General features: G+C 71.3%; 40 protein-coding genes and 2 pseudogenes. 21 read left to right on the top strand and 21 right to left on the bottom strand.

Annotated features, from left to right (window positions below; genetic code table 11):
• The 3 genes from ACWDSL_RS23245 to guaA form a co-directional block, all read right to left on the bottom strand.
• Positions 1 to 1,257: hypothetical protein (locus ACWDSL_RS23245; RefSeq protein ID WP_450488289.1), on the bottom strand; the 1,257-nt coding region annotated here is incomplete at its 3' end.
• Positions 1,258 to 1,349: 92 nt separating this feature from the next.
• Entirely contained in the window at positions 1,350 to 2,138 is a 789-nt protein-coding gene (locus ACWDSL_RS23240) for a class II aldolase/adducin family protein (protein WP_450488287.1), read from the bottom strand.
• Between the two features lie 536 nt (positions 2,139 to 2,674).
• Entirely contained in the window at positions 2,675 to 4,252 is a 1,578-nt protein-coding gene (guaA, locus tag ACWDSL_RS23235) for a glutamine-hydrolyzing GMP synthase (protein ID WP_450488285.1), read from the bottom strand.
• A 968-nt stretch (positions 4,253 to 5,220) separates the two neighbouring features.
• Between guaA and ACWDSL_RS23230 the strand changes: the two genes are divergently transcribed.
• Positions 5,221 to 6,270: an LAETG motif-containing sortase-dependent surface protein gene (locus tag ACWDSL_RS23230; protein WP_450488283.1), complete on the top strand. Its 1,050-nt coding sequence runs from the start codon at positions 5,221 to 5,223 to the stop codon at positions 6,268 to 6,270.
• A 159-nt stretch (positions 6,271 to 6,429) separates the two neighbouring features.
• Here ACWDSL_RS23230 and ACWDSL_RS23225 read toward each other — a convergent pair whose 3' ends face one another.
• Positions 6,430 to 7,188, bottom strand: a complete 759-nt coding sequence (locus ACWDSL_RS23225; protein WP_450488281.1) for a TetR/AcrR family transcriptional regulator — start codon at positions 7,186 to 7,188, stop codon at positions 6,430 to 6,432.
• Positions 7,189 to 7,314: 126 nt separating this feature from the next.
• On the opposite strand from ACWDSL_RS23225, the gene ACWDSL_RS23220 reads away from it, so the two are divergent.
• A complete protein-coding gene (locus tag ACWDSL_RS23220) occupies positions 7,315 to 8,517 on the top strand; it encodes a DUF418 domain-containing protein (RefSeq protein ID WP_450488279.1) in 1,203 nt (400 codons plus the stop codon).
• An 83-nt stretch (positions 8,518 to 8,600) separates the two neighbouring features.
• Here ACWDSL_RS23220 and ACWDSL_RS23215 read toward each other — a convergent pair whose 3' ends face one another.
• From ACWDSL_RS23215 to ACWDSL_RS23205, 3 genes are all read right to left on the bottom strand, one after another.
• Positions 8,601 to 8,993 (bottom strand): type II toxin-antitoxin system VapC family toxin, encoded by a 393-nt coding sequence (locus ACWDSL_RS23215; RefSeq protein ID WP_450488277.1) that lies wholly within the window; start codon positions 8,991 to 8,993, stop codon positions 8,601 to 8,603.
• A gap of 2 nt (positions 8,994 to 8,995) precedes the next feature.
• The gene (locus ACWDSL_RS23210) at positions 8,996 to 9,232 is read right to left on the bottom strand and encodes a FitA-like ribbon-helix-helix domain-containing protein (RefSeq protein WP_450488275.1); all 237 of its coding nucleotides are present in this window, start codon (positions 9,230 to 9,232) and stop codon (positions 8,996 to 8,998) included.
• A gap of 65 nt (positions 9,233 to 9,297) precedes the next feature.
• Positions 9,298 to 10,284 carry an aldo/keto reductase gene (locus ACWDSL_RS23205; RefSeq protein WP_450488273.1) on the bottom strand — a complete coding sequence of 329 codons (987 nt, stop codon included), beginning with the start codon at positions 10,282 to 10,284 and terminating at the stop codon, positions 9,298 to 9,300.
• A gap of 138 nt (positions 10,285 to 10,422) precedes the next feature.
• Between ACWDSL_RS23205 and ACWDSL_RS23200 the strand changes: the two genes are divergently transcribed.
• Positions 10,423 to 11,466 carry an aldo/keto reductase family protein gene (locus ACWDSL_RS23200; RefSeq protein ID WP_450488271.1) on the top strand — a complete coding sequence of 348 codons (1,044 nt, stop codon included), beginning with the start codon at positions 10,423 to 10,425 and terminating at the stop codon, positions 11,464 to 11,466.
• A gap of 25 nt (positions 11,467 to 11,491) precedes the next feature.
• Here the strand turns inward: ACWDSL_RS23200 and ACWDSL_RS23195 are convergent, their stop codons facing one another.
• From ACWDSL_RS23195 to ACWDSL_RS23180, 4 genes are all read right to left on the bottom strand, one after another.
• Entirely contained in the window at positions 11,492 to 13,345 is a 1,854-nt protein-coding gene (locus ACWDSL_RS23195) for a GMC oxidoreductase (protein ID WP_450488269.1), read from the bottom strand.
• Positions 13,346 to 13,379: 34 nt separating this feature from the next.
• Complete coding sequence (locus ACWDSL_RS23190) at positions 13,380 to 15,104, bottom strand: succinic semialdehyde dehydrogenase (protein ID WP_450488267.1); 1,725 nt, start codon at positions 15,102 to 15,104, stop codon at positions 13,380 to 13,382.
• Positions 15,105 to 15,154: 50 nt separating this feature from the next.
• Complete coding sequence (locus ACWDSL_RS23185; protein WP_450488266.1) at positions 15,155 to 17,158, bottom strand: protein kinase domain-containing protein; 2,004 nt, start codon at positions 17,156 to 17,158, stop codon at positions 15,155 to 15,157.
• Between the two features lie 88 nt (positions 17,159 to 17,246).
• Complete coding sequence (locus ACWDSL_RS23180) at positions 17,247 to 18,983, bottom strand: protein kinase domain-containing protein (protein WP_450488264.1); 1,737 nt, start codon at positions 18,981 to 18,983, stop codon at positions 17,247 to 17,249.
• A 73-nt stretch (positions 18,984 to 19,056) separates the two neighbouring features.
• On the opposite strand from ACWDSL_RS23180, the gene ACWDSL_RS23175 reads away from it, so the two are divergent.
• Positions 19,057 to 19,524 (top strand): hypothetical protein, encoded by a 468-nt coding sequence (locus ACWDSL_RS23175; protein WP_450488262.1) that lies wholly within the window; start codon positions 19,057 to 19,059, stop codon positions 19,522 to 19,524.
• 57 nt (positions 19,525 to 19,581) lie between these two features.
• Here the strand turns inward: ACWDSL_RS23175 and ACWDSL_RS23170 are convergent, their stop codons facing one another.
• Together ACWDSL_RS23170 and ACWDSL_RS23165 are read right to left on the bottom strand one after the other, a co-directional pair.
• On the bottom strand, positions 19,582 to 20,373 hold the full coding sequence (locus tag ACWDSL_RS23170) for an ABC transporter permease (RefSeq protein ID WP_450488260.1): 792 nt from the start codon (positions 20,371 to 20,373) through the stop codon (positions 19,582 to 19,584).
• Complete coding sequence (locus tag ACWDSL_RS23165) at positions 20,370 to 21,299, bottom strand: ABC transporter ATP-binding protein (protein WP_450488258.1); 930 nt, start codon at positions 21,297 to 21,299, stop codon at positions 20,370 to 20,372. The genes ACWDSL_RS23170 and ACWDSL_RS23165 overlap by 4 nt, the downstream gene beginning before the upstream one ends.
• Before the next feature lie 352 nt (positions 21,300 to 21,651).
• On the opposite strand from ACWDSL_RS23165, the pseudogene ACWDSL_RS23160 reads away from it, so the two are divergent.
• A pseudogene (locus ACWDSL_RS23160) lies at positions 21,652 to 21,895 on the top strand (winged helix DNA-binding domain-containing protein); the annotation flags it as partial.
• Between the two features lie 280 nt (positions 21,896 to 22,175).
• Here ACWDSL_RS23160 and ACWDSL_RS23155 read toward each other — a convergent pair.
• A complete protein-coding gene (locus ACWDSL_RS23155; protein WP_450488256.1) occupies positions 22,176 to 22,928 on the bottom strand; it encodes a helix-turn-helix domain-containing protein in 753 nt (250 codons plus the stop codon).
• A 239-nt stretch (positions 22,929 to 23,167) separates the two neighbouring features.
• Here ACWDSL_RS23155 and ACWDSL_RS23150 point away from each other — a divergent pair, with 239 nt between their 5' ends.
• The 3 genes from ACWDSL_RS23150 to ACWDSL_RS23140 are packed head-to-tail and all read left to right on the top strand — an operon-like array spanning position 23,168 to position 25,612.
• Positions 23,168 to 23,833 (top strand): DUF4097 family beta strand repeat-containing protein, encoded by a 666-nt coding sequence (locus ACWDSL_RS23150; protein ID WP_450488293.1) that lies wholly within the window; start codon positions 23,168 to 23,170, stop codon positions 23,831 to 23,833.
• A 31-nt stretch (positions 23,834 to 23,864) separates the two neighbouring features.
• Complete coding sequence (locus tag ACWDSL_RS23145) at positions 23,865 to 24,824, top strand: ATP-binding cassette domain-containing protein (RefSeq protein ID WP_450488254.1); 960 nt, start codon at positions 23,865 to 23,867, stop codon at positions 24,822 to 24,824.
• On the top strand, positions 24,821 to 25,612 hold the full coding sequence (locus ACWDSL_RS23140) for an ABC transporter permease (protein ID WP_450488252.1): 792 nt from the start codon (positions 24,821 to 24,823) through the stop codon (positions 25,610 to 25,612). The genes ACWDSL_RS23145 and ACWDSL_RS23140 overlap by 4 nt, the downstream gene beginning before the upstream one ends.
• Positions 25,613 to 25,684: 72 nt before the next feature.
• On the opposite strand, the gene ACWDSL_RS23135 is transcribed toward ACWDSL_RS23140, so the two are convergent.
• Positions 25,685 to 25,954: a DUF397 domain-containing protein gene (locus tag ACWDSL_RS23135; RefSeq protein ID WP_450488250.1), complete on the bottom strand. Its 270-nt coding sequence runs from the start codon at positions 25,952 to 25,954 to the stop codon at positions 25,685 to 25,687.
• Positions 25,951 to 26,763 carry a helix-turn-helix domain-containing protein gene (locus tag ACWDSL_RS23130; protein WP_450488248.1) on the bottom strand — a complete coding sequence of 271 codons (813 nt, stop codon included), beginning with the start codon at positions 26,761 to 26,763 and terminating at the stop codon, positions 25,951 to 25,953. The genes ACWDSL_RS23135 and ACWDSL_RS23130 overlap by 4 nt, the downstream gene beginning before the upstream one ends.
• Before the next feature lie 121 nt (positions 26,764 to 26,884).
• Here ACWDSL_RS23130 and ACWDSL_RS23125 point away from each other — a divergent pair, with 121 nt between their 5' ends.
• Both ACWDSL_RS23125 and ACWDSL_RS23120 read left to right on the top strand, forming a co-directional pair.
• The gene (locus ACWDSL_RS23125) at positions 26,885 to 27,262 is read left to right on the top strand and encodes an ATP-binding protein (protein ID WP_450488247.1); all 378 of its coding nucleotides are present in this window, start codon (positions 26,885 to 26,887) and stop codon (positions 27,260 to 27,262) included.
• A 158-nt stretch (positions 27,263 to 27,420) separates the two neighbouring features.
• Complete coding sequence (locus tag ACWDSL_RS23120) at positions 27,421 to 28,824, top strand: winged helix DNA-binding domain-containing protein (protein WP_450488245.1); 1,404 nt, start codon at positions 27,421 to 27,423, stop codon at positions 28,822 to 28,824.
• A 16-nt stretch (positions 28,825 to 28,840) separates the two neighbouring features.
• Here the strand turns inward: ACWDSL_RS23120 and ACWDSL_RS23115 are convergent, their stop codons facing one another.
• Entirely contained in the window at positions 28,841 to 29,740 is a 900-nt protein-coding gene (locus ACWDSL_RS23115; protein ID WP_450488243.1) for a LysR family transcriptional regulator, read from the bottom strand.
• A 117-nt stretch (positions 29,741 to 29,857) separates the two neighbouring features.
• Here ACWDSL_RS23115 and ACWDSL_RS23110 point away from each other — a divergent pair, with 117 nt between their 5' ends.
• The 5 genes from ACWDSL_RS23110 (at position 29,858) to ACWDSL_RS23090 (ending at position 37,483) form a co-directional block, all read left to right on the top strand.
• Positions 29,858 to 30,694, top strand: a complete 837-nt coding sequence (locus tag ACWDSL_RS23110; protein ID WP_450488241.1) for an oxidoreductase — start codon at positions 29,858 to 29,860, stop codon at positions 30,692 to 30,694.
• 150 nt (positions 30,695 to 30,844) lie between these two features.
• Positions 30,845 to 33,073 (top strand): MMPL family transporter, encoded by a 2,229-nt coding sequence (locus tag ACWDSL_RS23105; protein WP_450488239.1) that lies wholly within the window; start codon positions 30,845 to 30,847, stop codon positions 33,071 to 33,073.
• A gap of 5 nt (positions 33,074 to 33,078) precedes the next feature.
• On the top strand, positions 33,079 to 34,299 hold the full coding sequence (locus ACWDSL_RS23100) for a sensor histidine kinase (RefSeq protein ID WP_450488237.1): 1,221 nt from the start codon (positions 33,079 to 33,081) through the stop codon (positions 34,297 to 34,299).
• Complete coding sequence (locus tag ACWDSL_RS23095; protein ID WP_450488235.1) at positions 34,296 to 34,934, top strand: response regulator; 639 nt, start codon at positions 34,296 to 34,298, stop codon at positions 34,932 to 34,934. Before ACWDSL_RS23100 ends, ACWDSL_RS23095 begins: the two co-directional genes overlap by 4 nt.
• Before the next feature lie 140 nt (positions 34,935 to 35,074).
• Positions 35,075 to 37,483 (top strand): tetratricopeptide repeat protein, encoded by a 2,409-nt coding sequence (locus tag ACWDSL_RS23090; RefSeq protein ID WP_450488233.1) that lies wholly within the window; start codon positions 35,075 to 35,077, stop codon positions 37,481 to 37,483.
• A gap of 134 nt (positions 37,484 to 37,617) precedes the next feature.
• Here the strand turns inward: ACWDSL_RS23090 and ACWDSL_RS23085 are convergent, their stop codons facing one another.
• On the bottom strand, positions 37,618 to 38,973 hold the full coding sequence (locus ACWDSL_RS23085; protein ID WP_450488231.1) for a M64 family metallopeptidase: 1,356 nt from the start codon (positions 38,971 to 38,973) through the stop codon (positions 37,618 to 37,620).
• 436 nt (positions 38,974 to 39,409) lie between these two features.
• Between ACWDSL_RS23085 and ACWDSL_RS23080 the strand changes: the two genes are divergently transcribed.
• The 3 genes and pseudogenes from ACWDSL_RS23080 (at position 39,410) to ACWDSL_RS23070 (ending at position 43,113) form a co-directional block, all read left to right on the top strand.
• Positions 39,410 to 40,852 (top strand): helix-turn-helix domain-containing protein, encoded by a 1,443-nt coding sequence (locus ACWDSL_RS23080; RefSeq protein ID WP_450488229.1) that lies wholly within the window; start codon positions 39,410 to 39,412, stop codon positions 40,850 to 40,852.
• Positions 40,853 to 41,143: 291 nt separating this feature from the next.
• Positions 41,144 to 41,791: pseudogene (locus ACWDSL_RS23075) on the top strand (response regulator); the annotation flags it as partial.
• Positions 41,792 to 41,925: 134 nt separating this feature from the next.
• On the top strand, positions 41,926 to 43,113 hold the full coding sequence (locus ACWDSL_RS23070) for a sensor histidine kinase (protein ID WP_450488227.1): 1,188 nt from the start codon (positions 41,926 to 41,928) through the stop codon (positions 43,111 to 43,113).
• A 17-nt stretch (positions 43,114 to 43,130) separates the two neighbouring features.
• Here ACWDSL_RS23070 and ACWDSL_RS23065 read toward each other — a convergent pair whose 3' ends face one another.
• A complete protein-coding gene (locus ACWDSL_RS23065) occupies positions 43,131 to 43,490 on the bottom strand; it encodes an STAS domain-containing protein (protein WP_450488291.1) in 360 nt (119 codons plus the stop codon).
• Between the two features lie 326 nt (positions 43,491 to 43,816).
• Here ACWDSL_RS23065 and ACWDSL_RS23060 point away from each other — a divergent pair, with 326 nt between their 5' ends.
• Entirely contained in the window at positions 43,817 to 44,428 is a 612-nt protein-coding gene (locus tag ACWDSL_RS23060) for a sigma-70 family RNA polymerase sigma factor (RefSeq protein WP_450488225.1), read from the top strand.
• On the top strand, positions 44,425 to 45,825 hold the full coding sequence (locus ACWDSL_RS23055) for a zf-HC2 domain-containing protein (RefSeq protein ID WP_450488224.1): 1,401 nt from the start codon (positions 44,425 to 44,427) through the stop codon (positions 45,823 to 45,825). Before ACWDSL_RS23060 ends, ACWDSL_RS23055 begins: the two co-directional genes overlap by 4 nt.
• Before the next feature lie 33 nt (positions 45,826 to 45,858).
• On the opposite strand, the gene purU is transcribed toward ACWDSL_RS23055, so the two are convergent.
• Both purU and ACWDSL_RS23045 read right to left on the bottom strand, forming a co-directional pair.
• Positions 45,859 to 46,728, bottom strand: coding sequence for a formyltetrahydrofolate deformylase (gene purU, locus ACWDSL_RS23050; RefSeq protein WP_450488222.1), 870 nt, complete (start codon positions 46,726 to 46,728; stop codon positions 45,859 to 45,861).
• A gap of 33 nt (positions 46,729 to 46,761) precedes the next feature.
• Positions 46,762 to 47,208 (bottom strand): SCO4402 family protein, encoded by a 447-nt coding sequence (locus ACWDSL_RS23045; RefSeq protein WP_014177428.1) that lies wholly within the window; start codon positions 47,206 to 47,208, stop codon positions 46,762 to 46,764.
• 171 nt (positions 47,209 to 47,379) lie between these two features.
• On the opposite strand from ACWDSL_RS23045, the gene ACWDSL_RS23040 reads away from it, so the two are divergent.
• Complete coding sequence (locus ACWDSL_RS23040) at positions 47,380 to 48,681, top strand: ABC transporter substrate-binding protein (RefSeq protein ID WP_450488220.1); 1,302 nt, start codon at positions 47,380 to 47,382, stop codon at positions 48,679 to 48,681.
• Positions 48,682 to 48,788: the final 107 nt, after the last annotated feature.

The following is a 48,788-nucleotide window of genomic DNA, read 5'->3' as shown; positions in this document are numbered from 1 at the left end:
CGCGGTGACGACCTGCACCTCCACCCGCCCCGGCTCCACATCCACCGGCACCGGCACGGTCAGCACGGTGTCGGTCGGGTTGCTGAAGCCCCCGGCGACCGGCACCAGCGGCACCTGGACGTGCACCGCCCCGATCCGTACGACCATACGGGCGAGCCGGTCCGGCTCCTCCGCCCCCGGGGGTACGAAGCCGCTGCCGCGGATCTCGATGTCGTCCCCGGTGCGGATCGGCGCGTCCCGGTCGAAACCGCCCTCCTCGGGCCGGACCCGGACCACCGAGAGCACCGTGGGCCGACCGCCCTCCGTGTACTTCCCGGCCAGGTACATCAGCACCGAGACGGCGGCCAGCAGCGCCAGGCCCCAGGGCAGTTCGGGCAGCCGCTGCGGCTCGCGCGCCAGCCGCACCGCGGCAAAAACCAGCACGACCGCCTGCACCACCACGTACTGCGCGTCCGCCAGGCTGCCGCGGCCCGCGTCGTCGGTCAGCAGATCCGCGGCGCGCGGCCGCAGCGCCCGGACCTTCTGCAGCCGCTGCGCCCGCACCCGCGCCGCCACCACGAGCCGGGCCGCGACCGCGGCCAGGCAGGCCAGGGCGGTGACGGTGAGCAGCCCTGCGGCGCCGCCCGGGGCCAGCCCGTCGGCCGTACGCTCCCCCGCCTCCCCCGCCTCCCCCGCCTCCGGGGCGAAGGCCAGCTCGACCGCGAGCATCAGCACCGCGAAGACCGCGAACAGCAGCCACGCGGCGGCCACGGCGCGCGAGGTGGACAGGCGGTTGTCCTCGCCGACGAGCGGGGCAAGCGGGCCGCCGCTGCCGCGGTGCAGCAGGGCGGCGAGCGTCAGCAGCCCGGCCGCGAGCAGCGCGACGGTCAGCGAGGCCGTACGCGCCGCCGACCAGCCCGCGCCGACCGCCGTGGCCAACTGCCCGATCAGCAGCGCCCCGACCGCGCCCCACACCACGTACAGCGTGCGCCGCCGCACCGCCCCGCCCCATACGAAGCTCTCGGCGCGGCCGGTGTCCCAGGTCGTCCGGGCCGCCTGCGTCAGCTCGTCCGACACCCACTGCCGGGATGCCTCGGCGGAGTGCGCGAGCGCCGCGGGCAGGCCCTCCCCGGCCGCGAACCGGTCACGCAGGGCCAGGAACGCGGCCACCGCCCGCCGGTGCCCGTCCCGGGCGCATTCGCCGCACTCGCATCCGCTGTGCGTATGGCGCGTATGGCGCTCTGCCGTCGTGGCGTCTTCCGCCGCTTTCACCGCCACGAGGGCTCCGCTCGTCGTTCTCCCGGGTCAGTCGGCGCTCTGGTCCCAACTGACATGTCTTGACAGGGGATTGTGCCGTAAGTCGGGGGGTCTCAGCTCAGCAGGTCCGGCTCACCGCGGGTGATCTGCTGGTACAGAGGTTGATAGTTGATCCAGGCGACGAGATCGGTGCCCAGCTGCTCACGGGTCTGCACCGCGTTCTTGTAGTCGATCAGGACCGGCTTGCCCGCGGCCTTCGCGGCCAGCTGCACCTGGCAGGAGCGCTCCATCGCGATGAACCACCAGGCGGCCGCGTCGACCGAGTCGCCGACCGTCAGAAGTCCGTGATTGCGCAGGATGACGGCCTTACGGGGGCCGAGCGCGGCCGCGATGGCCCGCCCCTCCGCCTCGTCCACGACCACGCCCGTATAGCGGTCGTAGAGCGCGTGGTCCTCGAAGAAGGCGCAGACGTCCTGGGTGATGGGTTCGAGCAGTTCACCGAGCGCCGACAGGGCGCGGCCGTGCACCGAGTGGCAGTGTGCGACGGCCACGACCTCCGGCCGCGCCTGATGCACGGACGAGTGAACGACAAACGCCGCCTGGTTGACGTGGTGGCGCCCCTGGACCACCCGGCCCGCCTGGTTGACGAGGATCAGATCGCTGACAGTGATGTGGCGGAAGGACATCCCGAAGGGGTTCACCCAGAAGCAGTCGGTGAACTCCGGGTCCCGCGCGGTGATATGGCCCGAGACCCCCTCCTCGAACCCGTACCGCCCGAAGAGGCGCAGGGCGGCGGCCAGCCGCTCCTTGCGGTGGCGCCGCTCGTCCGCCGGCGAGGCGTGCTGCGGCGGCAGGGTGAAGTGCAACTGGTCGGTGGGGATCGGCTCCGGTATCGGCGGCATCGGCGGCTCACTCCTTGGCGCACTGCTGCTCTCAGGGCTCGGAGCGGAAGCTACCTGGGGGTAGCCAGCTACTGGCCGACGAGTGTGCGTAAGGTCGTTTTAGCTCGATCGTGTGATGGTCGGCTTCCGGGGTTGCGGTGTTCCCTGCTGAGCAGAGTAGCGTGAACTCGCGATCTGGGACGCCGGGTTCGGTGCCAGCGTGCGGGGCCCCTGCTCCACCGGAGTGATGGTTCAGGGCCTCCCCGTCGCCCCTGGCCGAGCCCACAGGCCAGGTCGCATAGGGAACCGGCCTCCCGGGATCGGACCACGGACAGGATCCGTGTCGCCGCCCCGGGGTCGAGTACGCCGGGGACCAGTGCACCCAAGATCGTTCGGGGTGTGCCAGTGCATGGGCACTGCTCAGGAGCGGTATCACAGGACGCCAGAGCCGCGTCCTCTCTTCAGGGCTCGTTCGCCGAGCGAACCCGTACACGCTGACGCCGCCGCCCGCTGGAACGGGGCGACGGCGTCAGCGTGTACGGGGAAGCGGGCTGGGGTCACTCCCACTCGATGGTGCCCGGGGGCTTGCTGGTGATGTCCAGGACCACGCGGTTCACCTCGTCGACCTCATTGGTGATCCGGGTCGAGATCCGCGACAGCACGTCGTACGGCAGCCGCGACCAGTCCGCGGTCATCGCGTCCTCGGAGGAGACGGGGCGCAGCACGATCGGGTGGCCATACGTACGGCCGTCGCCCTGCACGCCCACCGAGCGCACATCCGCGAGCAGCACCACCGGGCACTGCCAGATGTCCCGGTCCAGGCCCGCGGCGGTCAGCTCCTCGCGCGCGATGGCGTCGGCCTCGCGCAGCAGGTCCAGGCGCTCCTTGGTGACCTCGCCGACGATACGGATGCCCAGGCCAGGGCCCGGGAAGGGCTGGCGCTGGACGATCTCGTCCGGGAGCCCGAGCTCCTGGCCGACCATCCGCACCTCGTCCTTGAACAGCCGGCGCAGCGGCTCGATCAGCTTGAACTCGAGGTCGTCGGGAAGCCCGCCCACGTTGTGGTGGGACTTGATGTTGGCGGTGCCGGTGCCGCCGCCGGACTCCACCACGTCCGGGTAGAGGGTGCCCTGCACCAGGAACTCCACGGCCGGGCCCTCATCTGCGATGATCTCGGCCTGGGCCTGCTCGAAGACCCGGATGAACTCCCGGCCGATGATCTTCCGCTTCTCCTCGGGGTCGGACACCCCGGCGAGCGCGGTCAGGAAGCGCTCCTCGGCGTCGACGACCTTCAGCTGGACGCCGGTGGCCGCGACGAAGTCCTTCTCGACCTGCTCGGACTCGCCCTTGCGCATCAGGCCGTGGTCCACGTACACGCAGGTCAGCTGGTCGCCGATGGCCCGCTGGACGAGGGCGGCGGCGACGGCGGAGTCCACGCCGCCGGACAGGCCGCAGATCGCGCGCTTGGTGCCGACCTGCTCACGGATGGCGGCGACGGTCTCCTCCACCACATTGCTGGTGGTCCAGCTCGGCTCGATCCCGGCGCCCCGGTAGAGGAAGTGCTCCAGCACCTGCTGCCCGTGGGTGGAGTGCATCACCTCGGGGTGGTGCTGCACGCCGTACAGCTTCTTCTCGTCGTTCTCGAAGGCCGCGACCGGCACCACGTCGGTGGAGGCGGTGACGGTGAAGCCCTCGGGGGCGGCCGAGCAGGCGTCGCCGTGCGACATCCACACGGTCTGCTCGGCCGGGGTGCCCTCGAAGAGCGTGGAGCCGGGCTTGCTGACGGCCAGCTGCGTACGGCCGTACTCACGGGCCCCGGTGTTGTCGACGGTGCCGCCGAGCGTGGTGGCCATCAGCTGGAAGCCGTAGCACATGCCGAAGATCGGCACCCCGGCCTCGAACAGCGCGCGGTCGACGGTGGGCGCACCCTCCGCGTACACCGACGAGGGGCCGCCGGAGAGGATGATCGCCCTCGGCTTCTTGGCGAGCATTTCGGCCACCGGCATGGTGGACGGGACGATCTCGCTGTAGACCCGGGCCTCGCGGACGCGACGGGCGATGAGCTGGGCGTACTGCGCGCCGAAGTCGACGACCAGGACGGTGTCGGGGGCGGCAGCAGGGGACGCTGATGGCACTTCGGCGGCCTTCCGGCGGAGGTTGCGGTGTTTCTGGGGGTTGGACCATCGATTCTAACGGGCTCGCCATCACGACTTTCCTGGCACGTTTCCGCGCGCATTCCGCCCGCATTCCCGGCACTTTGCGCGCCCGCGCCGTCACGCGCCGTCACCCGTACGCCGCGTGACCAGGCCGTGAGCCGCTTCGTTGAGCCCGTTGTCCGCGCCAGCCAGGAGCGGCCCGGAAGTATCCACGCGTGGCTCAGATCCGCCGAAGCGATGAGACGCGGCCCCCTGCGGTGATTCAGGCGGCGCGTCGTGGGACCTCGCCTCGGCGAGGTGACCGGTCAGCAGGGGACAGCAGCCCGGTCACCACCCCAAAGAACGGTCGGCCCCCGGGACGCCTGGGGCCGACCGTATCCGGTCGAAACGGTTGCGCCGGAAGCGCCACATCCACCACGATGCACGGAGGGAAGACACCCCCGGACCTCCCTACCGTCATTGGTCCGACCACGCGGGCGTACGCCCCCTCTTGTATCGCCGCTGCACCGCCGCGCTCCACCCGAAAGCGCACCGCGCGCACGCAGCCGCACGACTCGCAGGCGTACGACTCAAAAGCACACTGCCCCTCAAAAGCACACTGCCCCGAAAGACCGGCGGCACCCAAAGCCAGCGGCGCTCCCCCCGGCGCCGCCCTTCAGCACCGGCGCTGCCCTGACGCCGGTGCTGACCGCCTAGGGCCCCGGGGACGCCCGCCCCGCGCGGGCGCCCCCGGGGCCCTTCGCGCTCCCCTCGCGCGGCGCCTCTGGACCCGTGACCTTGATCGGGTTTTTCTGTGACCATTCCGTGAGCAACTTCGAGCGCAACCTTTCGGTCGGCTGACCGGTCATGTACGTGCAAACGCACGGCCAGACCGCGCCCCCACCGCGACGGCCTTCCACCGCGTGCCGCTGGCGACCAGCGGCACGGACGGACCAGAAGAGGTCTTCATGAAGCTTCGCCGCGCCCTGGCGACCGCCGCAGCGACGGCCGCCATAGTCCCCGCCGCGCTGCTGGCGGCGCCCGCTGCCTTTGCGGAGGAGACGCCGTCGGCCGACCCGACCACCAGCGTCACCCCGACCGCCGACCCCTCGGAGACCACTGCGCCGACCGGGACCCCGACGGACGGGCCCACGCCGACCGACGAGCCGACGGACACCAAGCCGCCGACCACCCCGCCCACCACGGACACCCCGACGGACACCAAGCCGCCGACCACTCCGCCCACCACCGACACCCCGACGGACACCAAGCCGCCGACCGATGAGCCGACGGACGAGCCGACGCCGGGTGACGACTGCAACGACGACGGGTCGTACGAAGAGAACCCGGACCTCACCACCACCATCACCGGCCTGCCGTCGAAGGTCGTGGCGGGCAGCGGTTTCCACAGCTTCAAGTTCCAGGTCAAGAACGACTCGGACAAGTCCCTCAAGCGCGTGGACTTCGGCGTCTTCGCCGGCACCGCGGACTCCAAGCACCCCGACGGCACCGGCAAGTTCCTGACGCTGCAGTACAAGGACCCGGACACCGGTGCCTGGACGTCGATCTCCACCGACGAGAACGACCCGGGCGCGGGCTACATCGGCTACACCGACGTACGCGCCCACGAGACCATCGCCCTCGACATGCGGCTGAGCGTGTCCGCCAAGGCCCTCGGTGACGGCTTCGGCTACGCGCTCACCTTTGGTGTCTACACGGACGACGAGGGCAACTGCGTCTTCTCGACCGGCGACTACTACGAGTTCGACGTGCTCCCGGCCGGCTCGAAGCCCGGCCACATCCCGCCGGCCGAGCCCAAGCCGGAGCCGCAGGGCGGCAAGAAGCCCCTGCCCAAGCCGGTGGGCGACACGAAGATCAACCCCAAGGGCTCCCTCGCCGAGACCGGCTCCTCCTCCGCGCTGCCGACCATCGCCGTGATCGGCGGCGTCGCGATGGCCGCGGGCGCGGGCGCGGTGTTCGTGGTGCGCCGTCGCCGCAGCGGTGGCGTGGCCGCGTAACGACGCCATGACAGCAGCCTGACGGCGTGACGGCGTGAGCCGACGGGCCATGACGAAGGGGTCGCCCCGGAGGGGGCGGCCCCTTCACACATGTGCGGCTGCACCGGTGGGATGGCGAGGCCCGGCGGCGGTGAGGGCCCATAAGAGCCGCGACGCCCCTCAGGAGTCGGGGCCGTCGATCCGGACGGCGACGCCGTCGAGGATCAGTTCCAGCCCGAGCGAGAAGTCCGCGTCGGCGATCGCCGCATCGGGAGTGTCCGACGGCGGCGCCTCGAACAACGTCGAGGAGAACAGCCGGGCCGTCTCGGGGAAGCGTTCGGGCTCGACGAGCCGCACCAGCGCGCGACCGTATTCGCGCTCGGCGTCGGCCTGCCCCTGACCCTCGGCCCTGCCCTCGGCGAGTTCGCTGTACTGCCGAACCGACTGGACCACGTAACCGCTGATCAGCGATAGGACGCCAACCTTGTGCGCCCAGTCGAGGCGGGTGCCGGACAAGATCGCCAGAGCGGCCTCCATCCAGGCGATCTGGTTCGGCCCGGAGGGTGGTCCGGAGGTGGGCACGCGCGTCAGCCACGGCCGGCGCCGGAAAACCGCGCGCTGCGCGAAGGCCCAGCCGCGCAGCCCTTCGCGCCAGTCGTCGGTGTCCATGGCCGGCGGTGCACCCAGGGCGGAGTCGGCCATGAGCGTGAGCAACTCGTCCTTGGATCCGACGTACCGGTAGAGCGACATCCCCGTGAAGCCGAGGCTCTTGGCGACCTTGGGAAGCGTCACACCGCCGAGCCCGTCGCGGTCGGCGATTTTCACCGCCGCGGCGACGACCAGGTTGACGTCGAGGACCGCGGGCCGCCCGAGACGCGAGGACTCCGAGATCCCCCACAGCCGGCGAAGCGCCGCCGGAATGAAGTCCTCGCTGGTCATGGCTCCCTCGTTCGCCCCGGATGCTGAGGCCCATCATGCCAGACCCAGTGCGCCTGTCGTATTTAGTATGCCCGTGATACTTTCTCTCAGAAACTAAAGCGCAGGATCTCGGGGAGAGGGACGAACGTGAGCGCTGACACCGCACCGCGGACATCAAGAGGGCGAGGGCCGGTACGGCGCGCCGAACGCGCCCTCGCGCCGGACCTGGCCCGGGGAGCGATGCTGCTGATCATCGCGCTGGCCAACGTCGCCGGAGTCGTCTTCGCCGGTGAGCCCGGCCTCGACACCACGCCAGAAGGCGCCGACCGCGGCCTCAACTTCGCGCTCTTCGAGCTCGTCCACGCCCGCGGGTACCCGGTCTTCGCCGTGATGTTCGGCTACGGCCTCGTCCAACTCGCCCGCCGCCAGGACGCCTCCGGCGCCACGCCGAAGCAGGTCCGTTCGGTGCTTTTACGCCGCAACCTGTGGCTCGTCGCCTTCGGGTTCGTGCACGCCACCTTGCTGTACTACGGCGACTTCCTCGGCGCCTACGGGATCGTCGGGATCGTGATGACCCTGGTGCTACTGCGCCGCGGCGACAGGTTCCACCGGACCGCGCTGGTGCTCTGGGCTCTGTCCGCGGTCGAGGTCCTGGTCATCGGCGCCATCGTGGTGAGCGGCATCGGAGGTTCGGGCGGGTCGGCCCCGCTGCCGTCGGGCCACGTCGACTCCCTCGCCGCGCCCGACTACCTCGCATCCGTGCTGGATCGCCTCGGCGAATGGCCGATGCACACGCTGACCGTCCTGCCCTTCATCATCATCACGTGGCTGGGCATGTGGGCCGCCCGCCGTCGCGTCCTCGAGGAACCGGCCCGCCACAAGACCCTGCTCAAGTGGACCGCCGTCCTTGGACTCGGCGTCGCCATCGCCGGAGGTCTCCCGGCCGCTCTGGTCGGCGCCGGATGGCTGCACGTCGACGAGTCGGCCGCCGGCCTGATGATGATGCTCCACGGCGCCAGCGGCATGTTCGCCGGCCCGGGTTACGTAGCCGGCTTCGGCCTGATCGCCATGCGGGCCACCCGGCCCGGCCCCGTCGTCGGCGCGCTCTCGGCCCTGGGCCGGCGCTCCCTGTCGGGATACCTGTTCCAGTCGGTGGCCTGGCTGGTCCTCCTGGCACCCTTCACGCTCGCCCTCGGCGACCGTTTCGGCAGCCCCACCGTGACCGGTCTGACCATCGCGGTGACCGTCTGGCTCATGACCGTATCGGTCGCCCGCCTGCTCGACAAACGCGACCAGGCCGGCCCCGCCGAGATCGTCCTGCGCCGCCTCACCTACGGGCCGCGGGCATGATCGGCGCGGCCCGAAACGGCCCCCGCCGGCCGGCTCGTGGCCGCGGGCGCGGTGTTCGTCGTGCGTGACGGGCGTGCGCGCGGTTACTCCTCACGCAGGTTCCGAACACGGCATCTGAGCCCTGGTGCACCACTGAACTTCCCGTCCACCGTGACCAGGTCCGCCCCCAGCGTCTCCGCCAGCGCCACATACGACGCGTCGTACAGCCACATGTTGTGCCGCAGCTCCCAGATCCGCGGCAGGAACGGCACGTGGTCGTACCTCGTCAGGTTGATGGCGCCGAGCAGCTCCAACGCCCGCTTGCCCTCGTCCGCCGGAAGTTTCCTCCCTCGCACGAGGCCACGCAGCGTCGAAGCGCACTCAAGATCGACGGCAAACGGCGCCGCCAGCCGTTCGCCGAAGGTGACCACGCGCACCTTCTCCGCGACGGCATCCGCGCCGACCAGGAACTCGACCAGCGCTGAGGTGTCCAGCACGATCACTGGCGGGCCTCACGCATCTCGGCGATCGCCTCCACCACATCGTCCGCCGTGACCGCCGAGCGCGCCGCGATCGTACGCGCCCGGTCAGCTGCTTCCTCGGGGGGGAGCGCCGCCGCCTCGCCGTCCAGCAGCTGCCGGACGTACGCCTGCAGCGACTGCCCGGCCCGCGCCGCACGGACCTTGAGTGTGGTCAGCGTGTCCTCGGAGATCTCCCGTACATGAATGGTAGCCATGCAAGCATTATGCAAGCATGGCTAGCAGCATGAACCAACTGTCGGGGCGGTGCGCCGCAGCGAGCTCAGCCGTTGACGAAGGTGAGGCTGGTCGCGTCGTAGCGGGTGCCCGCGATCTGCTCCGACGGGGCCGCGGCCTCGATCGCGGCAAGGTCCTCGGCGGACAGCTCGACGTCCAGGGCCGCGATGTTCTCCTCCAGATACCGCTGCCGCCGGGTGCCGGGGATCGGCACCACGTCGTCGCCCTGGTGCTGGACCCAGGCCAGGGCGAGCTGACCGGCGGTGACCCCCTTCGCCTCGGCCAGCTCGTTCAGCTTCGCGACGATCGCCAGGTTCCGTTCGAGGTTGCCGTCGGCGAAACGCGGCTGGGTCCGCCGCATATCGGTCTCCTCCAGCCCCTCGACCGAGGTGTACCGGCCGGTGAGGAAGCCGCGTCCGAGCGGGGAGAACGGGACGAGGCCGATGCCGAGCTCACGGCAGACCGGGGCGATCTCCACCTCCAGGTCGCGGGTCCACAGCGACCACTCGCTCTGCAGCGCGGCGATCGGGTGCGCCGCATGCGCCCGCCGGATGGTCTGCGCACCGGCCTCGGACAGCCCCAGGTGGCGGACCTTACCGGCCCGCACCAGCTCGGCCATGGCGCCGACGGTCTCCTCGATCGGCACCTGCGGATCGACCCGGTGCTGGTAGTAGAGGTCGATGTGGTCGACCCCGAGCCGGCGCAGCGACGCCTCGCACGCCTGCCGCACATAGGCGGCGTCGCCGCGGATATGGGTGGGCTCGCCCAGGCGGTTGGCGAAGCCGAACTTCGTGGCCAGCACCACCTCGTCACGGCGCCCGGCGATGGCCCGTCCGATCAGCTCCTCGTTGTGCCCGACGCCGTAGAAGTCGGAGGTGTCCAGCAAGGTCACCCCGAGGTCGAGGGCGCGGTGCAGCGTCGCGATCGACTGCTCGTCGTCGGCGGCGCCGTAGGCGTGGCTCATGCCCATGCACCCCAGGCCCTGTGCGGAGACCGCCAGTTCGCCGAGGTGCCGGATGGAAACGTTGGTCATGCCGCTTGGCCTCCTGGGCTCGGAACCGTCTGCCCAGGACACTAGGAGCTGAAGCACGCTCCAGGTCAAACGATTTTGACGCCGTCGGCCGGAATCAGCAGCCGGGCGGACGGGAGTGACAAGGTCTAGTGTCGGCCCATGGAACATCGTCAACTCGGCCGCAGCGGCCTGATGGTCAGCGAGATCACGTACGGCAACTGGCTGACCCATGGGGAGTCGGTCGGCAGGGACGCGGCCCTGGCGTGTGTGCGGGCGGCGCTCGACTGCGGTGTCACGACCTTCGACACCGCCGACGTCTACGCCCAAGGCGCCGCGGAAGAGCTGCTCGGAGAGGCGCTTGGCGGGGTGCGGCGCTCGTCGGTGGAGATCGCCACCAAGGTCTGCCTGCCGACCGGGGACGGCCCCAACGACCGCGGCCTGTCCCGTAAGCACGTCATGGAGTCCTGCCATGCCTCGCTGCGCCGGCTGGGGACGGACTACGTCGACCTCTACCAGGCGCATCGGTTCGACGAGCGGACGCCGCTGGAGGAGACGCTTGTCGCCTTCGACGACCTGGTGCGGCAGGGCAAGGTGCTCTACATCGGGGTGTCCGAGTGGACGGCGCCCCAGATCGAGGCCGCGCTGCGGATGGCCGGGGAGCTCGGGCTGCGCAGCCGGATCGTGTCGAACCAGCCGCAGTACAACATGCTGTGGCGGGTCATCGAGCCCGAAGTCCTTCCGCTGTGCCTGCGGGAAGGCATCGGCCAACTTGCCTTCCAGCCGCTGGCGCAGGGCGTGCTCACCGGCAAGTACCGCCCCGGCCAGGCTCCCCCGGAAGGCTCCCGCGCCACCGCGTCGGGCCGGGCCCCGAGGTTCGTCAGCCGGGTGCTCGGCAGCGGTCTGCTGGAGCGGGTGGCGGGGCTGCGTCCGGTCGCCGAGGACGCCGGGCTGTCCATGGCCCAGCTCGCGATCGCCTGGGTGCTGCGGCAGCCGGGGGTCTCGGCCACCGTCATCGGTGCCTCGCGGCCCGAGCAGGTGACCGAGAACGCCACGGCGGCCGGTGTGCGCCTGGAGGACGAGGTGCTGGAGCGCGTCGACAAGGTGCTCGGCGAGATGGTCGATCGCGACCCGTCGAAGACCGCGCGCATGATGGCGGTCGAACCCGACTGGCGCGCCGAGCTCGACGGGTCCGCCGCCAACTGAGACAGGCCGACCGCCGCCGGCGCGCCTAGTCGGCGGCGGCGGGCGGCACCTTCGGGACCGGGAGCAGGGGGAGCTTCAGGGCGCCGAAGGCGTCCTCGGGGACGGCGGGGGCCGTAGGCGCGACCGGGGACAGGCGCTGGTACGGGGCGCCCTGGGGTGGGCGTGGGTCGGGGGTGCCCTTGTTGGGCCAGAGGGACATGGCGCGCTCCGCCTGGGCCGTGATGGTCAGGGACGGGTTGACGCCGAGGTTCGCGGTGACCGCCGCGCCGTCCACGACGTGGATGCCCGGGTGCCCGTACAGCCGGTGGTACGGGTCGATCACGCCATGGTCGGGGTCCGTGCCGATCGGGCAGCCGCCGAGGAAGTGGGCGGTGAGCGGGGTGCCCATCAGTTCGCCGACGTTGCTGCCCGCGAAGCCGTTGATGGACTCGGCGAGGTGGCGGGCGGCCTCGGCGCCCTCGGGGATGTGGTCCGGGTTGGGCTCACCGTGCCCCTGCCTGGCGGTGAGCAGACCCTTCCCGATCCCCTTCGGCTTGCGGTAGGTGGTGAGCGAGTTGTCGTGGGTCTGCATGACCAGGCCGATGATGGTGCGCTCCGACCAGCGGCGGTTGGACATCGAGCGCATCGCGAGCGTCGGATGCCGGAGGTTGGCCCCCAGGAACCGCAGCCAGCGCGGCAGTCGGCCGCCGTCGGGGATCTGCAGGACGGACAGCAGCCCCATCGCGTTGGAGCCCCTGCCGTAGCGGACGGGTTCGATGTGGGTGGTGTCGTCGGGGTGGATGGAGGAGGTGATCGCCACGCCGCGGGTGAAGTCGGCCCGCTCCCGCGCCGGGTGGACCTTGCGGTAGCGGCGGTCCGAGGTCTGTGCGCCGACCAGGGCCTCGGAGTTGGTGCGGGTGAGCATGCCGAGCCGGTCGGAGATCCGGGGCAGCAGGCCCTTGTCCCGCATGGTGTGCAGCAGCGTCTGGGTGCCGTACGTCCCGGCGGCCAGTACGACCTGGCGGGCGCGCAGCGCGCGCGGCGGGCTCTTGCGGCGGCGGTCCTTGCGGCGGCGGCTCTTGCTGCGGCGGTCGGTGGGGACGGTGGTGACCCGGTAGCCGCCGCGCCGGTCCTCGCTGATGGCCACGACGGTGGTCATGGGGTGGACGGCGGCGCCGGCCCGCTCGGCGAGGTGGAGGTAGTTCTCGTTGAGGGTGTTCTTCGCGCCGTGGCGGCAGCCGGTCATGCATTCGCCGCATTCGGTGCAGGCCCGGCGGGAGGGGCCCACGCCGCCGAAGTACGGGTCGGGGACGCGCTCCCCCGGCGCCGCCGTGGTCGTGCCGTCCGCGTCGTCGCCGTCCCCGAAGAAGACCCCCACCGGCGCCATATGGAAGCTCTCGCCCGCCCCCATCCGCTCGGCGGCGGCTTTCAGATGCTCGTCGGAGGGGGTCATGGTCTTGTTCAGGCGCGCCCCAAGCATCCGCCGCGCCTGGTCGTAGTACGGGGTGAGCTCCGCCCGCCAGTCGGTGATGGCACCCCACTGCGGGTCCCGGAAGAAGGGCTCGGGCGGTACGTAGAGGGTGTTGGCGTAGTTGAGGGAGCCGCCCCCGACCCCGGCCCCCGCCAGCACCATGACCTTGCCCAGGACGTGGATGCGCTGGATGCCGTAGCAGCCGAGGGCGGGGGCCCACAGATAGTCGCGGAGGTGCCAGGAGTTCTTGGGCAGGGTCTCGGGGGTGAAGCGGCGGCCCGCCTCCAGGACCCCGACGCGGTACCCCTTCTCGGTCAGCCGCAGGGCCGTCACCGAGCCGCCGAAGCCCGAACCGACGACGATCACGTCGTAGTCGTACGCGTCGTTATCCGTAGCGTCGTTGTCCACAGCGTCGTACGCATCGTTCACAGCAGTACCTCCCGCTCCCTCCGCCGCGCGCCGCTCAGCGCAGGCGCAGCGCCTTCATCGCGCGCAGGCTGCGGGTCATGAACGCCGCGTACTTCTCGTCCGTCATCCCGAAGGCGGGCCCGAGCGGCAGCAGCCGCTGGTGCGCGACCGTCTGCGCCTCGGTGAACTTGAGGATCCCCTCCGAGCCGTGGCGGCGCCCGAGGCCGGAGTCGCCCATCCCGCCCAGCGGCGCCCTGACGCTGCCGTATGCCGCGCCGTAGCCCTCGTTGACGTTGACCGTGCCGGCCTGCAGCCGGGCGGCGACCGCTCGGCCGCGCCGCCCGTCCTTCGTCCAGACGCTGGCGTTGAGGCCGTACGGGGTGGCGTTGGCGCGCTCGACCGCCTCGTCCTCGTCGGTGAAGCGGTAGATGGAGACGACCGGGCCAAACGTTTCCTCCGCGCACACCGCCATCGGCGGTTCGACGCCGTCGAGGATGGTCGGCTCGTAGAAGTACGGGCCGATGTCGGGGCGGGCGCGGCCGCCGGTGAGCACCTTCGCGCCCTTCTCCCGGGCCTCGTCGACATGGTGTACGACCGTCGCCAACTGGCGCTCGCCCGCCATCGAGCCCATCTCGGCCCCGTACGCGAGGGCCGTGCCCAGGCGCATCGCCTTCGTCCGGGCGACGAACCGCTCCAGGAAGGCGTCGGCGATCGACGTATGGACGTAAAGGCGCTCGATGGACTCGCACAGCTGCCCGGCGGAGGAGAAGCAGGCGCGCACCGAGCCCTCGGCGGCCTTGTCGAGGTCGGCGTCCCGCAGCACCAGCATGGCGTTCTTGCCGCCCAGTTCCAGGGAGCAGCCGACCAGCCGGGCCGCCGCGCGCTGGGCGACCTCGCGGCCGGTGCGGGTGGAGCCGGTGAAGGAGACGTAGTCGGCGTGCTGGACGACGGCGGGGCCGACGACCGGGCCCTCGCCGAGCACGATCTGCCATACGCCCTCGGGCAGCCCGGCCTCGATCATCAGCTCACGGGCCCACAGGGCGGTCAGCGCGGTCTCGGTGTCCGGCTTCATCACCAGGGCATTGCCCGCGGCGAAGGCGGGGAGCGAGTCGCCGACGGAGAGGGAGAGGGGGTAGTTCCAGGGGGATATCAGGCCTATGACGCCCTTGGCCTGGCGCAGTTCGGTGACCTTGGTGAGGACGGGAACGGCGCCGGTGTGGCGGCGGGCGCCCAGGTAGCCGGGGGCCTTGCGCCCGTAGTGGCGAGCGGTGAGGCAGACCTCCTGCACCTCCTCGTGGGCGTGCAGCCGGGTCTTGCCCGTCTCCACCTGGATCAGGTCGAGCACCTCGGGCTGACGGCGGACGAGCAGGTCGTGGAAGCGCAGCAGCACGGCGGCGCGCCGACGCACGGGGGTACGGGCCCAGGCCAGCTGCGCCTTGCGCGCCCGCTCGTACGCCTCGGCGACGTCGTCGGGGGTGGACTCGGGCAGTTCGGCCAGGACCTCCCCGGTGAAGGGGGTGTGGCTGGTGGTGCTGCCACTGCCCACCACGCCGCGCGCGAGCCGGGCGATCAGCTCGGGGGTGACGACATGGGCGGCGGTACGGGCGCCGGCGGGGGCGACCGGGTTGCCGTCGGCGGGGGCGGGGGCAGGTGCGGCCGCCTGTCCGGCGTCGGGTGCGACGTCCTGCGAGGCGTCAGGGACAGCCTCCTGCGGGGCGTCAGGGGCAGCCTCCTGCGGAGCGTCCTGCGTGGGCTGTGCGCTGTCCTGCGAGTCCGTCATGGGGGCGAGGGTAGGCCCGCCCCGACCGGTTTGACTACCCGACGGTAACTCTATTTCGCGGCTGTCTTGAGGTCCTGGATCTCCAGGTGCTTCACGACTTCCTGGTAGAGCTTGTCCCCGGTCTTACGGGCCTCCCCCTTGGCGGGCATGGTCACGCTCAGCCGCCACTCCGTCTTGTCGGAGTTGACATAGATGTGGGTGCGCTCGAGATAGGGGATGTAGTCGTCGCGGTTGCTGGAGTAGGGGCGGTAGGTGGTGTTCACGTCCTCCGCCGGCTGGCCCTGCTGGGCGGACTTCTCCGGCTTGCTGCGGGCGTCCGCGTAGTCGTACTGGGAATCGCTCGCGCGGTACGCGATCTGCTGCTCGACCGCGTCCTTGAGCCCGGTGACGTCCTCCTCGCCGTCCTTGACGGCCCGGAGGAAATAGATGGTGAAGACCCCACTGGGGTCCTTGAAGGTGACGGACTGGTTGTCCTCGTCGCTGTCGTTCAGCACCCGCTTGTAGTCCTCGGGTACGGCGAGCGACGCGTCGACCACCTCGCGCTCGTCCCGGACCGTCCACCCGGACGGGAGGCCGCTGCCCTCGCTCGCGAACGGCTTCATCAGCACCAGCACCAGCGCGGCGGCCACCAGCACCACCACACCGCCCAGGCCCAGCTGCGCCTTGCGGTTCTTGTGCAGGATGGGCGGTACGAAGCGGCTGCCCCCGCGCTGCGCCTCCCCGGCGCCGACCCCGGCGCCTTCCCCGCCGCCGGTCCCGATCCCGGCCCCTCCCCCGGCCTCGACCTGGCCGTACAGGCGGGTCGTCAGCACCGTCGGCACCGGCTGCGGAGGCCGCACCACCTCCTCGAGCGCCTGCCGCGCCTCGGCCGCCGACGGCCGCGCCGCCGCGTCCTTGCGCAGCAACTGCATGATCAGCGTGCCGAGCGCGCCCGAGCCGCGGGCGGGCGTCTGCGGCTCGGCGGAGAGGATGGCCTGGAGGGTCGCGGGGGCGTGCGAGCGGCGGAACGGGGACATGCCCTCGACCGCCGCGTACAGCACGACGCCCAGCGACCAGAGGTCCGATTCGGGCCCGGGCCGCTGGCCCAGCACCCGCTCGGGCGCGATGAACTCGGGGGAGCCGACGAACGCGCCGGTCTCCGTCAGCCCCTGCTCGCCCTCGACCTGCGCGATGCCGAAGTCGGTCAGCACCACCCGGTCGTTCCGGCCGAGCAGCACGTTGTCCGGTTTGACGTCGCGGTGCAGCACCCCGGCCTCGTGCGCGGCCGTCAGCGCGCCCAGCACCGCGACGCCGATACGGGCCGCCTCGCGCGGGTCCAGCGTGCCCTCGGCCAGCCGGTCGGCGAGCGAGTCGCCGCGCACCAACTCCATCACCAGCCAGGGCCGGCCGTCCTCGACGGCCACGTCGTACACGGAGACGACCGAGGGGTGGTCGATCCGGGCCGCGGCGCGCGCCTCGCGCTGCATCCGCTGGTAGACCTTCTGCCGCTCAGCGTCCGGCAGGGTCTCGGGCACCCGCGGCTCCTTGACCGCGACATCGCGGTCGACGACCTGGTCGTGCGCCTTCCAGACCGTGCCCATACCGCCGTGTCCCAGACGCGAGACGAGTCGGTAACGGCCGCCGATGACACGGCCGATGCCGGGGTCCTGGGCGGCGGGCGCGGGCGGCGACGTACGAGGGTCGGGCTGTCCGGAGGCGGGCTGCCTGGGGGCGGGCTGCTCCGAGGCGGGCTGCCCTGAGGCGGACTGCTCTGAGGCAGGCAGCCCTGAGGCGGGCTGCCCGGCGGGAGGCCGTTCAGAGGACGGCTCGGAAGACGGCTGCCCGGAGGTGGCCCGGCCGTCGAGCTGTGTCGGCTGGTACGGGCTGTGCGGCCGGTCCTGGGCGCCCTGCCGAGCGCCCTGCGCAGGCAGCCCCGGCGGCTCCTGAGCCGCGTCGCGGGGCGGCTCCTGGGACGGCACCGGCTCGGTTGGAGGCGGCGCCGGCGTGGCCGGAGCCTGCGGCGGCCGCAGCTCGTAGCTGGTGGGCTCGTTCGCCCGTCCCCCGTCGTTCGTCATGGCTCCATCATTACCTTCTCGGACACGCGGCCCGCCACCGGCCCCGGGACAGCTGTGACCGCTCGTGACAAAGCCGTTGCGGCGATGTTCAGTTCCGGTCGGCGGACCGGGAGAAAGTGTTAACAGCCGCGTCGAAATGCTGCTTTCCCTCGGATTTCTTCCCAACCGGCGCGGACACCCATATGTCGTACATCTTGCCCGCCTCGTTCCAGGTCAGGTCATAGGTCTGACGCGAGCCGCCATCGTCGGCCGAACCGTTCCAGATGAACGCCCATAGGGCGGCGGGCTGCCCCTTGCGGTCCGTCTCGATGACCTGGCCGCCGCGGTAGCCCGGGTAGTCCTCCGATCCCCTGGCGTCCGCCTCCCGGCTCAGCTGAAGCGGGCCCTTGGGGTCCTGCTCCTGGATGTGGATCCCGATCCGGAACTCCATGCCGGGCGAGTTGTAGTAGACGCGCGGGGGCTTGAAGTCGCGGGAGTACCCCTTGGGTACGGCGATCGTGAAGCCGGCCGGATCGTCCACCAGCTCATAGCCGTCCGGGACGGTGGTCTTCGAAGGCGTCGGCGACGGCTTCTTGCCGGGGTCCGTCGGGGCGGTGGCCGAGGTCTTGTCCCCGCTTCGGCCCTCGTCCGCGGAGTCGCCGTCCTTCCGGTCGAGTGCCAGCGCCGCGACCCCGGCGCCGAGGCCGGCGAGCGCGACCACCGCGACGGCCGCCATCAGCGCCGTACGACGGCGGGGGCTCCGGCCGCGCGGGACGGGCGCGACGGGGGTGGCGGGCTCCGGAGCCGCCGGGGCCGCCGCCGGGGTGGCGCCCCCGTAACCGGCACCCCCATACCCCGCGGCCCCGTCCCCGGCAGTCCCGTCCCCGGCAGTCCCGTACCCGGGCGCATGGCCGGGGGTATGGCCGGGGGTACGGCCGGTCCGCACCGGAACGGCGGGCTGCGTCGGCGTGTACTCCAGGGGGATCTCGGGGGTGTCCCCCGGCGCCAGGCACATCCGCAGCATCCGCGCCGCCGCGTCCCCGGTCAGCCGTACGTCGGGGTCGCGCTGCAACAGCCCCTCGATGACCGGCCCCAGGACCCCGGCGGCATCGGGCGCCCGTATCTCGTCGAACACGACCGCGTGCAGCACACCGCCCAACGAGTCACGGCGGAACGGGGACTCGCCGCTGACCAGCGTGCACAGCAGCACACCCAGCGACCACAGGTCCGACTCCGGACCGGTGCGGCGCCCCGACATCCGCTCCGGCGCGGTGTATTCGGGCGAGCCCACGAACGTCCCGGTCTCGGTGATCGTCGTGTCCCCCGTCACCTGCGCGATCCCGAAGTCCGTCAGCACCACCCGCCGGGTGTCCGCCTCCACCAGCACATTGGCGGGCTTGATGTCCCGGTGCAGCACCCCGCGCGCATGCGCCACCCGCAACGCGTCCACCAGCGCGACGCCGACCCGCGCGGCCTCACGCGGCCCGACCGCCCCCTCGGCGGCCAGCTGGTCGGCGAGCGAGCTGCCGTCGACCAACTCCATGACGATCCAAGGGCGTCCGTCCTCCTCCACGACATCGTGCAGGACGATCACATTCGGATGCTTGATCTGCGCCACGGTCCGGGCCTCGCGCAGCGTGCGCTCATGCTGCTGCTGGACGTCGAGGGCCGACATCCCGTCCAGCTCCTCGTCGAAGTGCAGTTCCTTGACCGCCACGTCCCGGCCCAGCAACGTGTCGACGGCCCGCCACACCGTACCCATGCCGCCGCGCCCCAGCCGTGACACCAGCTGATAGCGCCCGGCCAGCAAGCGATCACTTCCCCCGAAGCTACCCATGCCCCTCATCTTGCCGCACTCCCCCGACGCCCTCCGCCCCCGACCCCGGCGAGGCGCGCCCGCGCTGTGGTCAACTTCCCCTATGGAGGCAGTTCTGGCGAGTTTCATAGCCGTGCTCGGCACGGTGTTGGGTTCCGGCGTCACCTACGTCTTCCAGCAGCGGACCACCGAACGCGGCGAGCACTTCGCCCGGGCGGAGAAGCTGCGGCAGGAGCGCATCGACGCGTACTGCGCATACGCGGGGGCGCTGCTCAACTACCGCCGGGTGCTGGTCCAGCGGTGGTTCGTCACCCACGAGAACCGCCCCGACGAGGACACCCCGGAGCTGCAGGAGCACGTCTACGAATTGCGGTACGCGGCACAGGAAGCGATGTTCCGCGTGCAGATGATCTCGGACGACCCCGCGCTCGTGGAACTCTCCGAGCGAATCATGGAGCACGTCACCGAGCTGCACCGGGCCGAGGACCGCGACCGGCTGGACGACATCCGCGAGCGGTCCCGGCAGGGCGTCCGCGACTTCATCGCCGCCGCGACGCCGCACGTTCGCTGACTCGGCTCGGCGCCTCCGCGTGGATCGCGATGGCCGGCACCGCGCTCCGTGGCGGGCTCAGGCCGTGACATCGCGGCGCGCGAAGACGGTGCCGGCGACCGCTGCGGCGACGACGACGTAGGCGGCTACGGTGAGCAGCGCTCGGGTCATACTCACCTCCGACGTCCCGCCCTGCCCCAACGTCTCGAGGAGGAGTCCGGGGAAGAACCGCCGACCCGGGTCCCACGCGTCCCCGATGAGGTGTTCGGCGGGCCCGGCCCACGCGATGCCGACGGCGAGGGCCAGGGGAACGGAGCGCAGCAGCACCGCGATCAGCATGGCGAGCACGGCATAGCCGGTGACCCACGCCAGTACGGACGCGTAGTCGGTGACGGCCGCGCCGAGGGCGTCGGCGCCGGTCCACGCGTCGGTCGAGACGTCGTAGCCGGACGCCACCAACCGGGCGGCAAGCCACGTGGCGACCTCGCCGCACGCGAGGGCCGCGGCCGCGAAGGCCAGCAGCGCCCCCAGCCTGCCGATCAACAGGCTCGTCCGCTTGGGCTGCCGGAAGAGCATCGTGCGGTAGGTACCGCGGGAGAACTCCAGGCTGAACAGGCCGACGAACAAAGCGAACACGAGGGTGCCGGAGAAGGCCGCGACGGCGCGGAACACCTCGGTGCCGCCACCGGCCCCGGCGAGGGTCTCCAGCGTCGGCGTCATGCTGTTCGAGGACATCTCCGATGCGGGCTTGGCGCCGCCCAGCTCGATCGCCGCGCCGCCGACAGAGCTCGCAAGAACCACGACGATCGTGGTGATGAGCACCCTGCGGCGGATCAGCCTGGCCAGTTCGGCACGGAATGAGCGGATCACGCGACGTCTCCCTCAATGAGTCGGAGATAGGTGGATTCCAGGGTGGGCCGGTGGACCGTGAGCTCGGCCAGCACGATGCCCGTCGCGAAGGCGGCGCGGTTGAGAGACGCGGCCATCTGCCGCGGGTCGCGGTGGTCGATCGACACCATGAGCCGGCTCCCGTCACTCTTGGGCTCCAGCCCTTCGGCGGCGACGATGTCGGCGAGGATCTGGAGATCCGCGCCGTCCGCGGGGGCCAGGAGGATGTCGTTGCCGGTCCGGCCGGCGAACTCCCGTGCTGAGCCGGCGTAGACGAGCGTTCCCTGCTCGATGATGAGGAGCCAGTCGCAGACCTGCTCCAGCTCGTTGAGGATGTGAGAGGACACCAGCACGGTGCGGCCCTCGGCCGCGATCCGCGCGATGAGGTCGCGCATGTCGATCATGCCGGCCGGGTCGAGGCCATTGGTCGGCTCGTCGAGGATCAGTAGCTCGGGGTCGCCGAGCAGGGCGGCGGCGATGCCGAGCCGCTGCTTCATGCCGAGGGAGTACCTGCCGTAGCGGTCGTGCGCCCGATCGGCGAGGCCGACGAGTTCGACGACCTCGGGGATGCGGCGCTCGTCGTGCCCGCCGAGCCGGGCGAGCACCCGCAGGTTCTCCACGCCGGTCAGCGCGGGCCACATGGCCGGTCCTTCGAGCAGGGCGCCGACGCGGCCCAGGTAGCGCTCGGGGTGGTGGATCGACTGTCCGAGGACGGTGGCGTTCCCGGAGGTCGGGCGCACGAGGCCGAGAAGCATCGCCATGGTGGTCGTTTTGCCGGCGCCGTTCGGGCCGATGAATCCGGCGACCACGCCACGCGGGACCTCGACCGTGAGGTCGCCGACCGCGACCCGGTCTCCATATCGCTTGGTGAGTTGGTGAATCGTCACCACGGGGGCCTGCTGTGTCATGGCCCCAGCGTGCAGATGGATGCGGGCACGCGTCGTCCTGCCGGGAGAGACTCCTGTGGTACGCCGACGGGCGTACCGGCCCGGACTGCGGGGCGAACACCGCAGGTTGGCGCGGGTCGCCCAGGTCATCCGGGTCACGTCCGGCCCGAGATCCACGCGGATTCCGGCGCCCCCGCGGGCCCGCCGCAACGGGGGTCCGCGCACGTCACGGCGTGGGCGGCGAGCATGTCCGCCCAGGAAAGCAGCGCCGGATACGCCGCAGGGCGTAGGCCTTGGCGCCGCCCTGTGGGCGGCGCCGCACCGCGTGCGTACCTGCCAGGAGGTGACAGGTATGGCCCCTACGGTCAGCCCCATGAGCGACCACCTCCCCCGTATCACCCCCGCCCAGCGCCGCGCCCGCCTCGGACGGCGGCATCTGCTGGCCCCGTCCGCCCGGGCGGCACGCGTCGAGGCCGTGGCGGACACGGTCGTCGGGCTGCATGCGATCGATCCGGCCACCGTGTATCTGTCCGCGTGCGCGCGGCTGCGGGAGCCGGCGGCCGGGGAGGTGGACCGGGCGCTGTACGAGGATGTCTCGCTGGTCAAGCTGGAGGCGGCGCGGCTGAGCGGATGGCTGGGGGAGGCCCGGGTCACGCCCCGGTTCCGTACGCCGCAAGAGCGCGAGTTGGCCTCTTGACGTCCTCATCCACGTGATCGTGGGTGATTCCCGCCTGCCCCGCTGCCGTTGCCGGGCACTACTGGCACGTGCAACGCCTGTGGTCCGCCCCTACTCCGCCGACTCGGTGGGCGGCGCTCCGCCGTCGATCGTCAAGCGGTACACGGAGCAGCAGTAGCGGCACACCCCCACTCAGCTCGCCGAACAAGACCGGCCGTCCATCAGCGATCCGAACGTGGCTCGGCGGTGTCGCCTGAGGTCGTTTCGGCTTTGGTGTAGAGAACCTCGCGGGCCTGCTCCGCGGCGCGGATGAGGCCTTCGGAGACGAAGTCGAGGAAGCGGGCGGCGCTCTCGAGGCGGGCGGCGGCCGGGGTGCCGGCGCCGAGGACGCTGGCGCCCTGCCGCGCGACCTCGACGAACCGGTCGTTGTCCCGGACGCTGCGGATCATCGACTGGTACCAGAGGTCGTTGTCGACGATGTAGCGCTCACGGCGGCGCTCATCACGTTCCCGGCGGACGAGCTCCAGGCCCTCGAGAAACGCGATCGCCTTGGAGATGGACGGCGGGCTGACCTGGAGGCGCTGGGCGAGTTCGGACGCGGTGAGACTGCCCGCATCGGTGGTGTAGAGGACGGCCATCACCCGGGCCATCATCTTGGGCAGGCCCGATTGCATGAGGACGGTGGTGAGCAACTCCTCGTACTCGCGCACGGCCTCGGCGTCGCGGCCATGTGGCTGAGGGACCGACTCCGCCCCTCGGGAGGATGCGGGCCTGCGCCGGTGAGCGCGGCGTTCGGTGGCGCGGTGAGCCAGGTCGGCGCGGTAGGCGGTGGGGCCGCCATTGCGCATCACCTCACGCGTGACCGTCGACGTCGGACGTTCGAGGCGTCGGGCGATCTCGGCATAGGGGAGGCTGTCGGCCAGCCCCAGCGCGATCTGCTGGCGTTCCTGCTGGGTGAGTCTGCCTCCTGGCATCGCGATCTCCTTGGTGATCCTTCGCGGTGGTCCTTGGTCCCCCCACCGTAGCGTTCCCTTCTTACTCATTGCAATGATCGAGGCAGTCGTCGTTGCGTTATCTTCGAGGTCGTTGCAACAGTTTCACTGCTTCTACCTGCAGTAATATCAATCTTGCGCAACAAGTACGTTGCCAGCACCTGGAAAGCAACGTAGCGTTTCTGGTGTCGGAAACAACGAACGAGAAGCAGGAGAGCATGATGCAGAAGTTCGACACCCCCGCCCCGGTCTCCGCCGTCCTGGACATCCCCGCCGGACGCATCCAGTTCATCGCCGCCGACCGCGCCGACACCACCGTCGAGGTCCTGCCCGCCAACCCCGCCAAGAGCCGCGACGTCCAGACCGCCGAGCAGACCACCGTCACCTACGCCGACGGCGTCCTGCGGATCCACACCCCTGAGCCCACGAACCAGCTCTTCGCCTCCTCCGGATCCCTGGAGGTCACCGTCAAGTTGCCCGCCGGTTCCCGTGTCGAGGCCAAGACCGCCAGCTCCGAGCTCCGCGGCGTCGGCCGCCTCGGCGACATCGCCTTCGAAGGCGCGTACCGCCAGATCAAAATCGACGAGGCCGCGAGCGTCCGCCTCACCGCGATCGACGGCGATGTCGAGATCGGCCGGCTGGGCGGCCCCGCGGAGATCAGCACCAATAGGGGCGACATCCAGATCACCGAGGCCGTGCGCGGCACGGTCGTGCTCCGCACCCAGTCCGGCGACATCACGGTCGGCGCCGCCACCGGCGTCTCGGCCGCCCTGGACGCCGACACCGCCTACGGCCGCATCAGCAACGCCCTCAAGAACGATGGCACCACCGAACTCGACATCCGCGCCACCACCTCCCACGGCGACATCACCGCCCGCAGCCTGTAAACCCGCAGCCCGCCAAAAGGAGCATTCCCTCATGACCGACTTGGCCATCGCGGCGAACGGGCTGCGCAAGTCCTACGGCGACAAGACCGTCCTCGACGGCGTCGACCTGGCCGTCCCGGCCGGCTCGGTGTTCGCGCTGCTCGGCCCGAACGGCGCCGGCAAGACCACCGCCGTGAAGATCCTGTCCACCCTCATCTCCCCCGACCCCGCCAGTGGCCAGATCCGCGTCGGCGGCCACGACCTCGCCGCCGACCCGCAGGCCGTGCGTGCCGCGATCGGGGTCACCGGGCAGTTCTCCGCCGTCGACGGCCTGATCACCGGCGAGGAGAACATGCTCCTCATGGCCGACCTGCACCACCTCTCCAAACGCGAAGGACGACGCGTCACGGCCGAGTTGCTGGAGCGCTTCGACCTCACCGACGCCGCGAAGAAGCCCGCCTCCACCTACTCCGGCGGCATGAAACGCCGCCTCGACATCGCCATGACCCTGGTCGGCAACCCGCGCATCATCTTCCTCGACGAACCCACCACCGGCCTCGACCCACGCTCACGACACAACATGTGGCAGATCATCCGCGAACTCGTCACCGACGGCGTCACCGTCTTCCTCACCACCCAATACCTCGACGAAGCCGACGAACTCGCCGACCGCATCGCGGTACTGAACGACGGCAAGATCGCCGCCGAGGGCACCGCCGACGAGCTGAAGCGGCTGATCCCCGGTGGGCACATACGACTCCGCTTCACCGACCCGGCCGCCTATCGGAACGCCGCCACCACACTGCGCGAGGCCACCCGCGACGACGAAGCCCTGTCCCTGCAGCTCCCCAGCGACGGCAGCCAACGCGAACTGCGCTCCATCCTCGACTGGCTCGACACCGCCGGCATCGAAGCAGACGAACTCACCGTCCACACCCCCGACCTCGACGACGTCTTCTTCGCCCTCACCAGCACCAACCAGCCCACTCAGCCCAAGGAGACTGTCCGATGAGCTCGCTGTCCCTCGCCGTACGCGACTCCGCCACGATGCTGCGCCGCAACCTCCTGCACGCCCGGCGCTACCCGTCGCTGACCCTGAACCTGCTGCTGACGCCGATCATGCTGCTGTTGCTGTTCGTCTACATCTTCGGCGACACCATGAGCGCGGGCATCGGCGGCGGAGGCGCCAGCCGCACCGACTACATCAGATACCTCGTCCCGGGACTGCTACTGATGACCATCGGCAGCACCACCATCGGCACCGCGGTGTCCGTCTCCAACGACATGACCGAAGGCATCATCGCCCGCTTCCGCACCATGGCCATCCACCGCGGCTCCGTGCTCATCGGACACGTCATAGGCAGTGTGCTGCAGGCGGTCATCAGCGTCGTCCTCGTCGGCGCCGTCGGCGTGGCCATCGGCTTCCGCTCCACGGATGCCACGGCCCTGGAGTGGCTGGCGGCGTTCGGACTGCTCGCGCTGTTCGCCCTGGCACTGACCTGGATCGCGGTCGGGATGGGCATGGTCAGCCCCAGCGCCGAGGCCGCCAGCAACAACGCCATGCCGCTGATCTTCCTGCCGCTGATCTCCAGCACCTTCGTCCCGGTCGACGCCATGCCGGGCTGGTTCCAGCCCATCGCCGAATACCAGCCCTTCACCCCGACCATCGAGACCATCCGCGGACTACTCCTCGGCACCGACATCGGCAACAACTGGTGGATCAGCATCGCCTGGTGCCTCGGCCTGGCGGCGCTCGGCTACCGCTGGTCGAAGGCGGTGTTCAACCGCGACCCGAAGTAAGCGACATGGGCACGCGGGCTTCCACCCGCAGCGCGTCCCACCCGAGGGCGGCGTACACCGACACCATGTCGGTTACGCCGCCCCGTTCGTGTGCAAGGTCGCGGTGGCGTAGGAAAGGAAGTCGTCCCAGGCGGTGGGGGTGAAGTGGAGGCGGGGACCATCGGGGTTCTTGGAGTCGCGGACGGCTATGCCCTGGCTGATCTCGGCGCACTCGACGCAATCACCACCTTGGGCACTGCTGTAGCTGGACTTCGTCCAGGTGGCGTCGCCGAGGGGGGCGCACTCGACGCACTCGCCACCCTGGCTGCTGCTGTAGCTGGACTTGCGCCACGTGCTGGTCATAGTTCCTCCATGAGTGAGACGATCAGCTCGCATGAGTCCTCGGGCGAGAGCGCGGCGGCTCGCAGGAGATCGTAACGAAATCCTGCCTGCACGAACTCGTCTGGGTCAGCCAATACTTGGGCCGTTCCCACGCCTTCGCTGTACACCAGGTTCGCACCCTCGTCCATGGTGAGAAGATTGAACGAGCCGTCCAGCGAGGTTGGGATGACCGCACTGAACGGGAGGATCTGGATCACCATTTTCGGGTCGTACCGGTAGTCCAACAAGCGCTGAAGTTGAGCCCGCATCACCCCGTTGCTCACCGGCGGACGGCGACGCAGTACCGCCTCATCCAGCACCACCCAGATCGCGGGCGCGTCAGGCCCTTCAAGGATGCGCTGACGATTCATGCGGCCCGCAACTACGGCGTCCAAGTCTTGGTGACGGCCCGGCCGTAGCGCTCCGCGAGCGTAATCTTCAGTCAGCAACAGGCCGTACAACACCTGCGCCTGGTACGTGCGGATCGTCGTGGCCCCCGCCTCGAAGTCCACGTAGTGGCGGAACGAATGCGGCAGCACGAACCGGCTGACCAGCGGCCACATCCGCGTAAAGAACCCACCCGTCCCGAACACTTCGTCACAGCGCTGGGCGAACTCCAGCGTCGGATACCGCTTCGCCGCCTCGATGTACCCGACGAGCGCCCCGGAGCAGTACAGCACCTTGCCCAGCTCCGTCTGCGACATGCCCGCCTTCTCGCGCTCCAGCCGCACCTCCGAGCCGAAGAAGGCCAGCGGGGACCGGGACGGGTCGAGGTCGTTGGGATTTGGCACGGCTACCCCCCTCACACAACAGTCACTGCGGTCAGCGACCAAGTCATTGCCGAGCGTAATCGAACCCACCGACATTGGACTCGTGAATGACGCAAATGACCCTGGACTTCACATCAGCCGCATGCCCCTCCCCCACGCGCCCAAGGCAGCGGGCAACGCCCGGCGCCATGTCCGCGACGTCCTGGACGCGTGGTGCGTGGACGGCGAGTTGACCGAGTACATCGAGGTGGTGGCCAGCGAGCTCGTCAGCAACGCGGTGCGGCACGCCGGGCATGCCGATGGCGTGATCGCGCTGACGATGCTGCGCAGCGCGAAGCGACTACGGCTGGAAGTGGACGACCCGGACCGTCGGCCGCCGGTCTGGCCCGTCGGGCCCGTGCCCGACAGCCAGGAGCGGGGGCGGGGACTGGTGATCGTGGCGGCGCTCAGCAAGGACTGGGGGCATCACGCCCGGCCGCTGCGCGGAAAGGTGGTGTGGGCCGACTTCGCCGTGCCGTAAGGCTCGCTCGGACCCTGACCCCACCCCCTCTAAAAAATTCGCTTGCTCTATTACTTGCTCTGCATCAAGCAGTTTTTTTAGAGGGGGTGTGGGGGGAGGGGCTATGAAGGGGCCGTACCTGCCAGGAGGTGACAGGTATGCCCCCTACGGTCAGCCCCATGAGCGACCACCTCCCCCGTATCACCCCCGCCCAGCGCCGCGCCCGCCTCGGACGGCGGCATCTGCTGGCCCCGTCCGCCCGGGCGGCACGCGTCGAGGCCGTGGCGGACGCGGTCGTCGGGCTGCATGCGACCGATCCGGCCACCGTGTATCTGTCCGCGTGCGCGCGGCTGCGGGAGCCGGGGGCCGGGGAGGTGGAGCGGGCTCTGTACGAGGACGTCTCGCTGGTCAAGCTGTTGAGCATGCGGCGCACGATCTTCGCCGTCACGACCGAACTCGCGCCGGTCGTCGGCTCGTCCACCGCGCGGGCCATCGCGGTACGGGAGCGGGCCACGCTGCTGAAGCATCTGCGGGAGCGCGCCGAGGAGCACTGGGACGAGGCGCGGCTGGCCGAGGTGGAGCAGGCCGTACTGGCGGCGGTGGCCGAACGGGGCGAGGCGACGACCGCCGAGGTGGCCGAGGACGTGCCCGCGCTGCGGGAGCGGATCGTGATGGCGCCCGGCAAGCCGTACGCAGCCCGGCAGACCGTCGGCAGCCGGCTGCTGCGCCTGCTCGCCTCCGACGGCCATCTGCGCCGCTGCCGCCCGCGCGGCTCCTGGACCAGCAGCCTGTACCCCTGGGCCCTCGTCCCGCCGCTCCCCGACCTGCCCGTCCGTGAGGCGAAGGCCGACCTGGCCCGCCGCTGGCTGGCCGCGTACGGTCCGGCGACCGAGGCCGATCTGAAGTGGTGGACGGGGTGGACGGTGACCGACACCCGGCGGGCGCTGGCCGACATCGGCGCGCAGGGCGTGGCCCTGGCGGAGGGGTTGGGGTACGTGGTGCCAGGGGATGTGCCCGGGGACGCCGAGCCGTTGGCGGACGGCGGACCGTTGGCGGACGGCGGACCGTTGGCGGACGGCGGACCGTTGACGGACGGCGGACCGTTGGCGGGCGGGGAGCCCGTGGCGGACGGCGAGCCATTGGCGGGCGGGGAGCCGGCAGCGGGCAGGGAGCCCGTGGTGGACGGCGAGCCGTTGACGGACGGCGGACCGTTGGCGGGCAGGGGGCCCGTGGCGGGCCGGTCGCCACTGGTCGACGACGAGCCGTGGGCCGCGCTGCTGCCCGGACTCGACCCGACCGCCATGGGCTGGCAGGCCCGCGACTGGTACCTCGACCCGGACCACATGAAGCCGCTCTTCGACGGCAGCGGCAACATCGGCCCCACCGTGTGGTGGAACGGCCGCATCGTCGGCGGCTGGGCCCAGCGCGCGAACGGCGAGGTGGTCTGGCGCGCGCTCACCGACGTGGGCCGGGAGGCGACGGCCGCCGTGGCGGCGGAGGCGGCGCGGCTGAGCGGATGGCTGGGGGAGGTCCGGGTCACCCCCCGGTTCCGTACGCCGCTGGAGCGCGATTTGGCCTCGTAGCCGCGTGCGCCCCGCCTCAGTCGTTTGCCCCGGTCGCCAGTTCACCCGCGCGCACATACTCCCGCACCAGCGGGCGGCGGTCGTCGGCGCGCCAGGCCAGGGCGAAGCGGCTGGGCGAGATGCCCCGCACCACACGGGTGACGACTCCGCCGAGGGTGATCAGCGGGGTGTTCCCGGCCGCCAGCAGGACCACTCCGAGACCCGCGACAAGTGCCTCGTACGTCTCCTCAGTGCTTGCCACCTCCGCGCCGATGCGGGCCGGCTTCCCGCCGCGGGCGTCGGTGGCGAGCCAGTAGTCCCGTAGCGGCCCGGCGCTGTCGGGCAGGGCGAGGAACGGTTCGTCCAGCAGGTCGGTGAAGTCGATGATCTCCCTGTCGGCGAGCGGATGAGTATCGGCCATGGCGACCAGCCGGGGTTCCTCGGCGACCACCACCCACCGGTAGCGGGACGGATCGGGCAGCGGCAGCCAGACGAACGCCGCGTCGCATGTGCCGTCGGCGAGCCCGGCGGTCGAGTCCTGCCAGGGCACCTGGCGAAGTACGAGGCGGGCATCGGGGCGCGCGGCCGTGAAGCGGGAGCGGATCGCCGGCAGCACGCCCCCGCGCCCCGGGCTGGTGCTCATCCCCACGACGAGGACAGCTGCCTGGTCGGCCATGACCCGGGCGACTGCCTCCTGGGCCGCCTCCCACTCGGCGAGAATGCGCTGAGCATGCGGCAGCAGCGCCGCACCGACCGCGCTCAGCCGCACTTCGCGCCGGTCGCGCTCGAACAACGCGGCCCCCACCTGCTTCTCCAGCATCCTGATCTGCTTGCTCAGCGCGGGCTGCGAGACGTACAGCCGCTCGGCCGCGCGCGTGAAGTGCAACTCCTCGGCCACTGCGGCGAAGTACCTCAGGTCCCGTCCGTGAACGTCCATAACGATCGGCTATCACAGCAGGTCTTGGACGTGCAAACGGTGTGCCCCGCAAGGTGGTGCACACACGGACCGCCAAGAACAACGGATCACCGGCACCACCGACACGAGGAGAAGAACATGAACAGGGTATGGCTGGTCACCGGGGCAACCAGCGGGTTCGGCCGGGCGATCACCGAAGCGGCGGTGGCCGCGGGCGACATCGTGGTCGCCGCCGCCCGCCGTACCGCGCTGCTCGACGATCTGGTCGCCGCGCACCCGGACCAGGTCGAGGCCCTGCCGCTGGACGTCACCGACATCGCGGGCGTCCAAGCCGCGGTCGACGGCGTGGCAGCCCGGCACGGCCGGATCGACATCCTGGTCAACAACGCCGGGCGGGGCATGGTGGGGGCGGTCGAGGAGACCACCGACGCGGAGCTGCGGGACCTGATGGACCTCCACTTCTTCGGCCCGGCCGCGCTCACCCGGGCCGCGCTGCCGCATATGCGCCGCCGGGGTTCGGGCGCCGTCGTGCAGCTGACCAGCATGGGTGGGCGGTTCGCCTTCGCCGGAGTCGGCGCCTACTGCGCCACCAAGTTCGCCCTGGAGGGGCTTTCCGAGGCCTTGGCCGCCGAGGTCGCCCCGCACGGCATCCGGGTGCTGATCGTCGAGCCCGGCGCGTTCCGTACGGACTTCGCCGACGCCGCGGCACTGCGGCCCTCCACCGCTGCCCTGGACGCCTACCAGGACACCGTGGGCCCCGTCCTTTCCGGGCTGCCGGGCGGAAGCGGCCAGGAACCCGGGGACCCGGCCAAGGCCGCGGCCGCCATCCTCGCCGCGCTGGACGCCGACGAACCACCACTGCGTCTGCCGCTCGGCAACGACGCCGCCGACGCGATCGGCGACCACCTCGACCGTGCCCGCACCGAACTCCGCTCCTGGGAAAAGCTCATCCGCTCCACCGATTTCGACGACTGACACCTTGACACTGCCACGGGACGGACACTGGGGCAGGCAGGCGTGAGGTGCGGGGGATAACCCCCTCCCCCCGGTCCACCGATCGGTGGACGGCAGGTTCAACCTGACGCCTCTGTCCGCCAAACCCCCTGCTCAACCAGGCTTTCGGGTATGAATTCACTTACTGTGCGGGTGGCTCGCTGGAGCGCGCTCCACCCCTGGCGGGCGGTTGTCGGATGGCTTGTGTTCGTGGCGCTGTGCCTGGTCGTCGGCGGGGCCGTCGGCATCAACAGCGCCAAGACGGCGGACTACCGCGTCGGTGAGGCGGGCCGGGCCGAGGCCATGGCGGCCGAGGGGCATCTGGAGCGCCGGTCCACTGAGCAGGTGCTGATCTCCGCCCGCCCCGGCGGCACCCTCGACGGTCAGGCCGGCAAGCGGGCCGCCGAAGCGGCCGCGCGGGACCTCACGGCGCGGATGAAGCAACTGCCCGAGGTCGCGAGCGTGGCCGCGCCGCTGTGGTCCGGCGACGGCCGGATCCTCATGGTCGAGGTGGCCATCAAGGGCGAGGAACTGGACGCGGACACCAAGGTCGGCGCGCTGGTCGCGCAGACGGCCGCCGTCCAGAAGTCCCACACCCGGCTGCTGCTCGAGGAGACCGGAAGTCCCTCCACCAGCAAGGGGGTCGATCAGCAGCGCGACGACGACCTGGCGCTGTCCGAGGCGATCACGCTTCCAATCACGCTGATCACGCTGCTGATCGTCTTCGGCTCGGTCGTCATGGCCTTGGTGCCGCTGTTGCTCGCCCTGTCGTCGATCGCGGCGGCGATCGGCCTGTCGATGGTGGCCTCGCACCTGTCCCCCGACGTCGGGGTCGGTACGAACGTCATCCTGCTGATCGGCCTCGCGGTCGGCGTCGACTACACGCTCTTCTACCTCAAGCGGGAGCGCGAGGAGCGGGCCCGCAGTGGCGGTCGGCTGAGCGCCGAGGCGCTGGTGGAGTTGGCGGCGGCCACCTCGGGCCGTGCGGTGGTGGTGTCGGGTCTTGCGGTCGTCTCCTCCACCGCGACGCTGTATCTGGCCTCCGACGTGATCTTCTCCTCGCTCGCCACCGGCACCATCGTGGTCGTCCTGGTCGCCGTGGCCAGCTCCCTTACGGCGCTGCCCGCACTGCTGGTCGTACTCGGCAAGCGGGCGGAACGCAGGGCGCGGCGCCGGGCGGAGCGCGGTAAGCCGGCCCGGCGGGCGCGCGGCGAGGGCGGCGGCCGGATCTGGGCGGCGCTGCTGCGGCCCGCCGCCCGGCATCCCCTCGCCACGCTGTGCGTCTCGGTTCTCGCGCTGCTCGCCCTCGTCCTTCCGCTGACGGGGCTGAAGATCACGGAGATGAGCCGGGACACCCACTCCCGCGAGATCCCCGCGATGCGGGTGTACGACCGTCTCAACGAGGCGTTTCCCGAGCATCGGGTCACGCACGACGTCGTCGTACGCGCCGACGCCTCGCGCACCCGCGAGGTCACCGGGGCGCTGCGTGCCCTCGCCGAGCGGGCCGGCCGGGATCCGCTGTTCGCCGACGGCTCGCGGATCGAGACGTCGGCCGACCACCGGATCAGCGTTCTGCGGCTGAAGGTGCCGTATCTCGGCAACTCCCGTCAGGCCAAGACATCCCTGGACCATCTGCGCCACGACTATCTGCCCGCCACCGTCGGCAGGATCGCGGGCGCGGAGTACGGGGTCAGCGGTGATGTCGCCCGCTACGCCGACTATCCCGCACACCAGAACTCCAAACTGCCCCTGGTGATCGGGGCGTTGCTGCTGGTGACGTTCGCGATGACCGTGTACGCCTTCCGTTCCGTGGTGCTCGGCCTGATCGGCGTCGTACTGAACCTGCTGTCGGCCGCGGCCGCGCTCGGGCTGCTCGTCCTCGTCTTCCAGAACACCTGGGCCGAGGGGCTGCTGGACTTCCACTCCACCGGCTCGATCGGATCGCGCGTCCCGCTCTTCCTCTTCGTGATCCTCTTCGGGCTCTCCATGGACTACCAGGTGTTCGTGGTCAGCCGGATCAGGGAGGCCGTGCTCGCCGGCGTCCCCACCCGGCAGGCGGTGCTGGACGGGCTCCGTACCTCGGCGAGCGTGGTCACCAGCGCCGCGGTCGTGATGACGACCGTGTTCGTGAGCTTCGTCTTCCTGCACATCATCGAGATGAAGCAGATCGGCTTCGTGCTGGCGGCGGCCGTGCTGCTGGACGCCTTCGTCGTACGGATCATGGTTCTGCCCTCGGCCCTGCTGCTGCTCGGCGAGGCGACCTGGTGGCCGTCGCGGCCGGGGCCGTCACGGACGAAGGGGCAGGCCACGGCAGTGCCGGGGCCCGCGGGCCATGAGCAGCCGGTAGTCGACGTACGTTGATCGGTATGACTGCTCTCGCCGGACCCTCCGCCGACGCCTTCTGGGCCGCGTCGCTGCGCCGCTGGAACGCGGTGTGCTGGGTCCTGTTCGCGGCGATGGCCGTCGGGCTCGCCGCGATGGACCGGCCCGGCGGGAGCAGATACGGGGCGCTGGCGCTGCTCGGCTGTGTGGTGCTGTGCTACGCGCTCCTGGACCGCTTCCCCGACAACCCCGTCGTACGGCCGCATGTCTATCTGTCCGTGCTGGTGCTCGCGCTCGGCGGGCTGGCGTATCTGCGCAGCAGCTATGCGGCGCTGTTCATGGTGACGCTGCCGCACTACTGGATGTTCGGGCGGACCCCCAGGGCCTCCATGGGGTTCCTGGGTCTTGCGACCGCCGCGACGCTGGTGGGGAGCTGGTCCCGGCAGGGCTGGACGCTGGAGTTCTTCAGTGAGACGGTGGTGTCCACCTTGATCGTGGTGGCCGTCGGGGTCCTGATCGGCCTGTGGGCCCACTCGGTGGTCGCCCAGAGCACCGAACGGGCCCGGCTGATCGTCGAACTGGAGCGGACCCAGGCGGAGCTGTCCGAGGCGCATCAGCGCCAGGGGGCGGCGGACGAACGGGAGCGGATGGCGCGGGACATCCACGACACCCTCGCGCAGGGATTCGCGTCGATCGTCGTGCTCGCGGAGGCGGCCCGGGCCGGGCTCGCCGCCGATCCGGCGCGCAGCGCCCAGCAGTTGCGCTCGATCGAGTCGACGGCCCGTGAGAACCTGGCCGAGGCCCGGGAGCTGGTGGGCTCGGCGCAGCGGCAGGACGGTGCGGCGGCCGGCTCCGTGGCGCGGACGCTGCGCCGTATCCTCGACCGCTTCGGGGAGGACACCGGGCTCACGGTGGCCGCCGACCTGGCGGACGTCGGCTGCGACCAGCAGACCCGGATCGCGCTGCTGCGCTGCACCCAGGAGTCCCTGGCCAATGTCCGCAAACACGCGCGGGCGTCCACGGTCGGGGTGATCCTGACCCGCCGGCCGTACGGGGTGGAGCTGGAGGTCACCGACGACGGCACCGGTTTCGTCCCGGAGGGGTCGGCGGGCTTCGGGCTCGACGGGATGCGTAAACGCCTGGCGGAACTGGGCGGCCGGCTGACGGTCACCAGCTCGGTCGGCGACGGGACCCGGATCCTGGCGGTGATTCCGCTGGAGACACATCTCGAGACACAGAGCGAAGCGCGCGAGGGGATCGGATGAGCGGCGAACGGATTCGGGTGGTCGTGGTGGACGACCACACCGTGATGCGGGCGGGTGTGGTCGCCCTGCTCGCCGGTGAGGGCGGCATCGAGATCGTCGGGGAGGCGGGGGACGGCAGGGCGGCCCTCGAACTCGTCGAGCGGTACGACCCCGATGTCGCGCTCGTCGATCTGCGGATGCCGGTGCTCGACGGTGTGGGGGCGACCGCGGAAATCGTCGCCCGGCATCCGCGCACCCGGGTGCTGATCCTGACGACGTACGACACCGACCAGGACATCGAGCGCGGCGTGGAGGCAGGCGCCATCGGCTATCTCCTCAAGGACACCACCCGCGAACAGCTCGCCGACGCGATCCGCTCGGCGGCGCGCGGTGAGACCGTCCTCGCGCCCCGGGTGGCCGAGAAGCTGATCGCGCGTATGCGCCGCCCGGTCCAGGACCCGCTGACCGCGCGCGAGACCGATGTGCTCAACGCCGTGGCGGACGGCCTGACCAACGCCGAGATCGGCAGACGCCTCGTCATCACGGAGGCCACGGTCAAGACCCATCTGCTGCGCCTTTTCGCCAAGCTCGATGTGAACGACCGGACCCGGGCGGTGGTGGTGGCGCTGGAGCGGGGGCTGCTGCGGCGGCCCTAGGGCACGTACCAGTGCCTGCCGCATCAGCCGCATCAGCCGCATCGGGCAAGGTGGTTTACCGGGCGGGCTGTCGGACGCTTCTGTGACCATGGTCCGGACTGCCGAAGTCCCCTGCGAAGTCCCCTGCTGTGGAAGGTCCGATGGCCACCGATCTGTACGGCATCCGCGTCCTCGACGTCGCCCCCGACGAGTTGCGCGTCCGGTTCCGCGTCTTCGTCGTGTACTACGACACCGAGAGCCGGACCCACGCACCGCTGTCCGACGATCCGAGCTTTTTCTTCTGCATGCTGTGGGAGGCGACGAACCGCCTGCCGCTCACCTCGCTCCACCCGCTGCGGATGGTCGGCGTCGACGAGGTCCTGGACGGTGAGTGGGTCGCCGCGCACACCCATCGGTACGTCCGGCGGATCGAGCGGATAGCCACCCGCAACCACCCCGTGGCCGAGGCCGGTTGGCAGCGCCTGAGCGACTTCTACTACGAGCGTGACGGCCGCTGGAAGGACGAGGACCTGCTCGCGCAGGCCGACTACGACGTCGAGGTCACCGACGCCCGCTGGCTGGAGTCGCTGAGCCCCGGCCATGGCTGGGCGACCGCCTCGTACCCGACCACGGCCGACCAGGTCCTGGAGGCGGACGCGCCCACGGTGCTGGACCTGCGGCGTCCCGCGGTGACCCTCGCCCCGTTCCCGGACGAGGAGATCGACGAGGGCACCCCCAGCGATCTGGCCTTCTCCGACGACGGGCGGTATCTCGCGGTCACCAGCCAGGCGTGTGAGCTGGTGGTGTTCCGTACCGACGACTGGAGCGAGCACACCCGCGTCCCCTTCAGCGCCCTGTGGGGGCAGGACATCCAGTGGGTGCCCGGCACCCACCAGATCACCAAGCGCGTCCGATGGGGCGGCGGCGACGCGGACGACGAAGCCCCGACCTGCGCGTACGACGTCGACAGCGGCGCCGAGGTGGACATCCCCCCGCAGCCCCGCGAGGCCCGCTCGCGGACCGGCCGCTACCGGGCGGACGTCGGCTTCGGCCGCCACCGCGCCGATGGCGGCTACGGCGGCTTCACCGGTTTCGGCGGCTGGGTCGACGTCCTGTGCTCGTCCGGCCCATCGCCCCGCCGGCTGCACCTTCCGCGCGGGAAGGAGTCGGTCGGAAGCGTCTCCTTCACCGGCGACGAGCCCGGCCACGAGACCGGCCACGAGACCGGCGACAAGCCCGGCCACGCGACCCGGATGTTCGTCGGCCAGGGGAGCGAGGTGCACATCCTGGACCCGGAGACCGGACGCGTCCTGACCACGCTCACCGGAATCAAGTCCGACGCGATCGTCCGGCCGGACGGGGCCTATCTGGTGGCCGGTGGCGGGAAGGGCCCGGGCGACGACGGGATCGAGGGGGGCGAGCGGATCGACCTGTGGCGGGTCTCCGACGGCGCGCTGCTCATGCGCTGCCGGACCGGCGGCGACATCCTCCCCGCCATGGCCTGGTCGCCGGACGGCAGCATGCTCGCGGTCTCGGTGATCACCGGATACCAGGGGTACGGAGGCGAGTTCCGGATCTACCGCGCCGGAGCCCCCGTCGAGCCCCCGGAGGAGCCGCGCCTGACCCTCGAAGAGCTGCGCAAGCTCGCCGAGGACGCCCGGGACAAGGACGCCCTCTTCCTGTACGACCAGCTGATCGAGCGCGAAGAGGACCCCGCCGCTGTCGGCAGGGCGTACCGGAAGAAGGCCGATCTGCTGCGGGAGCGGGGACGCGATCTGCTCGGCGCCGCCGAGGCGTACCGGCGGGCGATCGAAATCGGCGGGGCGACGAACGCCCTGCGCGCGGCCTACGACCTCGCCTCGGTGCTGTACACCCTGCGGGACTTCGACGGCGCCGTGGAGGCCGCCCGGACGGCCCACCGCATCGCCGCCGGGCGCGATCTCGACCAGAAGAAGAACCGGACGTCGCTGGCCGAGATGGTGACGCGCCTCGCCGACATGCTGCGCACCCGCGGCGGCGACGGCGACAACGAGGAAGCCCGCGCCGCCTATCAGCAGGCCCTCGACCTCGGGGTCAAGAAGCCCGCCTGGGCGACGCTCGGCCTCGGTTGGACGGCCCTCAACCTGGGGGACGAGGAGAGCGCCGAGCCGTATCTGCTGCGCGCGGTGGAGCTGGCCGGAAGCGAGCTCACCACGCGGGGCTACGCCGCCATGCTGCTCGGCGGTATCGCCAAGGACCACCGCGATCTGACCGCCGCGCTGAAGTGGTACCAGAAGGCGTTCAAGGCCGACGACATCCACCGGCCGCTGGCCACCGGCCACCTCGGCGAGCTGCACTACTGGCTGGGCGACCGCGACGGCGCCCGTACCTGGTACGAGCGGCTGCTGAGGGCCACGGACGAGCCCGAGCTGGTCGCCGAGGGCGCCTTCAGGCTCGGTGAGATGGCCGCCGAGGACGGTGACCGCGGGCGCGCGGGCGAGCTGCTGGAACGGGCGGCCGGGACCGGAAGGGGGGAGTTCGCCGAGCGGGCCCGGGAGCTGCTGCGCGGCCTGTCGGCGGACACGTCCTGACTGGTGGGCTACGGATGTGGGCCGCCGGCCTCGCGGCGGCCCTACGCGCGCCGATTGGGCGGGAGCGCGGAAAAGAAGCCGCCCCGCGGCGGGGGTCCACGGGGCGGCAGCTGGGGGGTGGCGGCGATGAGCGGCTAGGAGGCGGCGACCTTCCAGGTGCGGGAGGTGGCCAGCTTCTTCTGCAGGGCGGGGTCCTTGACCGCCTTGGTGTTGTCCGTGGCCTTGGCGGTGATGGTGTGCGCACGGCCGTCGGCGGTGATGCCGAGGGAGGTCGGGGTGACCGAGCTCTTGCCGCGCGCGGCGGTGACCTCGGTGCCGTCCACGGACCAGGTGACCGACGCGGAGGCCGGGAAGGTGACCTTGATGGTCGCGTCGCGCTTGAGGGCGGTGCCCGTACCGGTGTTGCTGCCGAGCACACTGGCGTGCTGGTAGAAGCCCGCGATCATCGCCTCCCGGCCGGGGAGGCTGAACTCCCGGCCGAGGGTGCGCATGATCGAGTTATCGGTGGGGCGGTTGATGCCCTTGGGGTAGTAGCGCCCGCCCTCGTACGCGCCGACCGTGCCCCCGTCGGGCGAGGTCTGACCGATCCAGCGGTACCACTTCTTCTGCTGCGAGGTCATCTGCGCCGCGGTCAGCTTGGTGGCGTTGGACTCGTCGGGCTCGGCGCCGGTGTAGGTGCCGTAGTCGTCGTAGAAGTACTCGTCGGCCAGCTTGCCGAGGGAGTGGCCGGTCTCATGGACGGCCACCTGGTCGGAGTCGGCGTGGTCGGAGGAGGCGGTGGCGATGCCGTCGTAGCCGACCTGCGAGGTGAGGGTGTAGCCGGCGCCGCCGTACTTGGTGGAGTTGGAGAGCACGACGACCAGGTCGGCGTCCGGGGCCTTGGCGGCGTACGACTCGACCTTGTCGGTGTCGACGCACAGCAGCCGCTCGATGTCGTCGCACCAGAAGTACGACTTCAGCGCGGTGTCCTTGACGACGTCCTTGCCCGGGTCGCCGGAGACACCCGCCTGGTTGGAGACCGCGTCCACCGACCAGACGTTGAACAGCTCCTTGTAGGAGGCATACGGCTCGACGGCGGACATCTGCTCCCACTTGGACCGCAGATCGGCGTGGAAGTCGCCCTGCTGGGCGGAGGTGTAGCCGTCGCCGATGAAGACGACGTCGAGCTTGTCGGCCACCGGACCGGTCTGGATGACCGGGCTGACGTCGCCGTCGGCGGCCGCCTCGGAGACGGACAGGGCGCGGTTCGCGCGGGCGATGCGGTCGGGGGTGGCGGCCGGGACCTCGGTGTGGCGAGGGTGGCTGCCGGGGTGGGTGAAGTACTCCACCTCATGGGTGCGCTCGGCGGTCGGTGGCGCCGCGGCGCTGCTCGGGGGCGGCGGCGGATCCGTGGTGGCCGAGGCCGTCGCGGCCAGTGCGGCCGACAGAACGAAACCGCCGGCAACTGCTGCGGTGCGTATGGAGAAACGTCTGGGCAGACGTCTGCGCACGGTCTATACCCCCCGAACTCAACTTCGTAAGCAGCCAGTTAAGCACGATTAAGTCGCCGCTCAACCTAGGGGCTCGGGCCGCGCTTCGGCAATGGGGATTAGGGAAGTCGCTAGTAATCGTCAGCAGTTGTCAGTAGTCACCGGCGTCCCTCCGGCCCCGGCCGACAATGTCTCAGATGGCGTCTCACCATGTGTTTTCGGGGTGCGATCGCGATCCGTTCGGCGCCGGGAGCCGTATCGTCGAGCGATACGTCGAAGGGGGGAGGAGGGGGAAGGAGAGGGGCAGTGGTGGCCGGTGGGCCCCGGGATCCTGGCCGACGGACGGTCGCCGCCTCCTGCTCGACCAACCCTTGATCCACCGCCTCGACATGTTTCAATCCTCGCGTAAATGGACTTAGCTCGGTGATTAAGTTGCCGCCGAGGAGAAGAGGGCAGGGTGGGCGAGAGAAGCGCCGGGGACGTACGGACGGCGGACGGAGCCGCGGAGCTCGGACGCCGGGTGCTCCGGCTGCGTACGGAACGGGGGCTCACCCAGCGGCAGCTGGCCGAGCCCGCCTACACCGCCGCGTATGTCTCCACGCTGGAGTCCGGGAAAGTACGCCCCTCCGAAGCCGCGCTGCGCCATCTCGCCGCACGTCTCGGCATCAGCTACGAGGAGCTGACCACGGGCCGCGACCCGCGCGACGCGGTCCGGCTGCGCGCCGGGCTCACCGACGCCCGCAAGACGCTGGCCACCGGCGACGCCAAGGACGCGGCCACGCTGTTCGAGGAGCTGATGGCCGAGGCGGAGCGGCTCGGCCTCCGCGACGAGCGGGCCACGGCCCTGGTGGGGCTCGGCGACTGCGCACAGGAGACCGGCGAACTCGTAGCGGCCCGCGCCCACTACGAGGCGGCCGAACAACTGCTGGCCGACGAGCCGCTGCCCCGGCGGGTCCCGGCCATCCGCGGACGTGCCGTGGCCCACTTCCTCTCGGGCGAGCTGCGCTACTCCTGCTACCTCCTGGAGAGCGCCATCGACGAGCTCAACGCCTCGGGCCTGCACGACCCCAATGCCCTGCTGCTGCTCTACACCGCCTCGATCGCCCCGTACATGGACATGGGCGCGCACGCCCGCGCCGCGCGCTCCGCCGAGTTGGCGCTCGCGCTGGCCCCCAGCGTCGACGACCCGGGGCTGATCGCCCGGCTGCACCGCGGCGTGGCCCGCACCCTCATCGCCGAGGGCCGCACCGCCGAGGCGGACGCCTCGCTGGCCAAGGCGCAGGAGCTGTACGAGCAGCTGCGCATCCACACCGACCTGGCCCACTGCCACTGGATGCGCGGCTACGTCCACGCCCAGGACGGCAACCTGGAGCGGGCGGAGCGCGAACTGCGCATCGCGCGCGACATGCTGGCGTCCAAGCGGGCCGCGCTGTATGTGGTGCAGGTGGAGGTGGAGCTGGCGGACGTACTGCGGCGGCGCGGGCGGACGGCGGAGGCGGAGGAGCTGCTGCTGCCGCTGCTGAAGCGGTCCACGGGGGATGGTGAACCCGAACCCGAACCCGAAGAGGACGGGGCGACGGGAGACGACGGTGCGGCTTCCGGGCTCACCGCCGAGGCCGGCGCGGTGCACGCGGGCGGGGCCCACCGGCTGCTCGGCCTGATCGCGGAGGAGCGCGGCGACGCGGCGACGGCGGAGGAGCACTACCGCGCGGCCCTGTCCCTGCTGGAACGGACGGGCGCGGCGGGCGATCTGGCCGACCTGTGCCGGCTGCTGGGCGATCTGCTGCGCCGCGCCGGCCGCGCGGAGGCGGCGATGGACGCGTACCGCATGGGCCTGGGCCACCGCGCGGCCCCCGGCACCACCACCCTGGGCCCGGCCCCGGCGGAACCGCCGGTGTGAGGTGAAGAAACCGGTGAGGTGAAGAAACCGGTGAGGTAGAGAAACCGGTCAGGTAGAGAAAAAGGCCGCCGCGTGTGGGGGCCGCGGCGGCCTGGGCCGCGGGGTGGCGCGGCGTGGGACCACTGTGCCCCGCAACGGACCGGCGGGGAATCCACCCCTGGTCTCCCGTCACCCCCGCCGACCGGCGGGGGTGCTCCCCCCGATGGACGGAGGTAGCCACTCCACTTCGTACCGCGCATGCGGCAGGCTGTCTGGGCAATGAGCATGACAGCCAAGGGGAGGGAGCGGCCGGTGATCCGTGTGGCTGTGGTGGACGACGAAGCGCTCGTACGGTCCGGACTGCGGCTGATCCTGGGCACGGCCCCGGACATCGAGGTGGTCGCGGAGTGCTCCGGCGCCGACGCGGTGGCGGCGGTGCACAGCAGCGCGGCCGATGTGGTCCTCCTCGACATCCGGATGCCCGACGTGGACGGGCTGACCGTGCTGAGACGGCTGTTGGAGGCGGACCGCCCCCCGGCCGTCGCCATGCTGACCACCTTCGACGCGCAGGAGTACGTCACGGCCGCGCTGCGCGCGGGGGCCGTGGGGTTTCTGCTCAAGGACACCGATCCGGAACAGCTGGTCGGGGCCGTACGGACGCTCGCGCAGGGCGGCAGCGTGCTGGACCCGGGCGTCACCCGGGCCGTGATCGGCGGCTATCTGGCGGCCGAGGCGGAGGCCACGGCCTCGGCGGCGGTCGAGGCGCTGACGCCGCGCGAGCGGGAGGTGCTGGCGCTGCTCGGGGAGGGGCTGGCCAATCCGCAGATCGCGGAGCGGATGGGGCTGGCGCCCAGCACGGTCAAGGACCATGTACGGGCGCTGCTGGCCAAGTTGGGCGGGGTCAACCGGGTGCAGGCGGCGATCGTGGCCGACCGGGCGGGGCTGCTGGCGGGCGCTCCGTGGGCCGGGAGACCAGGGGGACCAGGCAGAACAGGGACGACAGGTGCCCCCGGGACAGCAGGGGCACCCAGGACAGCAAGAGCACCCGGGACGGCAGGGGCACCCGGGACCGCAGGAGCACCCGGGGGGCCGCGATGACCACGATGAGCACCCCCGTGCTGCGCTGGGCGTCGCTGCTCGTCCCCATGGCCCTCGCAGTGGCCGATGCGCTGCTGGTCAACGGCGTGACGCTGGGCCTGGAGCTGAATGTGTCGCTGGTCGCCGCCACCGCGCTGCTGCTGCGCCGACGGCTGCCGATGACCGTGTTCCTGGCCACGCTGCCAGGGATCCTCATCGGCTACGTCTGGTTCGCGCCCATGATCGCGATGTACACCGTGGCCGCGCGCCGCCCCGACCGCCGGCTGCTCGCCTTCTCGGCGGTGCTGCTGGCCATCGCGCACTTCGTACCGTGGCCGGTCTCGGACTTCGAGCCGACCGCGTACCAGGAGAACACCCTGACCCTGATCGACGCGTGCGTGACCTCCGTCGGCCCCATCGCGCTGGGCCTGCTGGTGCGCACCCGCAGCGAACTGGCAGCCCGTATCACGGACCTGACGCACAGCCGCCGCCACGCCGACGAGCTGCTGGCCCAGCAGGTGCTGAGCACCGAACGGGCCCGCCTCGCCCGGGAGATGCACGATGTCGTCGCGCACCAGGTCAGCCTCATCAGCCTGCAGGCCGGGGCGGTGCAGATCAGCGCGGCGGACACCCAGGCGCGGGAGAGCGCCCGGACGATCCGCGAGCTGTCGGTGCGCACCCTGGACGAGCTGCGCCACATGGTGGGCGTACTGCGCGCGGCGGGCGGCGACCTGGAAGAGCTCACCCCGCAGCCGTGCCTGGCCGATCTGCCGCGGCTGATCGAGCTGAGCGCGCTGGACGTGGACTACGAGGCGGACTACGGGGAGGGGGTGTTGGAGGGCCTGGGGCAGTCGGAGGCGGTCGAGCGGGCGGTGTTCCGCATCGTGCAGGAGGCGTTGACCAATGTGCGGAAGCACGCACCGGGCGCGCGGGTACGGGTCCGCGTCAGCGAGGCCAGTGCTGTCGGCGCGGAAGGCGACGGTAAGGGCGTGCGGGAGCTGTGGGTCGAGGTGCGCAACGGGGCGCCCGACGCGACGGCCACCGCGCCCGGCCTGCCGGGCGGCGGCCACGGCCTGATCGGCCTGCGCGAACGCGCCCAACTACTCGGCGGCACACTGGAGGCGCACCCCCTGCCCGACGGCGGCTTCGCCGTACGCGCCCGGCTGCCCGGAGTCCGGCCCGCGCCCCGGCCGCCCCGGAGCTGAGCGCCAGGGCCGGAGCGCTACGCGCTCAGCGGGTCCACGGCCGCCTCGGTCGCGGCGGTCAGGTCGGGGTAGACGTCGAACAGCCGCCGTACGCCGAGGGCCGCGAGGACCCGGTGGACATGGGAGCCGTGGGCCTCGCCCTGCGAGGGCAGGATCAGCCGCAGCCGGCCGGAACAGGACCGCATCAGCCGCCGCGTCGCGATGAGGACGCCGACCCCGCTGGAGTCGCAGAAGCGCACCTCCTGGAGGTCGAGGACCAACCAGTGGCGGCCCTCGGCCACCGCGTCGTGGACGTGCTGCCGGACCGCGGGGGAGGTCACCAGGTCCATCTCTCCTGAGACCTGGAGGACGACCCACTCCCCCCGCCGGCCCTCCATCACCTTCAACGTCACGCGCCCGAAGCCCTTCGCTCGCCCGCTATCCGGAATTGCCTGTTCCCCAGCGGCTGCCCGCCCGATGCCCCACCAAACACCCCCCGGCAGAAGCCAGAGATGACGACCTTATGCCGTGCGGAAGCGTTTCGTCGCGGGATTCGTGCGCAAAGTGACGGGCCCAATACCATCCGCAGCCCCACCGTGCCGCACTTTGCCGCATGGGGGCGTGTTGTGTCACCCCCCGCACTACATTCGATATGACGGTGGCATCGGCCCCGAAGACCTGGAGCCGACGCCCGGACGACTCGAACACGAGGAATGGGGGCCGTATGGCGAACGACGCACCGCCCCGCTGGGATCGCAGGATGCAGCAGCGGCTGGCACGCGGCGAGGCCGCCGCGCTGGGCGAGTTGTACGACCGTTTCGCCTCCCTCGTCCACAATCTGGCCCACCGCGTGCTCGAGGACGAGGAGGCCGCCGACCGCGTCACCCGCGAAGTGTTCGGCTACGCCTGGGAGAACCCGGACGCGTACGACCCCAAGCAGGGCACGCTGCGCTCCTGGATCGCCACACTCACCCACCGCCAGGCGGTGCACCGGCTCCGCGAGGCCGAGGCGCGCGCCGCCGCCCAACCGACCGGCGCCCAACCAACCGCTGCCCAACCAACCGACCGCACCCAGGAGGACATCGAGGAGAGGATCCGCGAAGCCTCCGTGGCCGCCCGCGCCGACTACATCGTCACGTCCATGCCCGCCCCGCTGCGCGCCGCCCTCGAACTGGCCTACTTCGACCGCCGCGACTACCGCCAGGCCGCGGCCGAGCTCGGTGTGACGGAGGACGAGGCGAGACGCCGCCTCCGGTTGGGCCTGCAGCTGCTGTCGACGGCCAACGTCCCACCCCCGGACGCCGTTCCGCCTCCCGGTTACGGACGGGCGCTGTGAACAGCCCCAGTGACGGCACCGGCGGCGCCGGCGGCACCGACGGCCCGGGGCGCGGCGACGAGCCACCCCTCGCGCCCGAGCCCGCCGACGCACCGCGCATACCCCCGCCGCGCCCGGCCGCCGAGGACAGCGGCCACTGGCCCGCCCACTGGCGCCCGGCGCCCGCCCCCGAAGCCGCGCCTGGCCCCGTGTCCGGCCCCGCGCCCGGCCCCGGGCCCGACGCGCCGCCCGGCCGCCCCGTGTCCGACGCCCCGTCCGTACCGGACTCGGAGCCCTGTGACCCGCCGCACCTCTCCCACGCCGTGCTGAAGTCGCTGCTGGGCGCCTGGGCCCTGACCGCATGCCCACCCGAGGAGACCGCCGCCGTGGAGGCGCACCTCAACCACTGCACCCCGTGCGCCGAAGAGGCCCTGCGGCTGCGCGAGGCGGTCGGTCTGCTGCACACCGAGCAGAGCCTGGACCTCGACCCGCTGCTGCGCTCCCGCGTGCTGGCGGGCTGTCTGGGCCGCCGCCCGGCCCGTATCCCGGTGCCCGACTGGGCCGGGGTCTACGACGCGGAGGCCGCCCGGCTGGACGCGCTGCTGCGCGACATGGGCGAGGCGGAGTGGAGAGCGCCGGTGCGGCTCAGATGGTTCGACGGGGAGCGGCTGGTGGGGCGGGACACCACCGTCGCCGGGGTGATAGGCCACCTGATGGTGGTCGACGGCATCCTCGCCGCGTCCCTCGGGCTGCCCGATCCGCTCGGCGCCCACGCGCCGGGCTCCCCGGCGGACCGTACGGAGGCGTACTGGCGCGGCGTGCCCGCGCGGGGGCCGAAAGCCGCCGGGGAGCCGGGGGCGGTGCGCGAACCGTGGCGGGAGCAGGGCCATGCGCTGGTGCGGACCGTGTCCTTCGCCGGGCGCGGCGTACGCGATCTCTCCGTGCCGTACGGGGACTTCTCGCTGCCCATACGCGACTCGTTCCTCGACCGCGCCTTCGAGTGCTGGGTGCACGCCGGGGACATCGCCGAGGCGATCGACTACCCGTACGAGCCACCCGCCTCGGCCCACCTCAAGCCCATGGTCGACCTGTGCGCCCGGCTGCTGCCCGACGCCCTCGCGGAGCGCCGCCGGGCCGGGCTCGCGGGGCCGCCCCGGCGGCTGGTCGAGGCCGGCGCGCCGGGCCGTACGCTCCATCTGGAGGTCGAGGGCAGCGGCGACTGGTACATCCCGCTGGACTCCCCCGCCGCACAGCCCTCCCCGGAGGACGCCGTGGCCCATATCGCGCTCGACCGCGAGGCCTTCTACCAGCTGGCGGCCGGGCATGTGCCGCCCCAGGAGGCGGCCGCCGGACAGCTCGGCGACCCGGAGGCGATCCGCGACGTCCTCTTCGCGACGGCGTCCCTGTCGCGCCTGTGAGACCTGTCGCGCCTATGAGACCTGGGTACAGGCTCAGGCGAACACCACGGTCCGGTGGCCGTTGAGCAGCACCCGCCGCTCGCTGTGCCACTTCACCGCCCGCGCCAGCGCCTGGCACTCCACATCGCGCCCCACCGCCACCAGCTGGTCCGGGGTGAGCTCATGGCCCACCCGCTCGACCTCCTGCTCGATGATCGGGCCCTCGTCCAGGTCAGCCGTCACATAGTGGGCCGTCGCGCCGATCAGCTTCACACCGCGGGCGTGCGCCTGGTGGTACGGCTTGGCGCCCTTGAAGCTCGGCAGGAAGGAGTGGTGGATGTTGATGATGCGCCCCGACAGCCGCTTGCACAGGTCGTCCGAGAGCACCTGCATATAGCGGGCCAGGACCACCAGCTCCACCTTCTCGGCCTCCACCAGCTCCAGCAGCTCCGCCTCCGCCTGGGCCTTGTTCTCCTTCGTCACCGGGATGTGCCGGAAGGGGATCCCGTACGAGCCCACCAGCTCCGCGAAGTCGGTGTGGTTGGAGACCACCGCCGCGATCTCGACGGGCAGCGCCCCGATCCGCGAGCGGAAGAGCAGGTCGTTCAGGCAGTGGCCGAACTTGCTGACCAGCAGCACGACGCGCATCTTCTCGGCGGCCGGGTGGATCTGCCAGTCCATCCGGAAGGACTCGCCGACCGCCGCGAAGCTCGCCCGCAGGTCCTCCACCCGCACCGGCGAGACCGCCCGGAAGTGCACCCGCATGAAGAAGAGCCCGGTGTCGCGGTCGCCGAACTGCTGACTGTCCTCGATGTTGCAGCCGGTCATGAAGAGATAACTCGACACGGCGTGCACGATGCCCTGCTTGTCCGGGCAGGACAGAGTGAGGATGTACTGGTCGGCGGCGGAATGCGACTGGCTCATGACTCCATAGCGTCGCACACCCCGCGCGGATCCCTAGACCGCATTGGTCATGATCGCCAGCACTTCGAGGGTGTGCGGGGGCAGGTCGGGGTCCTCACCGTCGTTGGCCGCGAGCCGCACATGCGCCTCGCGCGCCGCCCGGACCGCCTCCGGCCACCCGTGGTGCTCCAGGTAGGCCGAGGGCAGGGCGTCCGCGCCGACCTGGTGCATGATCCGCAGCACTCTGAGGACGGCGACGTCGACGAGCGCCGCCTCCTGCGAGTCGCGGAAGATCGTGCCGACGTACTTCTCGGCCGACCAGTTGTCCAGCCAGGTGTCCTCCACCAGCCGGTACACGGCGTCGGTGACGTCCCCGTATCCGTCCAGGCCCGCCAGCCAGCACTCCTGCTGGAAGACGGGATCAGAGAGCATATGAAGCGCTGAGCGCACATTGCTGCGCCAGCGCCACCACGGCATGTCATTGACAGGCATGCCGCCCATGGTGGTCGAGCGACGGCCGCGACGGGAAGACTTCTCCGAACCTTGCACGGGAATCGATCGTACGTTCTTCGCGGGCACACATGCACCGACCCCCCTAATTCACCCTCTCGTCACTTTCTCGCCATTTGCGATAGCCGCCCCGTTACGAGCGGAACGCCACGCTCATATGCCATGACCGGATGGCGACTTTTCTCCCCACGCCCGTGGCTGACGGCCGCGCTCTGTGCCGCGGTCGGGGCGGGGACGCTGACCGGCTGCGGCGCGCTGTCCGGGACGGGATCCAAGGACCCCGTCACCGTCATGACCTGGGCGCCCGAGAACACCAAAGCGACCAATATGCCCGAGATGCCCGCGATGGCGAAGGCATACGCCCGCTGGGTCAACGACAACGGCGGCATCCACGGCCGCAAGCTGAAGGTGCTCACCTGCAACGAGCGCAACGACCCCTCGGAGGCGGCCCGCTGCGCCCGGCGTGCCGCGGATGAGAACGTCGTCGCGGTCGTCGGCTCGTACAGCCAGTTCGGCCGCTACTTCATCTCCGCCCTGGAGGGCTCGGGCATCCCCTATATCGGCGGATACGGGCTGACGCAGGAGGAGTTCGACAGCCCGTACTCCTACCCGGTCAACGGCGGCCAGGCCGCCCTGCTGGCCGGCAACGGACGGCAGCTGGCCTCCGTATGCCGCCGCGTCTCCCTCGTCCGCCCCGACACCATCGCGGGCGACGAGCTGCCCGAACTCCTCGACGCGGGCCTGACGGCCGGCAAGCGCCGCGCCGCCACCGACGTACGGGCCCCCGAGGACGCCGGCGACTATCTGCGGCAGGCCCGCACCGCCCTGAACGGCGTGGGCGCCGAAGCCGCCCTGGGCGGCGCCGCGCAGGGCGCCGAGCTGCCCGACTCCTGTGTGACCGCGGCGCTGGGAGAGCGCACCGGCACCTTCTTCGACTCCTTCCGGCGGCTCCAGGAGGACCACCCGAAGGTACGGATAGCCTCCGTGCTCGGCAGCGTCCGCCAGTCCCTCGTGGACAGCACCGGCGGCCGCGAGAGCCCGCTGGAGGGCGCGTACGCCACCGGCTGGTACCCGGCCGCGGACGATCCGCGCTGGGCGCCCATGAAGAAGGTCATCAAGGACTACGCCTTCGAAGACGCCCGTATCGACGCGGAGGACCCCGGCACCCAGACCACCTGGATCGCCTACACCGTGCTGCGGTCCGTCCTGAACTCCCTGAAGGCCGACGACATCAGCGCCCGCTCCATCCGGCGCGAGCTGGACAACGGCCACGCGGTCGGCACCGGGGGCCTCACCCCGGAACTCCGCTGGGGCTACAAGGACGCGCTGTCCATCCACGGCTATCCGCGCATGGTGAACGCGGACGTGACCTACCAGGTGGTGCGGGACGGGCGGCTGGTCGCGGTCCGCAAGGGGTTCGTGGACGTCTCGACGACGCTCCGGCGGTACGCCAAGGCGGACTAGGCCCAATTTGCGGTGAGTATGGGACAGCGACACGCCGACGTTACGGCACCCCCCGGGCCAGGAACGTCGTGATGGCCGCGATGAACGAGGCCCAGGCCGCCCGCAAC

Source organism: Streptomyces sp. NPDC000941 (genome assembly GCF_053599555.1).
Note: the sequence above shows the minus strand (reverse complement) of the source record. Positions and strands in the feature narration are given on the sequence as shown.

Bases quoted from the DNA above. Each gene is read 5' to 3' on its own strand.
- ACWDSL_RS23240 (WP_450488287.1), bottom strand. From the start codon at position 2,138: ATGCCGCCGATACCGGAGCCGATCCCCACCGACCAGTTGCACTTCACC.
- ACWDSL_RS23230 (WP_450488283.1), top strand. From the start codon at position 5,221: ATGAAGCTTCGCCGCGCCCTGGCGACCGCCGCAGCGACGGCCGCCATA.
- ACWDSL_RS23225 (WP_450488281.1), bottom strand. From the start codon at position 7,188: ATGACCAGCGAGGACTTCATTCCGGCGGCGCTTCGCCGGCTGTGGGGG.
- ACWDSL_RS23210 (WP_450488275.1), bottom strand. From the start codon at position 9,232: ATGGCTACCATTCATGTACGGGAGATCTCCGAGGACACGCTGACCACA.
- ACWDSL_RS23205 (WP_450488273.1), bottom strand. From the start codon at position 10,284: ATGACCAACGTTTCCATCCGGCACCTCGGCGAACTGGCGGTCTCCGCA.
- ACWDSL_RS23200 (WP_450488271.1), top strand. From the start codon at position 10,423: ATGGAACATCGTCAACTCGGCCGCAGCGGCCTGATGGTCAGCGAGATC.
- ACWDSL_RS23190 (WP_450488267.1), bottom strand. From the start codon at position 15,104: ATGACGGACTCGCAGGACAGCGCACAGCCCACGCAGGACGCTCCGCAG.
- ACWDSL_RS23185 (WP_450488266.1), bottom strand. From the start codon at position 17,158: ATGACGAACGACGGGGGACGGGCGAACGAGCCCACCAGCTACGAGCTG.
- ACWDSL_RS23180 (WP_450488264.1), bottom strand. From the start codon at position 18,983: ATGAGGGGCATGGGTAGCTTCGGGGGAAGTGATCGCTTGCTGGCCGGG.
- ACWDSL_RS23175 (WP_450488262.1), top strand. From the start codon at position 19,057: ATGGAGGCAGTTCTGGCGAGTTTCATAGCCGTGCTCGGCACGGTGTTG.
- ACWDSL_RS23165 (WP_450488258.1), bottom strand. From the start codon at position 21,299: ATGACACAGCAGGCCCCCGTGGTGACGATTCACCAACTCACCAAGCGA.
- ACWDSL_RS23155 (WP_450488256.1), bottom strand. From the start codon at position 22,928: ATGCCAGGAGGCAGACTCACCCAGCAGGAACGCCAGCAGATCGCGCTG.
- ACWDSL_RS23150 (WP_450488293.1), top strand. From the start codon at position 23,168: ATGCAGAAGTTCGACACCCCCGCCCCGGTCTCCGCCGTCCTGGACATC.
- ACWDSL_RS23145 (WP_450488254.1), top strand. From the start codon at position 23,865: ATGACCGACTTGGCCATCGCGGCGAACGGGCTGCGCAAGTCCTACGGC.
- ACWDSL_RS23140 (WP_450488252.1), top strand. From the start codon at position 24,821: ATGAGCTCGCTGTCCCTCGCCGTACGCGACTCCGCCACGATGCTGCGC.
- ACWDSL_RS23135 (WP_450488250.1), bottom strand. From the start codon at position 25,954: ATGACCAGCACGTGGCGCAAGTCCAGCTACAGCAGCAGCCAGGGTGGC.
- ACWDSL_RS23125 (WP_450488247.1), top strand. From the start codon at position 26,885: ATGCCCCTCCCCCACGCGCCCAAGGCAGCGGGCAACGCCCGGCGCCAT.
- ACWDSL_RS23120 (WP_450488245.1), top strand. From the start codon at position 27,421: ATGAGCGACCACCTCCCCCGTATCACCCCCGCCCAGCGCCGCGCCCGC.
- ACWDSL_RS23115 (WP_450488243.1), bottom strand. From the start codon at position 29,740: ATGGACGTTCACGGACGGGACCTGAGGTACTTCGCCGCAGTGGCCGAG.
- ACWDSL_RS23110 (WP_450488241.1), top strand. From the start codon at position 29,858: ATGAACAGGGTATGGCTGGTCACCGGGGCAACCAGCGGGTTCGGCCGG.
- ACWDSL_RS23105 (WP_450488239.1), top strand. From the start codon at position 30,845: ATGAATTCACTTACTGTGCGGGTGGCTCGCTGGAGCGCGCTCCACCCC.
- ACWDSL_RS23100 (WP_450488237.1), top strand. From the start codon at position 33,079: ATGACTGCTCTCGCCGGACCCTCCGCCGACGCCTTCTGGGCCGCGTCG.
- ACWDSL_RS23095 (WP_450488235.1), top strand. From the start codon at position 34,296: ATGAGCGGCGAACGGATTCGGGTGGTCGTGGTGGACGACCACACCGTG.
- ACWDSL_RS23090 (WP_450488233.1), top strand. From the start codon at position 35,075: ATGGCCACCGATCTGTACGGCATCCGCGTCCTCGACGTCGCCCCCGAC.
- ACWDSL_RS23070 (WP_450488227.1), top strand. From the start codon at position 41,926: ATGACCACGATGAGCACCCCCGTGCTGCGCTGGGCGTCGCTGCTCGTC.
- ACWDSL_RS23065 (WP_450488291.1), bottom strand. From the start codon at position 43,490: ATGGAGGGCCGGCGGGGGGAGTGGGTCGTCCTCCAGGTCTCAGGAGAG.
- ACWDSL_RS23060 (WP_450488225.1), top strand. From the start codon at position 43,817: ATGGCGAACGACGCACCGCCCCGCTGGGATCGCAGGATGCAGCAGCGG.
- purU (WP_450488222.1), bottom strand. From the start codon at position 46,728: ATGAGCCAGTCGCATTCCGCCGCCGACCAGTACATCCTCACTCTGTCC.
- ACWDSL_RS23045 (WP_014177428.1), bottom strand. From the start codon at position 47,208: ATGGGCGGCATGCCTGTCAATGACATGCCGTGGTGGCGCTGGCGCAGC.
- ACWDSL_RS23040 (WP_450488220.1), top strand. From the start codon at position 47,380: ATGACCGGATGGCGACTTTTCTCCCCACGCCCGTGGCTGACGGCCGCG.